General features: G+C 66.0%; 55 protein-coding genes and 2 pseudogenes (1 of these 57 running past the window's edge). 29 read left to right on the top strand and 28 right to left on the bottom strand.

The genetic code is table 11. The features are described 5' to 3' along the window. Positions 1-119: 119 nt before the first annotated feature. Complete coding sequence (locus AB0J29_RS14465; RefSeq protein ID WP_364493191.1) at positions 120-896, bottom strand: isoprenyl transferase; 777 nt, start codon at positions 894-896, stop codon at positions 120-122. A gap of 270 nt (positions 897-1,166) precedes the next feature. Between AB0J29_RS14465 and AB0J29_RS14460 the strand changes: the two genes are divergently transcribed. The 3 genes from AB0J29_RS14460 to AB0J29_RS14450 all read left to right on the top strand — a co-directional run bounded on the left by AB0J29_RS14460 (position 1,167) and on the right by AB0J29_RS14450 (position 3,851). Next, complete coding sequence (locus AB0J29_RS14460; RefSeq protein ID WP_364784802.1) at positions 1,167-1,790, top strand: hemolysin III family protein; 624 nt, start codon at positions 1,167-1,169, stop codon at positions 1,788-1,790. 198 nt (positions 1,791-1,988) lie between these two features. Next, positions 1,989-2,114 carry a hypothetical protein gene (locus AB0J29_RS14455; RefSeq protein WP_364784772.1) on the top strand — a complete coding sequence of 42 codons (126 nt, stop codon included), beginning with the start codon at positions 1,989-1,991 and terminating at the stop codon, positions 2,112-2,114. 156 nt (positions 2,115-2,270) lie between these two features. Then, complete coding sequence (locus AB0J29_RS14450; RefSeq protein WP_364784769.1) at positions 2,271-3,851, top strand: adenylate/guanylate cyclase domain-containing protein; 1,581 nt, start codon at positions 2,271-2,273, stop codon at positions 3,849-3,851. 112 nt (positions 3,852-3,963) lie between these two features. Here AB0J29_RS14450 and AB0J29_RS14445 read toward each other — a convergent pair whose 3' ends face one another. The 5 genes from AB0J29_RS14445 to AB0J29_RS14425 all read right to left on the bottom strand — a co-directional run bounded on the left by AB0J29_RS14445 (position 3,964) and on the right by AB0J29_RS14425 (position 7,764). After that, positions 3,964-4,488 carry an AAA family ATPase gene (locus tag AB0J29_RS14445; RefSeq protein ID WP_364784766.1) on the bottom strand — a complete coding sequence of 175 codons (525 nt, stop codon included), beginning with the start codon at positions 4,486-4,488 and terminating at the stop codon, positions 3,964-3,966. Positions 4,489-4,495: 7 nt separating this feature from the next. After that, entirely contained in the window at positions 4,496-6,571 is a 2,076-nt protein-coding gene (locus AB0J29_RS14440; protein WP_364784763.1) for a thioredoxin domain-containing protein, read from the bottom strand. Between the two features lie 200 nt (positions 6,572-6,771). Continuing rightward, positions 6,772-7,101, bottom strand: coding sequence for a DUF1048 domain-containing protein (locus AB0J29_RS14435; protein WP_364784760.1), 330 nt, complete (start codon positions 7,099-7,101; stop codon positions 6,772-6,774). 1 nt (position 7,102) lies between these two features. Further along, on the bottom strand, positions 7,103-7,459 hold the full coding sequence (locus AB0J29_RS14430; RefSeq protein WP_364784757.1) for a DUF1048 domain-containing protein: 357 nt from the start codon (positions 7,457-7,459) through the stop codon (positions 7,103-7,105). Then, a complete protein-coding gene (locus AB0J29_RS14425; RefSeq protein ID WP_364784754.1) occupies positions 7,456-7,764 on the bottom strand; it encodes a PadR family transcriptional regulator in 309 nt (102 codons plus the stop codon). The genes AB0J29_RS14430 and AB0J29_RS14425 overlap by 4 nt, the downstream gene beginning before the upstream one ends. A 209-nt stretch (positions 7,765-7,973) precedes the next feature. Here AB0J29_RS14425 and AB0J29_RS14420 point away from each other — a divergent pair, with 209 nt between their 5' ends. From AB0J29_RS14420 to AB0J29_RS14405, 4 genes are all read left to right on the top strand, one after another. Next, entirely contained in the window at positions 7,974-8,318 is a 345-nt protein-coding gene (locus AB0J29_RS14420) for a PadR family transcriptional regulator (protein WP_364784751.1), read from the top strand. Continuing rightward, on the top strand, positions 8,315-8,641 hold the full coding sequence (locus AB0J29_RS14415) for a MerR family transcriptional regulator (protein ID WP_364784748.1): 327 nt from the start codon (positions 8,315-8,317) through the stop codon (positions 8,639-8,641). The genes AB0J29_RS14420 and AB0J29_RS14415 overlap by 4 nt, the downstream gene beginning before the upstream one ends. A 105-nt stretch (positions 8,642-8,746) precedes the next feature. After that, positions 8,747-9,586, top strand: a complete 840-nt coding sequence (locus AB0J29_RS14410; protein ID WP_364784745.1) for an alpha/beta hydrolase — start codon at positions 8,747-8,749, stop codon at positions 9,584-9,586. A gap of 78 nt (positions 9,587-9,664) precedes the next feature. Next, the gene (locus AB0J29_RS14405; protein WP_364784742.1) at positions 9,665-10,453 is read left to right on the top strand and encodes a CPBP family intramembrane glutamic endopeptidase; all 789 of its coding nucleotides are present in this window, start codon (positions 9,665-9,667) and stop codon (positions 10,451-10,453) included. Positions 10,454-10,750: 297 nt separating this feature from the next. Here AB0J29_RS14405 and AB0J29_RS14400 read toward each other — a convergent pair whose 3' ends face one another. Beyond that, the gene (locus AB0J29_RS14400; RefSeq protein ID WP_364784739.1) at positions 10,751-11,338 is read right to left on the bottom strand and encodes a DUF308 domain-containing protein; all 588 of its coding nucleotides are present in this window, start codon (positions 11,336-11,338) and stop codon (positions 10,751-10,753) included. 298 nt (positions 11,339-11,636) lie between these two features. After that, complete coding sequence (locus tag AB0J29_RS14395) at positions 11,637-12,065, bottom strand: hypothetical protein (protein ID WP_364784736.1); 429 nt, start codon at positions 12,063-12,065, stop codon at positions 11,637-11,639. A 97-nt stretch (positions 12,066-12,162) separates the two neighbouring features. Between AB0J29_RS14395 and AB0J29_RS14390 the strand changes: the two genes are divergently transcribed. Then, positions 12,163-14,913 (top strand): AAA family ATPase, encoded by a 2,751-nt coding sequence (locus AB0J29_RS14390; protein WP_364784733.1) that lies wholly within the window; start codon positions 12,163-12,165, stop codon positions 14,911-14,913. Positions 14,914-15,173: 260 nt separating this feature from the next. Here the strand turns inward: AB0J29_RS14390 and AB0J29_RS14385 are convergent, their stop codons facing one another. From AB0J29_RS14385 to AB0J29_RS14350, 8 genes are all read right to left on the bottom strand, one after another. Next, positions 15,174-15,995 carry a LuxR family transcriptional regulator gene (locus AB0J29_RS14385; RefSeq protein WP_364784730.1) on the bottom strand — a complete coding sequence of 274 codons (822 nt, stop codon included), beginning with the start codon at positions 15,993-15,995 and terminating at the stop codon, positions 15,174-15,176. A 28-nt stretch (positions 15,996-16,023) separates the two neighbouring features. Then, positions 16,024-17,613, bottom strand: coding sequence for an ABC-F family ATP-binding cassette domain-containing protein (locus tag AB0J29_RS14380; RefSeq protein ID WP_364784727.1), 1,590 nt, complete (start codon positions 17,611-17,613; stop codon positions 16,024-16,026). Positions 17,614-17,913: 300 nt separating this feature from the next. Next, entirely contained in the window at positions 17,914-18,045 is a 132-nt protein-coding gene (locus AB0J29_RS14375) for a hypothetical protein (RefSeq protein WP_364784724.1), read from the bottom strand. Further along, entirely contained in the window at positions 18,042-19,517 is a 1,476-nt protein-coding gene (locus AB0J29_RS14370) for an NAD(P)/FAD-dependent oxidoreductase (protein ID WP_364784721.1), read from the bottom strand. Before AB0J29_RS14370 ends, AB0J29_RS14375 begins: the two co-directional genes overlap by 4 nt. Before the next feature lie 22 nt (positions 19,518-19,539). After that, positions 19,540-19,986 (bottom strand): VOC family protein, encoded by a 447-nt coding sequence (locus tag AB0J29_RS14365; RefSeq protein ID WP_364784718.1) that lies wholly within the window; start codon positions 19,984-19,986, stop codon positions 19,540-19,542. A 66-nt stretch (positions 19,987-20,052) separates the two neighbouring features. Beyond that, complete coding sequence (locus AB0J29_RS14360) at positions 20,053-20,460, bottom strand: hypothetical protein (protein ID WP_364784715.1); 408 nt, start codon at positions 20,458-20,460, stop codon at positions 20,053-20,055. A gap of 337 nt (positions 20,461-20,797) precedes the next feature. Then, on the bottom strand, positions 20,798-23,383 hold the full coding sequence (locus AB0J29_RS14355) for an AAA family ATPase (RefSeq protein ID WP_364784712.1): 2,586 nt from the start codon (positions 23,381-23,383) through the stop codon (positions 20,798-20,800). Positions 23,384-23,595: 212 nt separating this feature from the next. Continuing rightward, positions 23,596-24,153: a cupin domain-containing protein gene (locus tag AB0J29_RS14350; protein WP_364784709.1), complete on the bottom strand. Its 558-nt coding sequence runs from the start codon at positions 24,151-24,153 to the stop codon at positions 23,596-23,598. A 261-nt stretch (positions 24,154-24,414) separates the two neighbouring features. Here AB0J29_RS14350 and AB0J29_RS14345 point away from each other — a divergent pair, with 261 nt between their 5' ends. The 3 genes and pseudogenes from AB0J29_RS14345 to AB0J29_RS14335 all read left to right on the top strand — a co-directional run bounded on the left by AB0J29_RS14345 (position 24,415) and on the right by AB0J29_RS14335 (position 26,308). Next, a complete protein-coding gene (locus AB0J29_RS14345; protein ID WP_364784706.1) occupies positions 24,415-25,407 on the top strand; it encodes a helix-turn-helix domain-containing protein in 993 nt (330 codons plus the stop codon). Positions 25,408-25,430: 23 nt separating this feature from the next. Further along, positions 25,431-25,535 (top strand): annotated as a pseudogene (locus AB0J29_RS14340) (LysR family transcriptional regulator); the annotation flags it as partial. A 218-nt stretch (positions 25,536-25,753) separates the two neighbouring features. Then, positions 25,754-26,308 carry a GyrI-like domain-containing protein gene (locus AB0J29_RS14335; RefSeq protein ID WP_364784703.1) on the top strand — a complete coding sequence of 185 codons (555 nt, stop codon included), beginning with the start codon at positions 25,754-25,756 and terminating at the stop codon, positions 26,306-26,308. A gap of 101 nt (positions 26,309-26,409) precedes the next feature. Here the strand turns inward: AB0J29_RS14335 and AB0J29_RS14330 are convergent, their stop codons facing one another. The 3 genes from AB0J29_RS14330 to mca all read right to left on the bottom strand — a co-directional run bounded on the left by AB0J29_RS14330 (position 26,410) and on the right by mca (position 27,827). Next, positions 26,410-26,562, bottom strand: a complete 153-nt coding sequence (locus AB0J29_RS14330) for a hypothetical protein (RefSeq protein ID WP_364784699.1) — start codon at positions 26,560-26,562, stop codon at positions 26,410-26,412. 129 nt (positions 26,563-26,691) lie between these two features. After that, entirely contained in the window at positions 26,692-26,961 is a 270-nt protein-coding gene (locus AB0J29_RS14325) for a hypothetical protein (protein ID WP_364784799.1), read from the bottom strand. After that, positions 26,961-27,827 carry a mycothiol conjugate amidase Mca gene (gene mca, locus AB0J29_RS14320; protein WP_364784796.1) on the bottom strand — a complete coding sequence of 289 codons (867 nt, stop codon included), beginning with the start codon at positions 27,825-27,827 and terminating at the stop codon, positions 26,961-26,963. Before mca ends, AB0J29_RS14325 begins: the two co-directional genes overlap by 1 nt. Positions 27,828-27,969: 142 nt before the next feature. Between mca and AB0J29_RS14315 the strand changes: the two genes are divergently transcribed. Together AB0J29_RS14315 and greA are read left to right on the top strand one after the other, a co-directional pair. After that, on the top strand, positions 27,970-28,410 hold the full coding sequence (locus tag AB0J29_RS14315; protein WP_364784696.1) for a DUF4307 domain-containing protein: 441 nt from the start codon (positions 27,970-27,972) through the stop codon (positions 28,408-28,410). Between the two features lie 296 nt (positions 28,411-28,706). Then, complete coding sequence (gene greA, locus AB0J29_RS14310) at positions 28,707-29,201, top strand: transcription elongation factor GreA (RefSeq protein WP_364493227.1); 495 nt, start codon at positions 28,707-28,709, stop codon at positions 29,199-29,201. 83 nt (positions 29,202-29,284) lie between these two features. Here the strand turns inward: greA and AB0J29_RS14305 are convergent, their stop codons facing one another. Continuing rightward, positions 29,285-30,460, bottom strand: a complete 1,176-nt coding sequence (locus AB0J29_RS14305) for a cystathionine gamma-synthase (RefSeq protein ID WP_364784693.1) — start codon at positions 30,458-30,460, stop codon at positions 29,285-29,287. A 101-nt stretch (positions 30,461-30,561) separates the two neighbouring features. Here AB0J29_RS14305 and AB0J29_RS14300 point away from each other — a divergent pair, with 101 nt between their 5' ends. After that, positions 30,562-31,737: an acyl-CoA dehydrogenase family protein gene (locus AB0J29_RS14300; RefSeq protein WP_364784690.1), complete on the top strand. Its 1,176-nt coding sequence runs from the start codon at positions 30,562-30,564 to the stop codon at positions 31,735-31,737. Positions 31,738-31,831: 94 nt separating this feature from the next. On the opposite strand, the gene AB0J29_RS14295 is transcribed toward AB0J29_RS14300, so the two are convergent. Then, positions 31,832-33,214 carry a cystathionine beta-synthase gene (locus tag AB0J29_RS14295; RefSeq protein ID WP_364784687.1) on the bottom strand — a complete coding sequence of 461 codons (1,383 nt, stop codon included), beginning with the start codon at positions 33,212-33,214 and terminating at the stop codon, positions 31,832-31,834. Positions 33,215-33,308: 94 nt separating this feature from the next. On the opposite strand from AB0J29_RS14295, the gene AB0J29_RS14290 reads away from it, so the two are divergent. From AB0J29_RS14290 to AB0J29_RS14280, 3 genes are all read left to right on the top strand, one after another. Continuing rightward, a complete protein-coding gene (locus AB0J29_RS14290; protein WP_364784684.1) occupies positions 33,309-33,782 on the top strand; it encodes a hypothetical protein in 474 nt (157 codons plus the stop codon). Between the two features lie 368 nt (positions 33,783-34,150). Then, positions 34,151-35,005, top strand: coding sequence for an SGNH/GDSL hydrolase family protein (locus AB0J29_RS14285; RefSeq protein ID WP_364784681.1), 855 nt, complete (start codon positions 34,151-34,153; stop codon positions 35,003-35,005). Positions 35,006-35,074: 69 nt separating this feature from the next. Continuing rightward, entirely contained in the window at positions 35,075-36,295 is a 1,221-nt protein-coding gene (locus AB0J29_RS14280; protein WP_364784678.1) for an acetyl-CoA C-acetyltransferase, read from the top strand. A gap of 60 nt (positions 36,296-36,355) precedes the next feature. Here AB0J29_RS14280 and AB0J29_RS14275 read toward each other — a convergent pair whose 3' ends face one another. Both AB0J29_RS14275 and AB0J29_RS14270 read right to left on the bottom strand, forming a co-directional pair. After that, complete coding sequence (locus tag AB0J29_RS14275; RefSeq protein WP_364784675.1) at positions 36,356-37,204, bottom strand: Bax inhibitor-1/YccA family protein; 849 nt, start codon at positions 37,202-37,204, stop codon at positions 36,356-36,358. Between the two features lie 161 nt (positions 37,205-37,365). Continuing rightward, positions 37,366-37,518: pseudogene (locus tag AB0J29_RS14270) on the bottom strand (methyltransferase); the annotation flags it as partial. Between AB0J29_RS14270 and AB0J29_RS14265 the strand changes: the two are divergent. The 4 genes from AB0J29_RS14265 (at position 37,482) to cutA (ending at position 39,375) form a co-directional block, all read left to right on the top strand. Continuing rightward, entirely contained in the window at positions 37,482-37,769 is a 288-nt protein-coding gene (locus AB0J29_RS14265) for a hypothetical protein (protein WP_364784672.1), read from the top strand. The pseudogene AB0J29_RS14270 and the gene AB0J29_RS14265 overlap by 37 nt on opposite strands. A 209-nt stretch (positions 37,770-37,978) precedes the next feature. Continuing rightward, positions 37,979-38,545 (top strand): GNAT family N-acetyltransferase, encoded by a 567-nt coding sequence (locus AB0J29_RS14260; RefSeq protein WP_364784668.1) that lies wholly within the window; start codon positions 37,979-37,981, stop codon positions 38,543-38,545. Between the two features lie 21 nt (positions 38,546-38,566). Further along, complete coding sequence (locus AB0J29_RS14255) at positions 38,567-38,911, top strand: hypothetical protein (protein WP_364784665.1); 345 nt, start codon at positions 38,567-38,569, stop codon at positions 38,909-38,911. A 92-nt stretch (positions 38,912-39,003) separates the two neighbouring features. Continuing rightward, the gene (cutA, locus tag AB0J29_RS14250; RefSeq protein ID WP_364784662.1) at positions 39,004-39,375 is read left to right on the top strand and encodes a divalent-cation tolerance protein CutA; all 372 of its coding nucleotides are present in this window, start codon (positions 39,004-39,006) and stop codon (positions 39,373-39,375) included. Here the strand turns inward: cutA and AB0J29_RS14245 are convergent. After that, a complete protein-coding gene (locus AB0J29_RS14245) occupies positions 39,356-40,705 on the bottom strand; it encodes a helix-turn-helix transcriptional regulator (RefSeq protein WP_364784659.1) in 1,350 nt (449 codons plus the stop codon). The genes cutA and AB0J29_RS14245 overlap by 20 nt on opposite strands. Positions 40,706-40,815: 110 nt before the next feature. Between AB0J29_RS14245 and AB0J29_RS14240 the strand changes: the two genes are divergently transcribed. Genes AB0J29_RS14240 through AB0J29_RS14225 form a run of 4 tightly spaced genes read left to right on the top strand, consistent with a single transcriptional unit; the run spans position 40,816 to position 42,428 of the window. Further along, entirely contained in the window at positions 40,816-41,139 is a 324-nt protein-coding gene (locus AB0J29_RS14240; RefSeq protein ID WP_364784656.1) for a hypothetical protein, read from the top strand. Then, positions 41,136-41,405 (top strand): hypothetical protein, encoded by a 270-nt coding sequence (locus AB0J29_RS14235; protein WP_364784653.1) that lies wholly within the window; start codon positions 41,136-41,138, stop codon positions 41,403-41,405. The genes AB0J29_RS14240 and AB0J29_RS14235 overlap by 4 nt, the downstream gene beginning before the upstream one ends. Further along, on the top strand, positions 41,402-42,064 hold the full coding sequence (locus tag AB0J29_RS14230) for a hypothetical protein (protein WP_364784805.1): 663 nt from the start codon (positions 41,402-41,404) through the stop codon (positions 42,062-42,064). Before AB0J29_RS14235 ends, AB0J29_RS14230 begins: the two co-directional genes overlap by 4 nt. Further along, positions 41,976-42,428, top strand: a complete 453-nt coding sequence (locus AB0J29_RS14225) for a DegT/DnrJ/EryC1/StrS family aminotransferase (RefSeq protein WP_364784650.1) — start codon at positions 41,976-41,978, stop codon at positions 42,426-42,428. Before AB0J29_RS14230 ends, AB0J29_RS14225 begins: the two co-directional genes overlap by 89 nt. Here AB0J29_RS14225 and AB0J29_RS14220 read toward each other — a convergent pair. Beyond that, a complete protein-coding gene (locus tag AB0J29_RS14220; protein WP_364784647.1) occupies positions 42,425-43,492 on the bottom strand; it encodes a GDP-mannose 4,6-dehydratase in 1,068 nt (355 codons plus the stop codon). The two genes, AB0J29_RS14225 and AB0J29_RS14220, sit on opposite strands and share 4 nt — an antisense overlap. 188 nt (positions 43,493-43,680) lie before the next feature. Next, on the bottom strand, positions 43,681-44,829 hold the full coding sequence (locus AB0J29_RS14215) for a methyltransferase (RefSeq protein ID WP_364784644.1): 1,149 nt from the start codon (positions 44,827-44,829) through the stop codon (positions 43,681-43,683). Between the two features lie 128 nt (positions 44,830-44,957). Here AB0J29_RS14215 and AB0J29_RS14210 point away from each other — a divergent pair, with 128 nt between their 5' ends. From AB0J29_RS14210 to AB0J29_RS14195, 4 genes are all read left to right on the top strand, one after another. Next, complete coding sequence (locus tag AB0J29_RS14210) at positions 44,958-45,533, top strand: hypothetical protein (RefSeq protein ID WP_364784641.1); 576 nt, start codon at positions 44,958-44,960, stop codon at positions 45,531-45,533. A gap of 64 nt (positions 45,534-45,597) precedes the next feature. Beyond that, the gene (locus AB0J29_RS14205; protein WP_364784638.1) at positions 45,598-46,002 is read left to right on the top strand and encodes a DUF6153 family protein; all 405 of its coding nucleotides are present in this window, start codon (positions 45,598-45,600) and stop codon (positions 46,000-46,002) included. A gap of 81 nt (positions 46,003-46,083) precedes the next feature. Beyond that, positions 46,084-46,770 (top strand): DUF305 domain-containing protein, encoded by a 687-nt coding sequence (locus AB0J29_RS14200; RefSeq protein ID WP_364784635.1) that lies wholly within the window; start codon positions 46,084-46,086, stop codon positions 46,768-46,770. A 220-nt stretch (positions 46,771-46,990) separates the two neighbouring features. Further along, positions 46,991-47,533 carry a hypothetical protein gene (locus AB0J29_RS14195; RefSeq protein ID WP_364784632.1) on the top strand — a complete coding sequence of 181 codons (543 nt, stop codon included), beginning with the start codon at positions 46,991-46,993 and terminating at the stop codon, positions 47,531-47,533. A 32-nt stretch (positions 47,534-47,565) separates the two neighbouring features. Here AB0J29_RS14195 and AB0J29_RS14190 read toward each other — a convergent pair whose 3' ends face one another. Both AB0J29_RS14190 and AB0J29_RS14185 read right to left on the bottom strand, forming a co-directional pair. Beyond that, positions 47,566-47,871: a hypothetical protein gene (locus AB0J29_RS14190; protein WP_364784629.1), complete on the bottom strand. Its 306-nt coding sequence runs from the start codon at positions 47,869-47,871 to the stop codon at positions 47,566-47,568. 93 nt (positions 47,872-47,964) lie between these two features. Next, positions 47,965-47,986, bottom strand: the 3' end of a protein-coding gene (locus AB0J29_RS14185; protein ID WP_364784626.1) for an FAD-dependent monooxygenase. The gene runs 1,568 nt beyond the window's last position; only the last 22 of its 1,590 coding nucleotides appear in the window; the start codon falls outside the window, past its right edge; the stop codon is at positions 47,965-47,967.

The raw sequence follows: 47,986 nt of genomic DNA, 5'->3' as shown, positions 1-47,986 counted from the left end.
GCGACGCCCTGATTCAGCTCCGCCAGGGCGCATGCGACGTAGTCGCGAGTCTCGACGGCTCGGACGCGAGACAGAAGGGGGCCGCGAACACGCCGCGCCCGCGCGGCCAAAAACACAGCTCAAACACCGAACCGGCGATGTCGAGCGGCGTAGTCGCGCAAGGCGCGCAGGAAGTCCACCCGTCGGAATTCCGGCCAATACGCCTCGGTGAACCATATTTCCGAGTATGCGCTCTGCCACAGCAAAAACCCGGAGAGCCGCTGCTCACCGGAGGTCCGGATGACCAGATCGGGATCCGGCTGACCGGAGGTGTAGAGGTGTTGGCCGATGGAGTTCACGGTGATCGACTGGACCAGATCCTCGCCGGTCTCCCCCGCCGCGATCTCCTGGCGGACCAGCTTGCGGACCGCATCCGCGATCTCCTGCCGACCGCCGTAGCCGACCGCGACATTCACGTGTACACCGTCGCGTCCGCTGGTGCGTTCGGCCGCGGTGCGCAGCCGCTTGGCGACCAGCTCCGGAAAGCCGTCGAGCGTGCCGACGATGCGCACACTCCAGTTCTGCTCTGGTGCGGATAGTTCCTCGACGACATCGGTGATCACCTCGAAGAGGGTCTCCAGTTCGTCGGGATCGCGCTGCAGATTCTCGGTGGACAGCAGATAGACGGTCACCATCTCGATGCCCTCGTCCGCGCACCAGCCGACCAGCTCCGCGATCTTCAGCGCGCCGATCCGATGCCCATGACTCACATCGGTGAAGCCGTTTTCTCTGGCCCAGCGCCGATTACCATCGCACATCACCGCGACGTGCCGAGGATGTTGTTTGCCGGTCAGCTGCTTGGACAGCCGCGACTCGTAGATGCGGTATGGCAAACGCACCGGACTCGGAAGCTCCACGGCGACCCACCCTACGCCTCAGCGGCGCGATCCCGGCATCGACTGTGTTCGATGTGTGCGCGCAATCCCTCCGTGGTCACGCTGCACTACCGACTCCGAACCCGTCGCGCGCGCCGCGGGTTTCCCGGTACAGTGACGGAGCACCGCAACTTACGACACCGTAGGTTACTGCTGGGTACCATTAGGAGGTAACTCGTGTCCGAATTGGTCCGCACGGCCGATGCGACACCGGTCGCGATCCCGGGCACAGCGACACCGATCAAGCCGCGGATGCGGGGCTGGATTCACACCTGGGCGGTCGGCATCGCGGCAATCGCGGTGCTGGTGTTGGTCTCGAGCGCGGCGCGCGTCTCAGCGACGGCAGGCTGGTCCACCCTGGTCTACGGGCTGACCGTGTGCGGATTATTCGGGATCAGCGCCGTCTACCACCGGGTGACCTGGGCGACCGCGCGGACACGCGTCCAGATGAAGCGCGCCGATCATTCGATGATCTTCCTGTTCATCGCGGGCAGCTATACGCCGTTCGCATTACTCGGCCTGCCTGGGCGGACGGGCCGGATACTGCTGCTGGTGGTGTGGCTCGGCGCGCTGGCCGGTGTGGCATTGAAACTGTTGTGGCCGACCGCTCCCCGCTGGGTCGGCGTGCCGCTGTATCTGCTGCTCGGCTGGGCGATCGTGCCGGTGGCCGGGCAGCTCAATACGAATATCGGAATCGCACCGCTGATCCTGCTGCTCATCGGCGGCCTGGTCTACAGCGGCGGCGCGATCCTCTATGCGACCAAATGGCCGAATCCGTGGCCCACCGTCTTCGGCCACCACGAGTTCTTCCACGCCGCGACCGTCCTGGCCGCCCTCTGCCACTACGCCGCCATCTGGTTTGTCGTGCTGCGCTGAGCGCATACGGAACATCGTGGGCATGCCGAATTGCCCTTTGCGGCAATAGAGTTGGGAAGCGATGCCGATCCGGAAGCTGGCGGGGTAGACAACACGCCGAGCGGGCGGTCAGCGCGCCGTGGAGTCGGATGCGACGGCGCGGCCCGCGGCATTCGGTACCGCAGCCCGTGGCAGCAAAGACTGCATTCGATTCCACCCATGCCGATCGACCGGTCCGGGACACCCGCGACCGGAGCGCCCGCGCTATCAGGTGACGTTCTGGTCGGCGGTGTGACGGCGGAGTTCGCCGATATGTCCGACGAGATCACGGGAAACTGCTACTGATGGTCACGCTGGTTCTATGCTGTTCGTTCGTGCCGCTGCTGCGATCAAGGCAATAGTGTTGATATTTCGGGTTGGTGATCCAATGCGCGTCAGGGTTTCGGTGCGCACCCACGCGCCCGCGCAGGCGGGGTCGATATCTCCGGATGTCGGGGCGCCGTGATCACCAGGCTGGTCGTGTGGGCGCTGAAGGCGCGGTGGGGGTTGGCGGCGGTGGTGATCACCGCGAATCTGGGCGGCCTCGCGGTGATCGTGACCGAGCTGTGGCTCAGCGGATTCCTCAGCCGGATCGGGGCGGACTGGCGGCACATCGTCGCGATGGTTTCGATCTATCCGGTGCTGGGTTTCGTGGCCGGGGTCGGGCTGGCCGTGCGGGATCGGACCGCCTACTTCGGATGGCTCGATGACGAACGTGAGCCGACCGTCGACGAGGCGCGCCAGCTGCTGCGCCTGCCGGTCGCGATCACCGCCCGAGCACTGGCGATCTGGCTGCCCGGTGTCATTGTGGCGACCGCGATGTTGTCGCATCTGACCCCGCACAACAGCGCCGCGGTGGCCGCGGCACTGTTCACCCTCGGCGCGCTGGAATCGGCCGGATTCACCTTCCTGATCGTCGACCGGCTGATCCGCCCGACCATTCCGGTGGTGTCCGAAGTACTCGGCCCCACCGCGCACTGGAGTTCTTCAGTGCTCATGCGGGTCGTGATGACCTGGGCGGTGGCGGGTGCGATGCCGCTGCTCATGCTGATCACGGTGCTCGCCGATCCGGCCTCGGTTGCGCCGGACCGCGTTCGCGCCGCCATCTACCTCTCCGGTGTCGGCATCGGCGTCGGTGCGCTTGCGACCGCCCTCCTGGCGCGTTCGGTCGCGACGCCGATGCGCACGCTGCGCCGGGCGCTGGATCGGATCACCAAGGGCGAGTTGGATGTTCGGGTGCAGGTCGGCAGCACCAGCGAGATCGGGCGGCTGGAGAATTCGGTCAATGAACTCGCCGCCAATCTGCGTGAACGCGAGCGGATGCGGGACGTCTTCGGCCGTCACGTCGGCACGGAGGTCGCCGAGCGGGCGTTGGCGGGCGGGGTCGATCTGACCGGCGATGTGCGCGAGGTGTCGGCGCTGTTCGTCGATGTCACCGGGTCCGTCGAGCTGTCCAGCAGTCTGACGCCGGACGATTTCGTGGCCAAACTCAATCGGCTGCTCGCGATCGTGGTCGCGGCGACCGAGGAGAACAACGGGTTGGTCAACAAGTTCGAGGGCGATGCGGCACTGTGTATCTTCGGTGCGCCGATCGCGTTGCGGGACAATGCGACACCCGCGCTGCGCGCGGCGCGGCGTATTCGCGACGAGGTCATGGCCACCGGCGAACTCGATATCGGCATCGGCGTCGCGCGCGGGCGGGTATTCGCGGGCGACATCGGCTCCGATACGCGCCTGGAGTACACGGTGATCGGCGATGCGGTCAATGCGGCGGCCCGGCTGACCACCGCGGCGAAGGAGGTGCCGCGCCGAATTCTGGTCAGCGGCGCGGTCATCGAGGCGGCGGCCGCGCACGAGCGCGCCAAATGGACTCTCTACGACCACATTACGCTGCGCGGGATGCCCGAACCGACCGCCGGCTGGACGGATCTGGCGACCACTCCAACAGGCGACGGCGCGGAACCCGATACCGATGCGGCCGCCGTCAGCGCGATCGCCGAAGCAGGAACCGCGATAACCGAATCTCCATCCCGGAATCGCTGATCGCGATTACGCGCAGTGCCCTCGTCTGGGTTCACGTCGGTCGGGGCGACGACCTCCGCCCCGGAATCGGCGATCGCGGCACGACGGTCACACCCGGTGCCATCGGCCGAATTCAGGGCAACCAGCCGCTCAGGCCGACGATCTCCGCCGCGATGTCGGATACTGCGCGGCCATCGGTGCCGACCCTATGCACCCAGTCCGGAGCCTCGGCATCCAGTTTCGCCGCCATTTCCCGGCTCCGCTCGATGTGCGCATCCAGCGCGCTACCGATCTCCCGGCTCGCGAGCCGCTGGGCAGCTATCGGATCCGTACAGGTCAGCAGGACCGCGGTGACTTTCGGCTGCTCCCCCATCGCCGCGATGAGTTCACCGAGCACACCCTCGAACACACTCGCGGTATTCGTGTACACCATCCGCCGATACCCGAGCGCACGGTAATTCGCCCACATCGCGGCAAGATTCCGCTCAGCGAGACCATGCTCCCAAGGCGCGGGATAGGCCTGATCCAGGTTGTCCCCCTCGATCAAACAATGCCGCACCCGCGCCGCCGAAAGCCGCGCATGAACCTCGAACGCCACCGTCGTCTTCCCGACCCCGGACCGCCCACCGATGAACAAAGCCTGACTACGCAAGGTCACCCACCCACTAGCGCCGGTTCAGGGAGGCGCGCAGGTCGGGTGCGGTCGTCACCGGGAGGTCGCAGACCGAGCCGCGGCAGACGTAGGCGGAGGGGGCACCGTTGACCGGCGAGCGATCGGCCAGGAGGGGAACCGAGTCGGTGGGGGCGGCGACGATGACGGTGCCGCCGGGGGCTTCGGTACGGGCGGTGGCGATCAATTCCGTTGCCGCGGTTGTGCTATCGGGTAGGGCGATGGCTACCTGGAGGGGGCCGCGGAGGGCGGGTTCGGCTACGGTGAGCCACTGGCCGGCCGAGCGGGGCGCGCGGGCGAGGACGACGGCACCGCGTTGGAGGGTTTGGTCGGCCAGCTCGCGGTAGTGGAGCGCGGGTTCCGGCGCGCTGGTGGCCGCGGCCGTGAGAAGGGCCTCGGCGAGGGCGGATGCGCCTGCGGGGGTCGCGCCGTCGATGGGATCGCGCGGGCGGGTGACCAGAATTTCGGCGTCGTCGGCGGTATCGAACCAGCTGCCGGCCGCGGCCGGGTCGGCGAAGTGCTGAATCGCCTTGTCCAGCAGGCGTTGTGCATGTTCGAGCCAATCGAGTCGGCCGGTGGCCTGGTGTAGTGCCAGCAGGCCGGTGACCAGCCAGGCGTAGTCCTCCAAGATGCCCGGAGACGTGCCGACCACGCCACCGAGCGAGGCGCGACGCACCCGCCCGTCGACCACATGCTCGGCCAACAGGAAGTGGGCGCAGCGGGCGGCGGCTGCCACCCAATCATCTTGCCGCAGTGCGGAACCCGCCTCGGCCAGGGCAGTAATGGCCATGCCGTTCCAGGCGGTCACCACCTTGTCATCGCGGTCCGGCTGCGGGCGTCGCGCACGAGCATCGCGCAGGGTGGCGCGGACCCGTTCGAAACGCTCGCGGGCAGCCGTGGCAGTCCCGTTGTCGGACACCGCATCCGGATCGGCATACCGGGTCGGCACCGAGGTGCCCTGTTCGAAGTTCCCGGCGGTTGTGACCCCGAAAACCTCGGCGGCCCAGACACCTTCGATAGCGCCGAGTTCGCCGATCAACTCGGCGGGTGTCCAGACATAGGTCGCGCCTTCGACACCTGGCCCGCCCGGTTCCAAGTGGGTGTCGGCGTCCAGGGCGGACGCGAACCCGCCGTGGTCGGTGCCGAGGTCATCGAGAATGAACTGCACCGTCTCACGAGTAACCCTGTGCGCCAAAGACTCTCGCTCCCGCGGCGGAGTCCGTCGAGCAAGATGCGCATAGGCGCGGAGCAGTTGCGCATTGTCATAGAGCATCTTCTCGAAATGCGGCACCACCCATGCCGCATCGACGGAGTAGCGGGCGAACCCACCGCGCAACTGGTCGTAGATGCCGCCGCGGGCCATCGCTTCAGCCGTGCGGTTCACCACATCGAAGGTCGCGGCGTCGCCAGTACGCTCCCAACTCCGCAGCAACCCCTCCAGCAGTGCCGACGGCGGGAATTTCGGCGCGCCGCCGAATCCACCGTGCCTCGGATCCTCATCGCGCAACACCGCCGCGACCGCGTGATCGAGCAACTCGGCTGAAATCGTCACATCGGCGTCGGGCAGCCCAGCGGCCTGTGCCCGCAGCGCATCGGTCACCTGCGTGGCGGCCTTGTCCACCGCATCGCGCCGGGTGTCCCAGGTATCGGTGATGGCCGTGAGCAGTTGGGTGAACGACGGCATCCCACCACGCGGCACCTTCGGGTAATAGGTACCGCAGTAGAACGGCTCACCCTCCGGCGTGAGAAAGCACGTCATCGGCCAGCCACCCTGCCCGGTCATCGCCACCGTGGCATTCATATAGACGGCGTCCAGATCCGGCCGCTCCTCACGATCCACCTTGATGCATACGAAGTTCTCGTTCATCTGCGCCGCCGTCCGCGCATCCTCGAACGATTCGTGCGCCATCACATGGCACCAGTGGCAACTCGCGTATCCGATCGACAGCAGAATCGGCACGTCCCGCGCTGCCGCTTCGGCTAACGCCTGGGCGTCCCACTCCCGCCAATCCACCGGATTCCCGGCATGCTGACGCAGGTAAGGTGATGTCGCACCAGCCAATTGGTTCATACCCATCAACCTCCTATACCGAGCCGGCTCACCACACGCTCTGCCCACTTCGACTCGACCCGCGAGGTCAGGAGTTGCCAGAACGGCAAGTCTGTCCTGCCATCGCACCCGCATACTCGTGGGCCTTCACATGAAGAGTAGTGCGCCATCACATGACGGATGAGGGCGGTGAGGCCGTCATCGGGGTCCCACAAGGGAGGTCAATTCATTTCATTCCGTTGCCGATGCCCTTGCCGGCTCTCCTGATAGATGTCGGCGTAGGTCCGTGAGTCTTTTGTCAGGTCGTCGCAGAAAGCCGCGACATCATTGCCGATGAGTTCCAGGACTCCCTTGCCGGCCGCGACCCCCTCTTCGAAGAAATCAAGAATTCCCGAGAGCAAGTTTCCGTCGACCAGCTCGACTGGCCCGACCTTGAAAAAGTACTTTTGGATCTCCTTGTAGACGATCTGATAATCGGTTGGGAGTGCTTTGACCCGCGCCATGTGCGCTCGCCACTCCCTCTTACCTTCGATTATGTCGCGGATGCCCACGTTATCCTCCTAGCCGGCCCAGTTTCCTTGCAACATTCACGTTCAGCTGCTCGCGCCCCTTGTCGCGATAGCTCTTGGATCCCTCTTCGCCGGCGATCGCCGCGCAGAAGCCTTCGATGTCGTCGCCCAGCGCCTCGTGGACACTCCGACCATCCGCCGCCGTTTCCTCGAGCAGCCCTAGTGCACCGTCGAGGATCGGCATCAAGTTGCGACCCGTGAAGCCCGCATAGGGGGAGAGATGAATCTTTATCTCTTCCCACGCCGCTCCATACTCGGGCGGTAGCGCCTTGGCCCGGGCGTCGAAGGCCGTGTATTCCCTGGTGAGATCGCTGCCGGTGATTGTCTCCCAGAAGTTCATTTCTTGCTTCCCTTGAGCTCATTGATGCGTGATGAGACGTATTCCCATTTCGACCAGAATGTCGCGAGCTCTTTGCGTCCCGCGTCGTTGAGTGCGTAGAACTTGCGCGGCGGGCCGACTTCGGAAGGTCGTTTCGATACATCGACCAGCCCGTTTTTCTCCAATCGCAGCAGAATGGCGTAGACCGTCCCTTCGATGACGTCTGCGAAACCGAGTTCATTCAGCCGCCGCGTGATGACGTAACCGTATGTCTCCTCGGAGTCGATGATCTCGAGGACGCAGCCTTCGAGCGTGCCTTTCAGCATCTCCGTCAAGTTGTCCGTGGCAACCCCTCCTTCGATCGAGGCGCACTATTCAGCGCTACTAACTACCGGTAGACTGTATCACAGAGTAGATGGCGGGCAACGGACGATTTCAAGCCGGGTGACGTTCTGAATCAGAGCTTGCACAACCACTACTCAGTGTTACTATCTACCAGTAGTCTGCGTCACCGAGTAGCGCGAGGAGATGAAGCATGGGAAAGCAGATGACGGAGATGCTCGCGGGCACGCTGGAGGGCATCGTCCTGGCGATCTTGTCTGCGCGTCCCGCGTACGGCTTCGAGATCACAGCGTGGCTGCGTGATCAGGGATTCACCGACATCGCCGAAGGCACCATCTACGCCCTGCTGGTCAGGATCGAGAAATGGGACCTGGTCGACGTGGTGAAAGTCCCGTCGGAAAAGGGGCCGCCGCGCAAGGCGTATTCGCTCAATTCCACAGAGCGCGAACATCTCGACGAGTTCTGGAAGACCCGGAGCTTGCCGTCCGAACGGCTCGAACGGCTCGAACGGCTCCATGAAGCCGAGGCTGATCGATGACGACGCCGCAAGCGCCGGCAATTCATGCAGAGAGCGTCGAGAAGTCCCGCAGACCGCCTCATGCCGCGCAAGACGGGTTCGCGATCGATCAGGCGGCAGCATTCGCCGGCGTCACCGTAACGATGGTGCAGCTCTACCACCAGCACGGGCTGGTCGACGAACCCGAGTTCGACGGCTCCGGCTGTCGCCGATACCGATCCGCAGAGCTGCTGCGGCTGGTGCAGGTCCGGACGCTGGCCGGGGCGGGCGTACCGCTGGCCGAAATCGGAGATGTGCTCGACTACTTCGCTCACATCGAGCGCGTCCTCGACAGCCCTCGGTAGCCATGTCCGCGGAAATACCTAACCGCTATTCCATATTTCGCTCGCACATACGTGTATTGCATACGTCCACTCATGCTCGGTAATCGACAATCGAAAGGCAAGAACGTGCCCGCTCCACGCAAGACCAATACCGGCTCGAACACATCGACTTGGACCGGCATGGTGCCGGTCGGCGATACGGCCCTGGCCGTCACCGACACCGGCGGTCCCGGTATCCCCGTGATCTATCTCAACGGCCACATGGCCTCTCAGCGGTCTTGGCGGCGAACCATCGCCGAATTGGGGCCGGGGTGGCGGCACATCAGCTACGACATGCGGGGCCGCGGCAGGTCGCAGCGTTCGGCGGACTATTCGTTCGAGACGAACCTCGGGGATGTCGACATTGTCCTCGCGGCCAGAGGTGTGCAGCGGGCGCTGGTGGTGGGCTGGTCCTACGGGGCCTTCGTCGCGGCGCACTGGGCCAGCCGCAATCCCGACCGTACCGTGGGCGCGGTCCTGGTCGAGGGCGCGCAACCCTACGACTGGATCGACGAGATCGATATCGAACAGATGCGGAAGCTCTGGAAGCGGTTGAACTTCCTCATGGTGCTGCTGCGCCCGACAGGCCTGGCCCCGCGCATGACCGCCGAACAGATGGCGGACAGCAATATCGAGGCCGGCGAGATAGCCCGCGAACGCGAACTGGGCCCCGTGCTGGACAACATCACCGTCCCGACCCGGTACGTGAACGCCTCGGGATCATCGCTGGGCAGCAAGGGCGATGGGCAGGAACTTATCCGTGCCAGCCTCGATCGGGTGGTCGAACGCAACCCGAACATCGAAATTCACGCGAAGGTCCGCAGCTCGCACGGCAGCATCCTGCGCAAGGACTTCCGCACCATCGCCCAAGCCATCCGCGCGGTCGCCGCCGGGGACCGGAACCAGCCGGGCCCCTCGACCCGGTGAGGTGAACACGCCGCAGCACCTTGCCCGCCGGACCGACTCGGTGGGCAAGGTGCACGAACAGTTCGAGGAACTCTCGTCATGTACGCCTTCGAAGACACTCGACCGAACCGAATAGTCCAGCGGCTGCTGAGCGACCGCCACTCCCTGCCGCTGTCCATCGCGTTGCATCTGGTCCCCGGCGCCCTGATTGTCGTCGCATACCTGCTCATCGGCGAACCATTGATCGACGCCGTCGGTTACCCGATCCTTCTGGGCTGGGCGATCGCCCTGTGCCTGGTTCTCGTACCGACCCTGGTGGGGCTGTTGTGGCTGGGCCGCAATCTGAACGGCCGCTTCTCGCTGCGCGGCGTGCTGCACTACACCGGCAAGCCGATCCCGTGCGGGAAGCTGGTGTCGATGGTCATCCCGCTCATCGTGTGGATGATGGTGCTGAGCTTCGCGACGGCACCGATGAACCGCTTCTTCCTCGACAACTTCTTCACATGGGTCCCGTATACCGACGCCGCTGGCAGCGCCACTGCATTCCTCGACGGATACTCGTACTCGACCATGCTCACCACAATGGTGATCTGCCTGCCGCTGACCGGAATCTCTCTCCCGCTCATCGAGGAGCTGTACTTCCGCGGCTTCCTGCTCCCCCGCATCGCCCACCTCGGCGGATGGGCGCCGGTGGCCAGCACAGTCTTGTTCTCGCTGTACCACTTCTGGTCGCCGTGGGTGTTCGTGTCGCGGGTGATCTTCATGTTCCCGGGGTTCTGGCTCGCCTGGCGGAACAAGGACATCCGGCTATCGATCGGGATGCACGTCGGCGTGACCTCGATCATGGCGACCTTCGGCACCATCGCCGTTGCGCTGAACCTCATCTGAAACTCGGACCGCCGCAAGCAGGTCCCGCACACTGGCGCAATGCAGGCATTGCATACCAGAGTTCACGTGGTCAGCTCGCGGTACAGCAGTGGTGCGCGGAGTAACAGTTCCTCGATCTCATCGAGGCTGAACCCGAGGCCCTGGGCCCGTTTGAGAATCACGGCCACGTCTGGTTCGTCGTGATCGCGGGTCTGGTCGGTCTGCTCGTGCGGCTCCTGTTCACGGCCACATCCTCGGGTCTGGGGTACCCGCTCGATGGCCAGGCGTAGCTGTCCATGCGCAGACAGCCGGCGAGCATCATCGTGCGGCGCTGGTGCGCTGGACTCGGGACTTCCAGGCGAGGAGGGCGGCCTGTGCGATGAAGAAGATGCCGCCGCCGGTCGCATAGGTGGACAGGACATCGAGCGACGGGGACGGTCCGATGGCCTGGACGAGATAGAACACGCCGACCAGGAAGGACAGGCCGCCGGAGATCAGTGTCGGCCATTGCTTGCCGAGGACGGGACCACGACGGTGAATGCCGACGGCCAATTGGGCCGCGCCGGCAAGCACTGCCCAGACGCCGAAAATGGCCAGGACCCAGCCGACTCCGCCGAGGGCCGCGGCGATTCCGAGGGCGACCGCGGCCACACTACTCAGGGCTCCGTTGAAAGCCGTCACACGGCGGTCGGGACCGGGCGCGACGGCGAGGTAGTCGATGAGCGACGACACGGCATCGATCAGCGGATAGCTGACCAGCAGGGTGACCGCGAGCACGTCCAAGGCGTGGTGAGCAGCGGCGAAGGCGAAGGCCCACCCGATCGCGACGACACCGCGGACCGCGTACAGGCGAATCAGCGAGGAACGCTCGGACTTCGAATCCGGCAGCGCCACAGTGGTATTCATGATAAAGATCCATTCGATCGTGGTGAACGGGGATGCTGGGCGGCGAGATCCCATACGTCGGGACCGCGCCCGTGCAGCACCGCGAACTCGGCCCAGAGCCAGAGCGTCACCGGACCCGTGAAAACCGCTGCCGCACTGAAACGTTCCCATTGACGATCCCGGCGCTGGGATGGCATACCGATCACCCTGTGCTGGAGTCGACGAACTCGCGAACCGCGTCGGCGAACCGCCCTGGCTCCTTCAGATGGCCGAGGTGTCCGCTGTGTTCGAGGACGAGCGGTTGTGTGCGGAGTGGACATCACGCGGCCTGTAGCGGGCCGGCGAACGACTTGCGCAGCGATGACGGGCCGACCAGGGGCAGCAGAGCCGCCAGCAGTTTGCCCTTGAAAGCCTGCGGGGTGCGGGTCAGCTCGATATCGACGCGGGAGCCGTTCGGTTCCGGGGTGGTGCGGAAGACCCAGCCACCGCCCGGGCCGAAGAGTTTGGAATCCAGCGTGGTAACGGTGACGGTGTCGCCGGCCGGATCCCATTCATAGCGGGCGCGTTCCCACGCCGCGGTGGTGCCCTCGGTGACCTCGGCCCAGGTCTCGCCGCGATCGTGCACAACGAAGTGCTCGGCGTCGATGGACGGCCAGACCTCGGCTCGGGAGGGCTCGAAGTCGGTGAGCACACCTACGACCTCGGCGGGGGACAGCATGGACAGGAGATGAAAGCGGACCGTAGTCATGCGAACACTCTCGCGGTCGCGAGCAGAGCGGCGAATCAGTCAGATGACGCTGGAGTTTACGTATTCCACTTTCGGTATGGTCGCGAAAGTGCCCCATATGACCAGGTGGGGCCCGGAAAGAGGGGTACGTGCCATGCCGATGTTCGGGCGGGACGCCGAGTTGAAAGACCTTGGCGCGCTCGTGGACGGTCCCGGCGACCGGAGCGGAAACCTGATCGAAGGCGAGCCCGGGATCGGAAAGTCGGCGCTCGTCGACGAAGCGGCGGCAGCGGCGGCCATCGCGGGGCTGCGGGTGCTACGGACCGCCGGCGTCGAGGCCGAACAGCACCTCGCTTATGCGGGCCTGCAGCGGCTGCTGTATCCGCTTCGCCGCGGGTTCGACGCGCTGCCGCCGCGTCAGTTCGATGCTCTGGCAACGGCTTCGGGCCTGTCGGACAGTGTCGATGATCCGAGCCCCTACCTGGTGGGGCTCGCCGCGCTGACCCTGCTGGCCGACGCCGCGGCCGACCGCCCGCTGCTGATCGTTGCCGAGGACGTGCACTGGCTCGATACCGCCAGCGCCGACGCGCTCGCCTTCCTCGTCCGCCGTATCGACACCGAGCCCGTCGCCGTGATCGCCACCCGCCGAGACGGCAGCACGACATCGCTGTGCGACGCGGGACTGAATCCCATGCGATTGGAACCGCTGTCCGACGATTCCGCGGCGGCGTTGCTCGACAGCGTCGCACCGGACCTGCCCGCGCCGGTCCGCCGGCGAGTGCTCGCCGAGGCCAAGGGCAATCCGCTCGCATTGACCGAACTGCCAACGGCGGTCGTGGATCTCACGGACCTCACCTCGGTGCTGCCGCTCACCGGACGCCTCGAACGCGCCTTCTCCGCACGTGCCGCCGCCCTGCCCGCGCCCAGCCGGTCCGCGCTGCTCGTCGCGGCGCTCAACGACGGTGACTCGCTCGCGGAGACGCTTTCTGCCACGCGCATTCTGCTGGGCGCTGCGGTCGAGCCCGAGAGCCTCACCCCTGCGGTGCAGGCGCGTCTGATCGACATCGACTCCGGCGCCGTGGCCTTCCGGCACGCGCTGATGCGGTCGGCGCTCGTGGCCGCCGCGACCGATGAGGAACGCCGGCGCACCCACCTCGCGCTGGCCCAGGCGCTGGATGCGCTGCCGGATCGGCGGGCGTGGCATCGCGCGGCCGCCGTCGTGGGCGCTGACGAACAGGTGGCCGCGGAACTCGAGGACGTCGCCGAACGGGCCAGGCATCGGGGCGGTGCGGTGGCGGCGCTGGAACGGGCCGCCGCCCTCAGCGACAGCCCGGACCGGCGCGCGGACCGCTTGCTGCGGGCGGCCGAACTGGCCGTCGATTCCGGTCGCCGCACCACCGCCGAACGCCTGGTGAACGCCGCTCGCACGCTCCCGCTCACACCGCGTTACGAGGCCACCGCGAACTGGCTGATCAGCGGCTTCGACGACGGTATGCGCGAAAGCCCGGCACGCATCGGCGAACTGGCCGCCCAGGCGGCCTCCGTCGCCGCCGATGGATACCCTGATGCCGCGATGCGCATCCTGTGGGGTGCGGCCATGCGGTGCTTCTGGGTCGAGCCCGGTCCCGACACCCGCCGTGCGCTGCTCGCCGTCGCCGACGCGCTCCCCGTTCCCGACAGCGACCCGCGCTTGGTCGCGGTCGCCGCATATGTGGCTCCGTTCGAACGCGGCGAGCACGTTCTCGATCGCCTCCGGGAGCTGGCCTCGGCCGCCGGGCAAGACCCGGAGGTCGACCGTTTCCTCGGGAGCGCGGCACTCCAGGTGGGAGCCTTCGACCTCGCCGCGCATTTCTCGGCCGCCGCCGCTCGCGGATTCCGCGCATCCGGGAGGCTGGGCCTGCTGACCCGCGCACTCGCGGTGCAGGCGTGGTGCCTGACCCGGCTCGGCGATCTCGCCGCCGCGGCGCCCGTCGCGGCCGAGGCCGCGGTTTTCGGCCGCGAGACCGGCCAACCGTTCATGCGGGGGCTGGCCACCGCCGTCGAGGCCGAAATCGCCGCCCTGCGCGGGGATTACGAGCAGGCTGTCGCCCTCACGGCGGAGGCCGAGCGGACCGGACTCGCAGCCGGTGCGCGACCCGTGCTGGCCACCGTCCAGCTCACACGCGGTCTCATCGCATTGGGCGAGGGACGATTCGACGATGCCTTCACCGATCTGAGCCGCCTGCACGATCCGCATGATCCGGCCCATTCCCCGTTCCTGCGCGCGTATTTCCTGGCCGAGCTCGCCGAGGCTGCGGTCCGCGCGGGCCGGTCCGAGGCCATGAGCGAGCTGCTGGATGGGCTGGAATCGGCGGCAGCGGTGACACCATCGCCCGCACTCCACCACGGAATGCGTTATGCGCACGCCGTTTTCGCCACCGAGGCAGCCGAAGAGCGATTCTCCGCCGCGCTGGCCGCGGATCTCGCCGGCTGGCCCGCCGAACGCGGCCGCCTGCACCTCGCCTTTGGGGAGTGGCTGCGCCGACAGCGCCGGATTGTCGAATCCCGCGCCCACTTACGCACCGCCAGAGAGATTTTCGACGCTCTCGGCTTCACCGCCTGGAGCGAACGGGCACGCGTGGAACTGCGCAGCGCCGGCGAATCCAGCCCGGATCGCAGCACCGACGCCCGCGAACGGCTCACCCCGCACGAGCTGAGCATCGCCCAACTGGCGGCCCAGGGCCTGACCAACCGGGAGATCGGGCAACGGCTGTACCTGTCGCACCGGACCGTCAGCACCCATCTGCACCGCATCTTCCCCAAGCTCGGAATCAGTTCGCGCGGGGATCTGGCGGCGCTGCTGCCCACCATCGAGGACACGACCCGGTAGGCCAGCACACCGGCCGACCGTCATCGATTACGTCATCCGACGGTCGCGGCGGTACCCGCCGGTTGCCTAGCGTCACCGATGTGGGCGGTGAGGTGCGACCCCTCGCCTCGGACCTCACCGCGCCACGGTTCGCAGACGACAGCCTCGCAGGAGCGCAGATGCAGATCAGCAGAAGACCATTCGGTGGAGCGCTCGCAGCGGGCGCCGCGAGCTCGGCCGCAGCCCCCTGAGCGTGAACGCCGCCGCGCCGCCGGACTGTTTCATGCCCCGACCGCTTCCCGCTGTCCGTTCAGCGCGTCACGCAGCGCGGCGCGCGTCGTGATGCCCAGCTTCGGGAAAATCCGGTACAGGTGCGAACTGACCGTGCGCGGCGACAAATACAGTTGCCGACCGATCTCCTTGTTGGTGAGACCACGAGCGGCCAGATCGGCGATCCGGCGTTCCTGCCAGGTGAGCACGTCCTGCCCAGGTGGGCTGTTATCGGTGGCCCGCGGTTCCCCGCGGGCGCGTTCGGCCCACGGCGCCGGCACCGGCGTCTCCGGCAGAACGGCGGTGTCGAACCGCGATGGGGTGCCGGCGCGCAGGGCGATCAGCAGTTTCGCCGAACTGCCGCCCAGCCGGCGGCCGACGAATCCGCACACCTCGGCGCTGGGCTCGTCGACCCAGTGACCGTCGTCGAGGACCAGCAGCAGCGGTCGCTCGGCGGCCGCCACGGACAGCAGGTCCAACACGGCGATCCCCAGCGTCATCACCGACGGCGGGGTGGCGCCCGGAGACCGGAAGGCGGTGTCGAACACGGCGCGAGCGCGCTCGTCGAGGGTATCCGTATGCGGAAACAGCGGGTACAGGAGCTGATGCAGCCCCGCATACGGGAGTGCGGATTCGGCTTCCACGCCGACAGCCCGAACCACGGTGTGCCCTTCTCGTCTGGCGAGCTCGATCGCATAGTCGAGTAGGACGTTCTTGTCGACTCCGCTCGCACCGCGCAGGATCAGGGCCTGGCCTGCCGTGGCCGTGACGAATGCCGACAGTCGTTGCCGCTCAGCGTCGCGAACGACCATTCGCACGACACGTGAGTCCATTGTCGTCCGCTCTCTTCTCGATGCCGGTCTACAGGGAGCCGCTCGACTGCATGCGGCCGTCGGAATCGAGCGCCACGACAGTGTCGATGCCGATCCTGCGCAGGAACGGGTAGTCGTGACTGACGACAAGGAGCGCGCCACGGTAGGCCGCCAGGGCTTCGACGAGCTGGTCGACGCTGGCGATGTCGAGGTTGTTGGTCGGCTCGTCGAGGATCAGCAGCTGGGCCGGGGGATCGGCGAGCAGCAAGCGCGCCAAGGAGACACGGAAGCGTTCTCCGCCCGACAGTGTCGAGACCGGCCGGTCGACACTGCTGCCACGCAGCAGCAGCCGAGCCAGCTGATTGCGGATGGTGGCGGGCGGGGTGGTCGCGGCCACCGCGTGCACGTTCTCGAGCGCGCCGGCCTGCTCGTCGAGCCCATCCAGGCGTTGCGGGAGATAGCCGACCCGGTCGGTGAACAAGGTGGCGCGTTCGGGATCGCGACCCTGGATCAGGTTCTCGATCAGCGTCGACTTGCCGGCCCCGTTGGGGCCGACCAGGGCGACTCGCTCCGGGCCCTGGATGACTACGCGCCGGTCACCGTCGCGCAGTTCGGCGATGCGCCGGCTGCGCGGCACATCGGGATCGGGCAGCACGAGGTGGATGTGTTCCTCGCGGCGGACGCGGGCTGCCGCGGAATCCAGGACATCCTGGGCCGCACGGACTTTCGCGTCGGCAGTCGTGCGCATCGCGCCGGCGGAGGCTTGCGCCTTGCTGGCGCGGTTGCCCGCCAGGATCCGGGGGATGCCGCCGTGTTGCTGGGTGGCCTTGCCCGTGCGCTCGCGCCTGGCCAGCTTGGTCTCGGCCTCGATGCGCTGGCGTTTCTCGACCTTCAACGCCTGCTCAGCGGTGCGCGCCGCCTGCACAGCCGCCGCCTGTTCCTGTTCGACGTACTGCTTCCAGGCGCTGTAGGGACCGCCGAAGACCTCCAGTGTCGTGCCGTGCAGTTCCGCGGTGGCATCCATGTGCTCCAGGAGCTCTAAATCGTGGCTGACCACCACGAGGGTGCCCGGCCACGAGTCCATGAATTCGGTGAGTTTGGCGCGGGTTTCGCGGTCGAGATTGTTCGTGGGCTCGTCGAGCAGGGTGATCGGAGTGCGCCGGATCCGCAGGCCCGTGATCGCGACGAGAACGGCTTGGCCGCCAGATATTTCACCGACCTTGCGGTCGAGATCTACCGCGCTGAAACCGATTTCGTGCAACGACTCGTCGGCGCGGGCTTCGATGTCCCAGTCGTCGCCGATCGTCTCGAAGTGCTTCTCATCGGTTTCCCCGTTTTCGATCGCGCGCAGGGCCGCGAGTTTGTCTGCGATACCGAGCAATTGGGCGATGGTGGCGTGGCGGCCCAGGGTGAGTGTCTGCGGCAGATAGCCCACCTCGCCGGCGGTTTCGATTCGCCCGGATGTCGGTGTCAGAATTCCGGCGATCAGCCGCAGCAGCGTCGATTTGCCGGCGCCGTTTCGGCCGACCAAGCCGGTTCTCCCGCTGGTGAAGGCGCCGTTGATCCGGGAGAGCGCGACGGTTCCGTCGGGCCATTCGAAGGACAGGTTCTGTAGTGCGATCGTCGATTGCATGGACATGACTCGGTTGACTCCTCCTGCTCGCCGCGGGAGCGGCCGCGAAGCACGACGCCCGGATCGCGGTGAGCACGAGCGCGTGGGATTTCAGACTTTGCGGATGCAGGCGAAGGCGAGGTCGGCGTGAGCGCGGGCATGAACAGCTACCGACATCATGGGTCGGCGCGGTGGACAGTGCCCGCGACAACGCTCAATCGAGCACACGGAAGGCACATTCGAACGCAGCGGCGAATGCGCAATCAGGGGCGCCGCCTTCGACCTGGCGGCTAGAGTCTGTCAACCTCGATGAGCACGACGAGCACACTACCATCCGGCACATATGGGGTAAGGGGCCCACAGGGTGGATCGATCGTGTGCAGAGGCGATCTCCAGCAGCGTCGGGTTGCTGGGTTCGGTCCACGAACCACCGAGGTAGAGCCGGTCGTAGGTGATCATCCGATTTCTCCTGCGACCGATGAATTCTGTTGGTCGCGATAGGTTTCCAGCAACCGCAGCCAGACCTCGCTGATGGTGGGGAACGGCGGAACCGCATGCCAGAGCCGGTCGATGGGGATCTCGCCGGTGATGGCGATGGTGGCCGAGTGCAGCAGTTCGGCGACGCCCGGTCCGGCGAAAGTCGCGCCGACGATCACCTGGCGCTGCGGGTCGATCAGGACGCGGGCACGGCCTCGATAGCCGGGGTCGTGTTGGATCGCACCGGCGGCCCGGCCGATGTCGTAGTCGACCACGTCCACGTCCCGCGCTGCGCGGGCGGCGTCCTCGGTGGTGAGGCCGACCGCCGCGATCTCCGGATCGGTGAAGACGACCTGCGGCACCGCCTCGAGGTCGGCGGTCCCGACGTGGCGGCCCCACCGGCCGGTGTCCAATGCCAGACCCTGGGCGCGGGCGGCGATGACCGAGCCCGCGACCCGCGCCTGGTACTTGCCCTGATGGGTCAGCAGCGCACGGTGATTGACGTCGCCGACCGCGTACAACCAGTCGCCGTCGACAGCTGTCACGGTGAAGGTGTCGTCGGTAGTGAGCCACTGACCGGGTGACAAGCCGACGGTGTCGAGGCCGATGTCCTCGGTGCGGGGCGCGCGTCCGGTCGCGAGCAGCAGTTCGTCGGCCACCAGCCGGGTGCCGTCGGCGAGGGTGAGATGGATGCCGTCGTCCGGTCCGCCCGCGCGTTCGGCGGCGGTGATGGTGGTACCAAATCGGAGTTGGACACCCGCTTCCCGGAGCCCCTCGGCGACCAGGTCGGCGGCGAAGGCTTCCACACGGCCCAACAGCCGGGACTCCCGGGCGATGAGTGTGACCCGCGCGCCCAATGCTTGCCAGGCGGCCGCCATTTCGGTGGCGACCACGCCTGCTCCGAGAATCGCGAGCCGGTCGGGTACTTCCCGCGCGCTGGCCGCTTCGCGACTTGTCCACGGCCGCACCGCATCCAGGCCCGGAAGCGGCGGCAGGGCGGCGGCGGTGCCGGTGCACACGGCCACCGCGTGCCTAGCAATGAGACGCATGGTGTCGCCCTCGGGCGTGTGGACCGTCACCCGCCGGGGTCCGTCGAGTCGGCCGTGACCACGGAGGAGGTCGACCCCGACGGAGCCGAGCCAGTCGACCTGGTCCTGGTCGTTCCAGTCGGCGGCCATGCGATCGCGGTGCTTCAGCACCGCACCGGCATCGAGCGGTCCGGTAACCGCGGCAGCGACACCGGGGAAGCGCGCGGCTTCTCGGTAGAGCAGGACGGGACGCAGCAGGGCCTTGCTGGGTTCGCAAGCCCAGTATGAGCATTCGCCGCCTACCAGTTCGGATTCGACGATCACGGTGCTCAGCCCGGCGGCACGGGTGCGGTCGGCGACATTCTCACCGACCGGCCCGGCTCCGATGACCACGACGTCGTAGGTACGAATTTCCTTGTCGGACATGGGTTCACCTTCGATGAGCGGATCAGCGGCCGGGCGCACGCTGGGTGATTTCCTGTAAGAACCAGCCATTGCCGTCGGGATCGGTGAACGCGGCGAACGAACCGTAGCTGCGACGCTGCGGATCCGCCCCGGGGACACGGCCTTCGGATCCGGCATGGTGGAAAACGCCGGTGGCATCGCGGAACGGTCCGTCGACCGCGATCCCGCGTTCGGCCAATTCCGCGACGGCGGCCTCGATATCGGTGACGATCAGGTGCAGGCCGTACGAGGTTCCGGGCGCGGCCGTCGTGACTCCGGTGCCGAAGATGATCGAGCATGCCGAGCCGGGCGGGGTGACCTGCACGACGCGATAGCCGTCGTCCACGGGGAAATCGGCGTCGAGACGGAACCCGAGCCGCTCGGTGTAGAAGGTTTTGGCGCGGTCGACGTCGGCGACGGGCAGTACGACGACTTCCAGCTTCATGTCCATGAAAAGCGTTCTCCTCTAATATCTTTCGCGGTGGTCAGTAGACGGTGTCCCGGGCGGCCTGCTCGATCACACGGCGACGAGATCGGGATGCGAAACGGCGACCGAATGTGACGCGGCGACCTCGGTGACATGGAAATGAGCCCGCTCGGCCATCAATCGCTGCGCAGCGACCGGGCTGATCGACCCCCGCAGTGCGGCGGCGTCGGAAGCGGGGCCGCGCAACGGATTCGACGCCGCGACATCGGGGTACCGATCCTTACGGAGCTTGTCGATGACGTCGTTCCAGCTCGATCCATCCGCGAACGCGCCGTGGACCAGGACGACGGTCGGCTTCGGCGCGTCCTCGGTGGGCCCGGCATGGGTGGTGGTGCTCGCCGTGCACGCCACGGCGAGGCTCCCGGCGGCCACCGCGGCCGTGATCGCGGCAATCACCCTGGTAGCGCGCCGCAAACGGAGGCGTCGGATGTCGACCATGTCGTTGTCCTTTCGAGGAACGGTGAGGCGGCTTGTGCGGATTCCACTGTGGTACGCACGCCCCCACCGCCACATCAGTCAACTGACGCCCACCATGACGTAGTCACACCTTTGATCGAACGCCACGGCCAAGGAACCGGACACCGACGAGCGCTGCGCGATCGGCACAACTTCAGATGTCTCGTTCGGCGACGATGCCGCCCTCGAGGGCCGATAGTCGCCGGATCTGGTCGGCGGAGAGCCACAGCCGTTCCGCGGCGACCCACCACTTCTGCACGATTGTCAGATGACTGAATCGGTGACGGTCCCTCGAGCGTCAGTCGACAGATGCCCGCGCTTACACGCGGGTCTTTCGATCCGGCATGCGCGCGGCGACCTCGCGCCGTGATCGCAGGTCGAGCTTGGCGAGGATATTCGACACATGGGACTGAACTGTCCGGTGCGACACGAACATTTGCGCCGCGATGCTGGAGTTGGAGCAGCCGTCGGCGACGAGCGCGGCGACCTTGCGCTCGGTATCGGTCAGCGCAGCCCAGCCGGATTTGGGCCGGTTGCGCCGACCCCGAACACCTCGTCGAATGTCGTATGGCCGCACGCGTGCGACCGTGCGGGCGGTATCCCACGATGCGCCGAGTCGGCTGTAGATCGCTATCGCGGTATCCAGCGAACAGCGGGCGTCGATATCGCGCCCCGCCGCGGCGAGCAGCACGGCGGCGTTCTCCTGTGCCTGCGCCTGGTAGAGCAACCGCCCGGACCGCCGGAATGCCTCGGCCGCCGCCAGCAGGCTATGGGAATCGCGCTCGGCCAGACCTCGACACAGCAGCGCTGTCCCGCTCCTCGAGGCGGTCGGCTGGCGCGCCGCGAGTTCGTCGGCGCCGGCCGCTACCGACCGCGCCGCATCCGTATCGCCGAGGTCCGCGGCCAGTCGAGCGATATCCGGGAATATGTAGTAAAGCGTCGCCGCGGCCGAATGGTCGGCCATTCGCTCGTAGGTATCGAAGAGCAGCTTCAAGGCGAGGTCCGGATGGCCGTGTGCCTCGTGCGTCAATGCTTTGGCCCACTGGTGCAGGTGCGCGTGACCGGTGGCGCCAACGAGGTCGTCCGGTATGGGAATACTGTCCACGTCCGGCAGAAATGTGCCGCGGTGAATACCGATCAGCGCGGCCAGGCTACGCGCGATCGTCGAGTACCCGAGCACGTCGGGCGCCGCCGTGCTCGCGCCGCATTCGGCCACCGCGTCATCCCAGCGACCGTTCAGCAGGTAGAGCCGTGCCTTGGCAAGCAGGGTCGAGGACGAGTACACGTCAGGGACACCGCGGTTGTGCGCTATCGCCTGCTGCAACACGTCTTCGGCGTCGGTCAGGCGATCGAGCTCGATCAGACAGTGCGCCCGCAGCCCGTATGGATCGAACTGGTCCGGTCCGATACTGGGGATCCGAATGCTCAGCGCCAGCGCCTCGGCATCGGCCATTCGGCCCCGGGCATGGCGGGCTTGGGCGAGCAGCCAGCGCATTTCGATGTCGTTGCCGTGCTCCGACCGCGCAACCCACGCCTCCGCCTCGGCGATTCGGCCGCTCCAGAGCAACGCCTTGGTATACCGGCGGATCAGCTCTGCATCATCGGACTCCGTCGTCGCGCGCCGCAACAGCCGCACCGCCAGCTCGGGCGCTCGAAAGGCCAGTTTATCGGCCACGGCTACCAGCCAGTCGATGCTGGTGTGGTCCAGTTCCTGGTCGGCGACCGCCAGGTAATAGGCGATCCGCTCGATCGGCGCGTTGGTCGCCTGCAGGACCCGTCCAGCCGTGCGCAGCAGACCAACGCGCACCGCGGCCGGCAGCTGATCGGCCAGCACGAGCCGGATCAATTCATGCCGGAACATCACTTCGGAGTCGACAAGTGCGAGCAGTCCGGTCGTCATCGCGTCACTGACGACGCTCCACACATCCAGGAGGGGGCGGTCCAGAATCGCCGCCAATTCAGTGACGTCGACGACCGGGCCGAGTGCGGCGGCAGTCGGCAACACCTGCCATGCGCAACGCGGCAGAAAGTCCAACTTCCGCGAAATCGCCTGCGCGAGTGTGTTGGACGGGCGCTGCCCGTCGACCGCCTCGGTAATCTCGGCGGTATCGGCGACAACCGCGATCGCCTGCTCGCGCAACAAGGCGGCCACCAATTCGGCGAGGTAGCGCGGATTGCCGCTCGCACCAGCCACCTCCCGCATCAAGCCTGGGCCGGGGGTGGCACCGACGATCCGCGACACCAATTGCGCCGCTGCCTCGGCGGACAGCCCGCCGAGGCGGATCAGCGGGGCGCGGCGTTCGACGAGTTCGCCCGCCAATACGGTGAACGCCGAGTCCTGAGGCTGTGGGCGGGCACCGAGCACCAGCAGTAGCGGCAGCTCGTCGATGCGGGCGCACAGCCGCTGCAATACGGACGCGCTCGACGTGTCGGCCCAGTGGACGTCGTCCATGATCAGCGCGAGCGGACCGGTGGCGCACCAGGTTTCGATGTGCTCGAGGATCGCGTCGGCGATGACGATCGGGGCCCTTGCCGCGGCGTCACCCGCCCGATCGTCGCGGTCGAGCAGGGCCCGGATCGAATCTGTCCCCGACGTGTCGGTGTCGTCGAGCCAGGAGAGCAGCGCGGCGAACGGGACAGTCTGCTGTAGTTCGCTGGCGGCCCCGAGTCGAATATGCAGACCCGCCGCCGTGAACCGCGCCCTGGCCGCGTCCAAGAGAATCGTCTTTCCGATACCTGGTTCGCCCTGCACCAGCACCACGGCGCCCCGCCCCGCGGCGACCCGGCGCGCGAGCGCTGCCAGCATCTCGATCTCGCCGTCACGACCGATGACCACTGTCGTGCCGGATTCCTGCGCAGGCCGCGTCGTCAACGGACTGCGCACACTGAAGCCCGATGACCGCATCCGACCGAATCCGGCATCACGTCGGCATACCCGGAGGTATGACGACTCGCACCACCGCACAATCGACAAACGTCTGCGTCACCCCCACCGCAGCGGGGTCGACGCCTACGGCGCAGGGACCGGTCGCCACCAGCGTGTATTCGAAGCTGCGCCAACGACTTCCGACGCCCCTCAGCCAAGGGACCTCCCCTGCGGACGCCGTTCGAGGTCGGTCATGGCCGCACCGGCTCATTCTGGTCGGCGACGCCGCTGAGGGCGTAACAGAAAACGAACGGCACCGCACCGTCGTTGAACCATGCGTGTGGTGTGCCGTTCTGGATCACGCAATCGCCCGATCGCAGCGACACATCGACACCGTCGCCGAGACGCAGCCGGCCCTCGCCGCTGAGCACGACAATGAAATCGACGCTCGCAGTGCGGTGCATGCCGGGCGCGGCGGGATCGAAGGCCGCCATCATCCCCGGCAGTTTCGCCTCCGCCTCCGCGGCGAGGGCCGCCATCTCCTCCTCGGACAGCTCGGCGTCGGGCTCATAGGTCAGTCCCGGAGGTACCGAGATGAATCCGAAACGCACCCCACCCGGGCCGGGGAAATAGCTCGTTTCGGTCTGCGGAGGCATCCGGTCGACCGGCAGATCGGGCAGCTCGTCGAGTTCCCACATCCGGTACACCTCGGCGCCTGGCAACAGCGCCAATGTCAGCGGGTCGATACTGTCGTCTGCCAGGACCCGTCCCTGTCCGGTCCCGTCGTCGCCGACCACGATTCTGCGCATGTGAACTCCTGATTATCGTCCGCAATAGCTGAATGGGTCGGCACCGATAGCTGGGCCGACCCGGGCCTCAGCTATCCGGACGGTAGCCGCCGCCCGCGCGGCCCCGCTTGTCCCGAAGCGCAAAAGCATTGTCCGAGCGCGCAGAACTCGAAACCCGGAAATGCTTGGTTGAGCCGTGATCCACGCGGTACTGCACTACGCTTCGCTAGAGTTGGGGTCGGCGCCGGGGCCACCGATGATTGTCGAGTCGGAGGCGTATTCATGAATCAATCGGCCATCGCCGGCTCCGCCACGACAAATGTGGTGGATCCACATGAGCGAGCCGAGTACTGGGCCGATCTGATCAGCACATACCACTGTCGGCTCGGCTACCGATTCCCTAGCCGCACCGACTTCCGCGGGCACACCCAACTGCGGCGCACCGACACCTACCAGCTCGTCGGGTGGAAATCGGATGCCGTCACCTACGTGCGCAACCCGAGCCACATCCGCGCCGACCCCGATGACGACTACCGGCTGATCGTTCCTTTCTCCGGGCAAGTGTCCTTCCGCACCGTCGACGGGTACGGGCTCATCACCCCGGGAACCATGTGCCTGGCGGTCGTCGACCGCCCCTACGAAATGTCCATGTCCGACGGCACGCGCGGGATGATCATCACCATTCCGCGCAGGGAGATCAAACATCGCCTCAACCGCGTCGTTCCACCCAGCCAGCCGCTGGATCTCACGACCGGGCTCGGACGGGTGACCGACGGGATCCTCGGCGGCCTGCGTACCGAATCCGCCGCACTCACCGACCTCCAATTCGACAGCGTCTCCGAACGGCTGGTGGATCTGCTCTGCATGCAGATACTCGGTGAACCGGCGAACTCGCTCACCCAGCTCGCCCATATCGAAGCGACCGCTCGCCGGTTTATCCACGACCATGCCGGAGATCCGGGCCTCACCGGCACCCGCGTCGCCATTGCGCTCGGCTGGTCGCTGCGTCAAATTCAACTCGCGTTCAGCAATGCCGACACCACACCCAGCGAAGTCATCCGGGAGGAACGCCTGCGGTTGGCGCGCGACCGCCTGCGCAGCCCCGCCTACCAGCATCGAAGTATCACCGATATCGCATCGGACCTGGGCTTCGGTTCGATCAGCAGTTTCAGCAAGGCCTTCCGCCGACGCTTCGACACCACCCCCGGCCAACTCCGTGAGGACTGGCGGGCCGGCTCCGCCCCTGCCACACCGACTTCCGGAGCGACCAGCTAGTACGATCACGCTATCGTCGCAGCGTGGATTCCCTGCGCCAGCTGCGGTATTTCGTCGCCGTCGCCGAAGAACTGCATTTCGGGCGGGCGGCCGAACGCCTCGGCATTGCGCAGCCACCGCTGAGTCAACCGACGCCAGCACCACAGGTTCATCGGCGCCCAACCCCACCTCACCAGCGCAATCGAAACATCTGGCGTGCACCCAACCGCGCACACCGGCCTTACGGAAGATCTCCTTCACGACTGCCAAAACTTCCATACGGATGGCTCCGGGTCAGCTTGACTCTCCCGCCGACGGAGGGTTCACGCTCGTCAGCGTCCGAGATTTCGAAACCGAAGGGCTCACGATGAAAATCGATCTGGCCAAGAGCGACCCGCACTACTACGACGCCACCCAAGAACCCGAATTGCGCACCTTCGACACCTACGGGTATCTGACGGTCACCGGTTCCGGCGCGCCCGGCGGCGAGCAGTACACCGAGGCGGTGCAGACGCTGTATCGAACCGCATACGGCGCCAAGAAGATCGCCGAGGCGGACGGTCAGGATTTCGTGGTACCGAAGCTGGAGGGCCAGTGGTGGGTGGACTCCGATGAGCCGCCGCTGTCGGTGCCGCGCGAACAGTGGCAGTGGAAGCTGATGATCCGCATGCCCGAGGTGGTGACCCCCGAGATGGTGTCCGGTGCGACCTTCGAGCGGCTGACCGAGGGTACTGCGATCCAGGTCATGCATATCGGACCGTATGCCACCGAACCGGAGACGCTGGCCACGATGGAAGCGTTCATGGCCGCCGAGGGGTTGCTCATGAACGGCCGCCATCACGAGATCTACCTCTCGGATCCACGCAAATCGCCCGGCGCGAATACCCGCACCATCCTGCGCCATCCCGTGCGTCGCGCGTGAGATCGGCGGTGCGGCAAGCAGTTACCAAGCGCGGCCCAGATAACCAGGCGTCGACGGCGTGCGGGCGACGTCCGCGGGTACCCCGGCCCGGCGGGTATACGTCACCGCCGACGCGATCTCATCCGCAAAGCCCGCACCACCTCGGCGACCGGCTGAGTGACCGTGGTGGTCCACGGCCGCGTCGAAGCCGTCGTCACCCGGCACCAGCCCCGGCTGGGCAGTTCGGAGCGCAGATCCTCGAATGTCATCGGCATGTCCCGCACTAGCAGCCGTGCCCGAAAGCACCTGCCGCCCGTGGATCGTGCCGCGACTACCCCACTGACGAAGTCGGACGGGTGAACGTAACAGCGGCCGCCCGAGATTGTCGGACGGCCGCTGCGACATCAGGTTTTGTCAGGCCCGTCGTCGGATTCGATGTCCTTCTTGTCGAGCCGGGCGATACCGGGTTCGGTGCCCTCGTCCGCCGCCTGATCCGCTTCCGGATGTTCGGGCTCGAAGGTCGTTGGCAGGCCCTTGATATGCCGGTTCATCGAACGCACCAGCAGGACGGTCCCGGCGAGCAACACCAGAATGATCACCAGACCGAGCGGCGACGCCTTACCGAATTCGGGTCCGGTAGGCGTGCCGGGAGTTTGCGCGAGGAGAACCAACATCACCGGTGCTCGTCTTCGATACCGGCGAACAGATCGGTCTCCGGCAGCGTGGATTCGACCCTGGACTTGGCCAGCTCGAACTCCTCGGTGGGCCAGAGCCGCTGCTGCATTTCCATCGGAAGCGCGAAGAACGCGCCGTTGGGATCGATCTGCGTCGCGTGCGCGCGCAGCGCGTCATCACGCAGCGGGAAGTATTTGGCGCATTCGATCTGAGTGGTCACCCTGGTCATACCGTCCGGACGGCCCTGTCGGTAGGCGCGGGTGCGTTCCAGCCACTCCTGCAGCGGGAACGGCTCACCGATCCGCTCGTATTCGGCGGCGAAGATATCCAGGCGCGCCATGGTGAATCCGTGGTCGTAGTAGATCTTCAGCGGCTGCCACGGCTCGCCCGCGTCCGGGAAGCGCTCCGGATCGCCCGCCGCCTCGAACGCGGCCATCGATACTTCATGGCAGCGGATGTGATCCGGATGCGGATATCCGCCGTTCTCGTCATAGGTGGTCATCACATGCGGCTTGAACTCACGCACCACGCGGACCAGCGCCTCGACGGCCTCGTCCAGTGGGACCAGCGCGAAACTGCCCTCCGGTAGCGGCGGCGGCGGATCGCCCTCGGGCAGGCCGGAGTCGACGAAACCGAGCCAGGTCTGGCGCACACCGAGTGCGGCGGCCGCGGCCTCCATCTCCTCGCGCCGGATCTCATCGATCCGCTCCAGCACGCCGGGGGTATCCATCGCCGGGTTGAGGATGCTGCCGCGTTCACCGCCGGTCAGCGTGACGATGAGGACATCATGGCCCTCGTCGGCATACCGCGCGGTCGTCGCGGCGCCCTTGCTGGATTCATCGTCGGGGTGCGCATGAACCGCCATGAGCCGGAAACCACTCACGTCTCGTTCACCTCATCAACCACCGTCATACCTCGTACTCTCCGCCGCCGGGGTCCGATCTACCTGTCCCTATAGTTCCATTCGACAGACTTTTGTTCCGACATACCCCCCGGAGTGAGACGGCATGAGTGAAACGCCCAGTGACACGCCGATCAACCGACATGCCGATCGGTACGGAACCGCGCCACGCCCGAAGCGCCGATGGATTCCGTTCGCTCTGGGCGCGGTCGTGCTGGCCGCGGGTCTCGGGACCGCCTACCTCGGCTTCCAGAAGTACGGACCGGGAGATATCGACACCGAACAGCTCGGTTACACCGTCGTCGACGACTCCACCATCTCGGTCCATATCAAGGTCACCCGCAAGGATCCGCAGCAGCCGGTGGTGTGTTTCGTCCGCGCGATGGCCAGGGACGGGTCCGAATTGGGCCGTCGCGAGGTGCTGATCAAGCCGTCCGACAGCGGCACCATCGAACTGACGACCACCGTCCGTGCCTCCGCCCCGCCGGTCTCGAGCAGCATCTACGGCTGCAGCGACGACGTGCCGAAGTATCTGCGGGCGGGCTGACTCCGGGCGATATGCCACTGAGACCGTCCACAAAACGAACGCCGACCTGCATGTTTGTGATTCATGCTAAAATAGCGTGATACACGGTTCCGGGGCTCGGAGCCGTGTTTGCTGCATCGGCGGCCAGTGCTGTCAGTTCGAGATCCATGATTTACCGGATCTGAAGCCTGTCGAGGTTCGATGAACTTCCTCAGGATGGCACTAGCCGTCGACTGGTGCATGCCCGCCCCCTGTGGGCACTGCAGCGACCAGGGAACCCGGCCCCGGCCGGGAACAACTACTAGGGAGTGATCGAGATGACTGAGACGCAAGTGACTTGGCTGACCCCGGAGTCGCACGACAGGCTCAAGGGTGAACTCGACGCGCTCATCGCCAATCGTCCGGTCATCGCTGCCGAGATCAACGAACGCCGCGAAGAGGGCGACCTCAAGGAAAACGGCGGATATCACGCCGCGCGTGAGGAGCAGGGTCAGCAGGAGGCGCGCATCCGGCAGCTGCAGGAGCTGCTGAACAACGCCAATGTCGGCGTTGCGCCCACCAAGTCCGGCGTCGCACTGCCGGGTTCGGTCGTCAAGGTCTACTACGACGGTGACGAATCCGACACCGAGACCTTCCTCATCGCGACCCGCGAAGAGGGTCTCAACGATTCCAAGCTCGAGACCTACTCGCCGAATTCGCCACTCGGTGGCGCGCTCATCGATGCGAAGGTCGGCGACACCCGTGAGTACACCCTGCCGAACGGCAAGATCATGAAGGTGACGTTGGTCAGCGCCGAGCCGTACCACAGCTGATCTCGGGCCCTGCGCCCTTCCTGAAGCCATGAAGAACGGCCGCATCCGAAAAGTACGGATGCGGCCGCTCTTCGTTTCCATAGCTAGTTCGCCAGTGCCTGTTCGATATCGCCCAGCAGATCGCTGACGTCTTCGATGCCAACCGAGAGCCGCACCAGATCGTCCGGAACTTCCAGCTGCGAGCCCGCGGTGGAGGCGTGCGTCATGGCGGCCGGATGTTCGATCAGCGACTCCACACCGCCGAGCGATTCGGCGAGGGTGAAGATCTTGGTACGCGAGCAGAACTCCTGCGCCGCATCCCGGCCGCCGTTGAGCCGGACCGAGATCATGCCGCCGAAGCGCTTCATCTGCTTATGGGCGATGGCGTGGCCCGGATGTTCGGCCAGGCCGGGATAGATGACCTGCGCGATGGCCGGATGCCCGGTCAGGAATTCGGCGATGGTCTCCGCGTTGTCGCAATGCCGATCCATCCGCACCGCGAGGGTTTTGGTGCCACGCAGGGTGAGGAAGGCGTCGAACGGGCCGGGTACCGCACCCGCACCGTTCTGTAGGAAGGCGAATGCCGCATCGAGTTCCGGATCGTTGGTGATCAACGCGCCGCCGACGACATCGGAATGGCCGCCGAGGTACTTGGTGGTCGAATGCGTGACGATATCGGCGCCGAGCAGGAGCGGCTGCTGCAGGTACGGCGTGGCAAAGGTGTTGTCCACCACCAGTTTCGCGCCCGCCACATGCGCGACCTCGGCAAGCGCCGGAATATCGGCGATGCTCAGCAGCGGGTTGGTGGGGGTTTCGATCCAGATCAGTTTGGTGTTCGGGCGGATCGCGGCGCGCATCTCGTCGACATTGAATACATGCGCGGGCGAATGCTCGATGCCCCACTGGCTGAAGACCTTATCGATCAGCCGGAAAGTGCCGCCGTAGGCGTCGTCCGGAATGACGATGTGGTCACCCGGGCGCAGCGTGGCCCGCAGCGCACAGTCGGTGGCGGCCATGCCGGAGGCGAATGCGCGTCCGTAGCGGCCCGATTCGAGCGCGGCGAGGTTCGCCTCCAGGGCGGTCCTGGTCGGGTTGCCGGTGCGGCCGTATTCGTAGCCTTCGCGCAATCCGCCCACCCCGTCCTGGGCGAACGTCGAACTCGCGTAGATGGGCACGTTCACCGCACCGGTCCGCGCTTCGGGTTCGTATCCGGCGTGCACGGCTCTGGTGGAGAATCCCAGCCCAGCTGTATTCATTGTTCGTTCGCTGCGCTCGCTCATGGGGGTCAGCCTAGACCGGGGCGATCGGCGGGCTATCGGCCGGATCACCCGTTGCGCGCCGATCCCAGCTTTTGCCGCGGCGACGGCGGTAGGTTGAGCTCATGCTGAGCGTTGATGAACTGTTCGCGATCGATGCCCTGTTGACCGAGGACGAGCGCGAGATCCGCAATACCGTCCGCACGTTCGCCAACCAACGATTGCGGCCGCAGATCGCGGAATGGTTCGAGGCCGCGACGTTCCCGGCCCGTGAGCTCGCCCCGGAACTCGGCAATATCGGGTTGCTCGGTATGCACCTGGACGGCTACGGATGCGCGGGCCTGTCGGCGACCGCCTACGGTCTGGCTTGCCAGGAGCTCGAGGCGGTCGATTCGGGTGTGCGCAGCATGGTTTCGGTGCAGGGTTCGCTGGCCATGACCGCGATCCACAAATTCGGCTCGGAGGAGCAGAAGCAGCGGTGGCTGCCGGATATGGCGGCCGGGCGCGCCCTCGGTTGTTTCGGACTCACCGAACCGGATTTCGGGTCGAATCCGGCTGGCATGCGGACCAGGGCCAAGCACGACGGCACCGACTGGGTGCTCAGTGGCGCCAAGATGTGGATCACCAATGGGTCGGTGGCCGATATCGCGGTGGTGTGGGCACAGACCGAGGACGAGGGCAAGCAGGTGGTGCGCGGCTTCCTGGTCCCGGCAGGCACGCCCGGATTCACCGCTCGCGAGATGAAGCACAAGTTGTCGCTGCGCGCATCGGTGACGGCGGAGCTGGACTTCGACGATGTGCGGCTGCCCGCCGATGCGGTGCTGCCGCAGTCGCGCGGACTGAGTTCCCCGCTCGCCTGTCTGAGCGAGGCACGGTTCGGCATTATCTTCGGCGCGCTCGGTGCGGCGCGCGACTGTCTGGCCGCCACCATCGAGTACGCACGGACCAGGGAGGTATTCGACAAGCCGCTGGCCGCATACCAGCTGACCCAGGCGAAGCTCGCGGATATGGCGCTCGAATACGGCAAGGGGCAATTGCTCGCGCTACAGGTCGGCCGGTTGAAGGATCGCGGCGAGGTGCTGCCGGAGCAGATCAGCGCGGGCAAGTTGAACAGCACCCGGGAGGCCATCGCGATCGCCCGCGAATGCCGGACCATTCTCGGCGCGAACGGCATCACGCTGGACTATCCGGTGCTGCGGCATGCGAATAATCTCGAGTCGGTGCTCACGTATGAGGGCACGGCGGAGGTGCATCAGTTGGTGCTCGGAAAGGCGCTCACCGACTCGAATGCGTTTCGGTGACAGCCTCCTGCACGGTCGGACCAACGGGAATCAGGTGGCGACAGCTGCCGCTACAGCTTCCACCTGATCTCGATCCGGCGGCTACGCGGCGGAGTTAGATGGAGCCGGTGCTGAGGAAGCCGAGGAGGTCGTGGCGGGTGATCACGCCGACCGGCTTGCCGTCTTCGACGACCATCAGTGCGTCGGTGTCGGACAGTGCCTTGGTTGCGGCCGAGATGGGCTCGCCCGAACCGATCAGGGGGAACGACGGGCTCATATGCTTGGCAACCGAATCCGTCAGGTTCGCACGGCCTTCGAAGACCGCCGACAGCAGATCCCGCTCGGTCACGCTGCCCGCGACCTCGCCCGCCATCACCGGTGGTTCGGCGCCGACGACCGGCATTTGCGAAACCCCGTACTCGCGCAGGATCTCGATCGCATCGCGCAGGGTCTCCGACGGATGGGTGTGCACCAGATCCGGCAGCGCACCCGACTTACCGCGCAGCACATCGCCGACCAAGGGCTCCGCCGCGCCGTCCAGTCGATCACGCAGGAAGCCGTATGAGCTCATCCACTGGTCGTTGAAGATCTTCGACAGGTAGCCGCGGCCGCCATCGGGCAGCAGCACGACCACCAGCGCATCCGGGTCGCGACGGGCGACCTCGATGGCCGCGATCACCGCCATTCCGCAGGAGCCGCCGACCAGCAGGCCCTCCTCACGCGCGAGTCGGCGGGTCATATCGAAGGAGTCGGCATCGGAGACCGCGATGATCTCGTCCGGCACGGCCGGGTCATAGGCCGCGGGCCAGAAGTCCTCACCGACGCCCTCGACCAGGTACGGCCGACCGGTGCCGCCGGAGTACACCGAACCCTCGGGATCGGCGCCGATGACCTGCACCTTGCCGCCGGAGACCTCCTTCAGATACCGACCGGCGCCGGTGATGGTGCCGCCGGTGCCGACGCCCGCCACGAAATGAGTGACCTTGCCGTCGGTATCGCGCCAGATCTCCGGGCCGGTGGTCTCGTAGTGGCTGTCCGGGCCGCCCGGGTTGGAATACTGATCCGGCTTCCAGGCGCCGTTGATCTCGCGGACCAGTCGGTCGGAGACGCTGTAGTAGCTGTCCGGGTGCTCCGGGGGCACCGCGGTCGGGCACACCACGACTTCGGCGCCATAGGCGCGCAGCACATTGCGCTTGTCCTCGCTGACCTTGTCCGGACAGACAAAGACGCAGTCGTAGCCGCGCTGCTGCGCGACCAGCGCGAGCCCGACGCCGGTATTACCGGAGGTCGGCTCGACAATGGTGCCGCCGGGCCGCAGTGCGCCGGAGGCCTCGGCCGCCTCGATCATCTTCACGGCGATGCGGTCCTTGGAGCTGCCGCCCGGATTCAGATATTCGATCTTGGCCGCGACAATGCCTGCATTGGGCCCGACCACCGAGTTCAATCGAACCAGCGGCGTATTGCCGATGAGGTCAACGACGTGATCAGCGATGCGCATGCCCCTATCGTTGCAGAAGGGGTTGTTATCGGTGCGCGCGCGTCTCGCGCGACAACGCGCACATGACGGTGATCACTTGCCTAGGATCGCAAATATGAAGCAGCCGAACATCGCTCGCGCCGCGACAGTTCTGGCCGGAGCGGCCGTGGCCGCCGGAGTCGTCGGGGCCGCGCCCGCCCAGGCCGCGACCGTCCAATTCCCGCAGGTGCCGACGCTGGCGCACGGCGGCCTCTGCTGGACGACCATCCGCACCTGGGCCGATACCGGTCCGCAGTGGCCGGGCCGGGCCATCCTCAATGTGCGCGCGGATCCGGCCGTGGGTCTCGGGCCCGGTGACTATCCGCTGGCTCCGCTGTGCGAGGTTCGCACCACCGTCGCCTGGCGCAATCTGACCACCGGCGCGACGGGCAGCTACGACAACACCGTGGTCACCGGCCTCTACGGCAGCATTCAGTACGCCCTGTTCCAGGACACCGGTCCGGGGCGCGTCGAGGTCACCGTCAGCACCGACACCGCGAGCGTCCCCGCGCACGGGTGGTTCGACGTGCCCGGCGACCCGCCTGCCTGAGTCGCGCGCCATAAGTTCGCTGCCTGCGGTCACCGGGTGTACCGCAAGACGGGGCGAGCCATAGACCGAGCTGTCGACGCCGAACTCGGCCGAGCGGTCTCATCTCCTGTTGCCTCGATCGGCAACAACTGATTTCGTATGTCCATGGGTAACTCACCGGGTACGCCCGAGACCCAGCCACGCCCCCGACCGTCGGCCCGCAGCAGAACAGTTGGCGCATCCAACGACCGGCGAAAGGTCCGGGGAGACGGGGGAACTACGCCCGGAAGCTGTGACGCACCGAACCGCCGGCCCGGAACGCAACTGCCGTGACTCGCAACGACCGGCAAAGGGCCCGGGGAGGCGGGGGATTATGGAAGACCGCGGCAGTGACGGGTGCCGCAACCGTATTGGCCGGTTCCGGAGCCGGAACCGCATGGTGGGCAACCTATCGGCTGCTCATGGCCCAGGCCGGGGTCGCGCGCGGGGTCATCGGGCGCGATACCTCGAAACCGCCCGAGGCCGATGGCGTCTACACGGCGGGCTGCCTCGCGCCGCAACCGTGGCGCGCCGGACTGCATGCCGACCTGCATCTGATGATCTTCGGCGATTCGACCGCGGCCGGGGTCGGCTGCGTATCACCCGAGGAAGTTCCGGGCGTGCGCATCGCCCGCGGCCTCGCCGAAGCCACCGGACAGCGAATCCGGTTGAGTACCAAGGCCATTTCCGGTGCGACCTCGAAGGGTCTGGCCGGACAGGTCGAGGCCATGTTTATCGCCGGGCCGCCGCCGGACGCCGCGGTCATCCTCATCGGCGCCAACGACATCACCAAGAAACACTCCATCCGCGCCTCCGCGCGCCGCCTCGCCGCCGCGGTGGCCAGTCTGCGCCGCGCCGACAGCGTCGTGGTGGTCGGCACCTGTCCGAATCTCGGCACCGTCGAGGCGATTCCGCAGCCGCTGCGAACCGTGGTGCGCAACTGGAGCGTCCGCTTGGCCCAAGCCCAATCCGTCGCGACCACGGTGGCCGGTGGCATCCCGGTGGCCATGGGTGATCGGCTCGCCTCGGAGTTCCGCGCCGCACCCGAGCAACTGTTCTCCGAGGACGGATTCCACCCCTCGGCAACGGGTTATGAACTGGCGGCCGCACTGCTGCTCCCGGTTCTGATCGAGGCAGTCGAGGAGGCGACCCCGGGTGCCCGTCCATCAGGACGCGACGTAGATTCGATCCGGAAGCACAAGTAACAAACGGTTCGAAGACCGCGTTTCGGACACCGTCCGGGGCGCACCTGACCGTCGAACAAAGGAGTCCTCATGCCCGAGGCCGTCATTGTTTCCTACGCTCGCTCGCCGATCGGCCGCGCCGGAAAGGGCTCCCTGGTGAGCATGCGACCGGACGACCTCGCGGCCCAGATGGTCCGCGCGGCCCTGGACAAGGTTCCCGCACTCGACCCCACCCAGATCGACGATCTGATCCTGGGCTGCGGCCAGCCCGCCGGCGAAGGCGGTTTCAATATGGCCCGCAGCGTCGCCGTGCAACTGGGCTACGACACCCTGCCCGGTGTCACCCTGAACCGCTACTGCTCCTCGTCGCTGCAGACCACCCGGATGGCCTTCCACGCCATCAAGGCCGGTGAGGGCGATGTGTTCGTCTCCGCCGGTGTCGAGACCGTATCGCGGTTCCCGAAGGGCACCGCCGACGGCTGGCCGGACACCCACAACCAGCTGTTCGCCGAGGCCGAGGCCCGCACCGCCAAGCGCGCTGAAGGTGGCGCGGACGTGTGGACCGATCCGCGTGCGGCCGGCACCCTGCCCGACGTCTACATCGCCATGGGCCAGACCGCCGAGAACGTCGCCCAGTACACCGGCATCTCCCGGGAAGACCAGGACCATTGGGGCGTGCGCTCACAGAACCGCGCCGAGGATGCCATCAAGGCCGGCTTCTTCGAGCGGGAGATCACCCCGGTGACCCTGCCCGACGGCACCATCGTCACCACCGACGACGGCCCGCGCGCCGGCACAACGTACGAGAAGATCTCGCAGCTCAAGCCGGTATTCCGGCCGGACGGCACCATCACCGCCGGTAATGCCTGCCCGCTCAACGACGGTGCCGCCGCGCTGGTCGTCATGAGCGACACCAAGGCCAAGGAACTCGGCCTGACCCCGCTGGCGCGCATTGTCGCCACCGGCGTCTCGGGCCTGTCCCCCGAGATCATGGGTCTCGGCCCGATCGAGGCGGTCCGCAAGACCCTGAAGACCGCCAAGATGACCATTGACGACCTCGACCTGTACGAGATCAACGAGGCATTCGCCGTCCAGGTTCTCGGCTCCGCCCGCGAGCTGAATATGGACCTCGACAAGCTGAATGTGTCCGGTGGCGCCATCGCCCTCGGCCACCCGTTCGGCATGACCGGCGCCCGCATCACCGCCACCCTCATCAACAACCTCCAGACCCACGACAAGCAGTTCGGCCTGGAGACCATGTGTGTCGGTGGTGGGCAGGGCATGGCCATGGTCATCGAGCGTCTGAGCTGATCTCGCGATACGACAAAGGCGGCCACCGGGATTCCGGTGGCCGCCTTTGTGTTGAGCGGGCTAATCGTTATTGAAGTAGCTCAGCAGGCGCAGAATCTCGGTGTAGAGCCAGACCAGGGTGACGGTCAGGCCGAGGGCAACGCCCCAGGCGGCCTTCTCCGGGGCCTGGGCGCGGATGAGCTGGTCGGCGGCGTCGAAGTCGAGCAGGAAGCTGAAGGCCGCGACCGCGATCACCACCAGGCTGAAGACGATGGCGAGCGGGCCGCCGTCACGCAGGCCGAGGCCGCCGTCGATGAAGAAGCTGGCGATCATGTTGCCGACGATCAGGACCAGGATGCCGATCATCGCGCCGAAGATCATTCGGGTGAAGCGCGGGGTGACGCGGATCGCGCCGGTCTTGTAGACCACGAGCATGCCCGCGAAGACGCCGAAGGTGCCGAGCACCGCCTGCGCGATCATGGCACTGCCGCCGACGCCGCCGAATTCGATATTGGTGAACATGAACGACAACGCGCCGACGAAAAGACCCTCGAAGACCGCGTACGAGAGCACGACGACCGGGTTGTCCATCTTCCTGGCGAAGGTCGCGACCAGCACCAGCACGAAGCCGACCAGACCACCACCGATGACGAACAGCGGCGCCAGCGAAGTGTTCGCGTTGGTCAGACCGTAGGAGATGATCGCCGAGATGGCGAGCACACCGAGTGTGATGGCGGTTTTGATGACCACATCGTCGATGGTCATGGCCCGGGTGGCCGGGGGTGCCTGCTGGTACTGGGGGTACTGCGGGTGCTGGCCGTACTGCTGGGTCATCTGGCCCGCGCCCGTCACCCCTGACCCGAAGTTGGCATAGCCACTGCCCTCTTGCCGAGGGAGCTGTCTGAAAACCGGATTGCTAGTGGTGCGCACCGTGAATGCCTTTCTGGAGTCGTGGCTCACGTCACCGTGGCCGTCAGTCCCGAGCCGTCTCGATTGCGAGCCGGTCGCTCGATATCCAACTAGGTTGTCCAACGTGTATCGGCCCGGTGTAGTTCCCGAGCAACCCTTCGGTACGGACAAATCGGACTCTACTACCGCTGGACGTCACGCAGTCCACGTACGGATCGCGTCACCGTGAATTTCCGATTGCGGCCGATCACCTCGGTCTGGCCGACCATGCGCTGGACCACGCCGCGATAGTTCAGATGTGAGTTGTCAACCGTCCACAGCTCACCGCCGGGCCGTCGACGCGATCCTGCCCCGCGCAGATCTCACAACGGACCAGGTGTATCGCGCTGCGTGTGCGGAGGTGACCTGGCCGCTGTCGCACGAGCAGGTCGAGCAGGTGCTCGAGATGCTCCAGTCTCCCGGACTCCGTTATGCGCCAAGTGATGTCGGCTGGGCTGTAGTGCTGCGGCTCCGCGACCTGGAGTACCCAGCAGACCCGGCGCGGGCCAATGACCCGCCGCCGCCCGACTACGACGGACCGAGATGACCCGAACGCACGAACCTACCGAGTGGTCTTCACTCCCGCGGAGCGCCGTCCGGCCAGACGATCTCAACCAGTACACCACGCTCACGAGCAAGCTCGACCAACGTTCCGGTACCGCCCGGCTGACTTACGTACCTATCCCATACCGCGACTAGCCGAGCGCTATGGGAAACAACACATATTCGAACCCTCTGGCATCTATGTTCATTCAGATGGACACCGCCAGCGATGCCGTGTCGATTCGGGTAGGAACCGCCGACGACACGAGCAAGCACTTCGATGCCATCTGCACCCTCTACGACGAAGCGTTCTCCGCGCCTCCGTTCGTCTGGCCACCAACCGAATCCACCCGCCACCGCGACATGCTGAAACGCATGATCACCGATCCAGGCTTCGGAATCGCTCTCGCCCAATCCAATGACGCCCTGATCGGATTCGCCTACGGCACAGCACTATCCGCGAATACCGGATGGTGGCAGGGTTTCCAACAATCCGTGCCCGACGAGCTGACGCAGGAGTGGCCCGGCCGAACGTTCGCCGTGATCGACCTGGCCGTCCAAACATCCGCGCGGCGGCACGGTATCGGCCGCCGGCTGCTGGACACTCTCCTCGACAGCCGACCAGAACAGCGCGCGACGCTAGCTGTCCAGCCGCAGGCCGCCGACTCCCACGCCTTCTATGCGGCGATCGGCAGATGGCGTTTGATCGGGCGGCAGGACACACCCGGCATGTTGTCCCCCCAATTCGACATCTACGTCAAGGAATTGGACAGCCCGTAGTCGGTCATCAGCTCATCGAGGTTGCGGACACACAACGCGTCCTGCCACGGCCAGGTCAGCGGACACAAGTGCATCACCATGCTCGCTTCCGGCATCAACCGGAACGCATTGCGCGAGAAGATCTTCGCCGCCGGGGTCGAACTCGCGCGGAGAGTCTATGAGCAGCCGCTGCACACGCAACCGGTGCTCGGTGGGTTGAATGTCGCCGACTCGTTCGCGGTCGCCGACGATTTCGCGGCGCGGCACCTGTGCCGGATCGCGCTGCGTGTGCCGAGGCGACCCGGCCGCCGTCGCACGAGCAGGTGCTCGAGATGCTCCAGACTCCCGGACTCCGTTATGCGCCAGGTGATGTCGGCTGTGCTGTAGTGCTGCGGCTCCGCGACCTGGCGTACCCAGCAGACCAGGCGCGGGCCAATGATCCGCCGCCACCGGATGATGACGGACCGAGATGATCCGACATGCCCCTGCTTTTTCGGCCACCGCCTAGTCTGAACCGCATGACTACCGCGCGAGTATGGTCTGTGACCTCGACGGCGCCAACCGAAGCCGACGCGCGCTCGATCGCGCGAACCATGGTTGCCGAGAAGCTTGCAGCCGGTGCCGAAATCACAGGTCCGGCGACTTCGGTGTTCTGGCATCTCGGAGAGCTTAGCGAGGGGCCAGAGTGGCGGGTGACGCTCCGCACTTCCATACATGCCCGCGATCGACTGGCGGCCCGCCTCTCAGCGATTCACCCTTGGGATAGCCCGGAGGTTTCCGCGACGCCAATCGAATGGTGTACCGACAGCTACGCGGAGTGGGTCGAGCGGGCTACAGCTGTGTCGGAATAGGCACAGTTGTCGTTTCGGCCCGTCTAGCCAGATCGAAGGCGGCTTTCGAGCCGGACACGACGAAACGCTGGGCAATTTCTCGCACACGTGCAAGAGGCCGAACGGAAGCAACCTTCCCCGCCAGTCCCAGCGCTTGGTCACCGCACGAGATGGCTCGGGCATCGTCTCCTGCTTCGAAGTAGGCGTCGGCCAACCAAGTCAGGTAAAGCGCCTTATCTCGAGCCCAGTGATCGGGATACTGCGAGAGAATATTCGCAAGCGGCGCTATGGCTTTATCAGGCTTGTGGAGGACTGACCAAACGCGGCCTGTCATGATGTCGAGCTCGGCGTCGTCGACCCACAAACACCAGTGGGGTCCCGAGTCGGAATCGCTGCGGTCGAGGGCGGCGCGGGCATTATCGAGCGCACGGGCAGCGTCGTCGGTCATGCCCGCGCTGGCGTACGACCACGCGCGGCGCGATTCCAGCAATGCTAGCGCGCGAGGTGCAGCGACAGGTCTGACCGCCATACACGCGGCATCGGCGGCATCGACCGAATCCCTTGTGCCGGTGGTGTATGCGATGTGGACAAGGGCATTGGCGGCGAGTTCAGGACTCGATGCCTCTGTCGCCGCCTGATAACTGTATTTGAAGAATTGCTGTGCAGGGCTTGTGAATCCGGCATCGAATGCGGCCCACCCCACCTGTTGTGCTTGCTGTGCGGCAAGCTCGGTAAGACCTGCTTCGACGTGCGAGCTGAACGTTGCCCGCGCCAGAACGCGTTCGGTGTGAGAAAGCTCGGTGTAGTACAGCCGAAATGTATCGGCACCGCCGAGGTGATTGTCTAGATTCACCAATCGCGAGAAACGCGTGCCCATCCGGTCGAGATCAGCTTGACCAACACGCCCGAACTCATTGCCGGCGATGGCTGCCAAGGCAGTGAGTGCGATGAAGCCTCTGCGTTTCGTGGCGTCGTCCTTCTCTGCGTCTCTGCGAGTTCTCTTTGGAAACAGGCCCAAGTCGGAGTCTGAACCACAGCCCAAGAGTGCCACAAGAGCCGCACGCGTCGCACGCCTAGGCCATGTGGTTTCGCCACATTCGATTCGGCTGATCGCTTGAGCGTCGATCCCCGGCCGATGGCCAGTCGTTCGCTCGACCTCCGCACAAACCAATTCGGCCAGCTCTACCTGCGTCAGACCGCTAGCCAACCGATACGACCGAAAGCGAACGTTCGTCACTACCCCCGAAGCCGACACCGTTATTTGCCTACAGTTTTGCGCTGTTTCAAGGATGGAACAACCGGAACGCTGGAAATCAGCACCCGGCGCCGGGTCGATGTGGCCCAGCTTCACCTCCCGCGATGGAGCGCTCACCAATCCAGCGTCCCGCAAACGGGATCGGTGGGCCGAGCATCCTCGGCGCCGAGTGCACCCAACCGGAACAGCGCTGAGGGGTGTCAACCGTGCCAGCAGAACTCAAATACGTCGTCATCGTAGCCGCAGTCCTCGTAGTAGTGGGGATCGCGACCTATGCCGTGGTGCAGTTATTCGGCAACAGGGCCGGGCCTGAGGGGGCCGTATCCGCGGGCAAGATCCTGCAACGAGTGGCTGGTGAGGACACATGCCACCGCGCGCCCGAATATCCGTACGCGATCGACGAGGCGCACTGGATCATGCAAGAACGCATCGATTGCACCATCGAACGCTGTGCCGCGAAACGCATGGCGCACTCGACGTTGGTAGAGGCCGGGCGGATCGTCCCGGCTAGCGAGCGGCACGTCCGATGAGCCGCCTGATCCAGTTCAGCGACGGGCAGTTCGGGTTGGTCGACGACAATGGGTTCGTCGACGAGTTCGACGCCATCGAGCTGCCTGAACTCGAGACCACCACTCCAGCGCTCTGGGCGATGTTCATCGACATCGACGCCACCTCCGTGGTCGACACCCAGTTGCCGGAACGGACTGCGTTCGTCGGGCCGCCACGTCCGCTGGACCTGCCCGTCGAACTCGTTGAGCGCGTTGCAGCGGCGGTCCGTGAGTGGGGCGAACGTTGAGACTGCCCGCCAGCCGAATGCCCACCGCCGCCGCCTACCGGCCGGACTCCCGCGACGCCGGAATCCGCCGCTACTTCGGCCTCACCCAATTCGCGCTCATGACCGGAGTACCAGTAACGAAGCTGTCCGCCTGGCGGCACGGCACCTCCGTGTGGGTACCCACACCCGATATCGACATCGGCGACCACGGCGGCTGGTCGCTGACGTGCATCCGAGCATGGGCCCCGGACCGAAAGCCGTTCGGGCGACCGCAGACCACGCTACTTCGCCGACACCGCCACCATCCGCGCCCGCTACCACGGCATGCCCACCTCCACCCTGTGGGCGTGCGTCGGCGGGGGCACCATCCCCCGGCCGGTCGTGTGGGTCGACAACCGACCGGGCTGGCTGTCATGACCGGCTTCGACGACTGCCACGTCGACCCCGGTGTACTCACCAGTGACGATGCTGTCCACGCCATGAGCATCCACCACTCCTGCCCCGAACAATGTTGGCCGCGAAGACGAGTCGATGCCGCCCTCGATGCGGAGTACACCGCACAAGCCTTCCCGCCGCGTTCCTCCAGCCACGGTGACACGCACTTCGCCGCCCTGGTCCGCGAGGCTATCCGCCTCGCAGAGAAAGCTTCCCGCGTCAGACAGCCAGTGGAGCGCAGGTAAGGGGCCCGGCTGGGCCGTGTGCTGGGCTGGCATTCGCCCCGACACAAAAGGCGGCCCAACCCTCCCTGCCCTGCACGGCCAGGTCAGCGGACACAAGTGCATCACCATGCTCGCTTCCGGCATCAACCGGAACGCATTGCGCGAGAAGATCTTCGCCGTCGGGGTCGAACTCGCGCGGGGAGTCTATGAGCAGCCGCTGCACAGGCAACCGGTGTTCGGTGGGTTCAATATCGCCGACTCGTTCCCGGTTGCCGACGATTTCGCGGCGCGGCACCTGTGCCTGCCGCTGTGGCGGGGCATGACCGACAACATGGTCGCGTGTGTCATTGATACGGTTCGCCGCAGAGTAGCGGCCGACACCTAGCGTGGAGTCGCGGCAGGCCCGACCTGGCTCCAGTCGAAGCCCAGCTCGCCCTTGTCGGCGATGATCTGCTCCCACCACGAGCGGTGCTCGACGTACCACGCGACGGTTTCGGCGATCCCGGCGGCGAAGTTGTGGACTGGTGCCCAACCCAGCTGAGATTCGATCTTGGCTGGGTTGATCAGGTAGCGCCTGTCATGATTCGGCCGGTCCGGGATGTGCTCGATCCACTCACTGGGGGTCAGGCCGAGTTCGGTCACCACCAAGCACGCGATGTCGAGGTTGGTTACCTCGCAGCGTGCGGAGATGTCGAAGATCGGTAACAGGCCAGGGTCGGTCGCCGCCGCGGCCGGGGTAGTCCCGAGCTCGGCGTGCAACACTCGATGCACTGCCGCGCAGTGGTCTGCTACATGCAACCAGTCGCGACTCTGCAAGCCATCGCCGTATACCGGCACCTTCCGGCCTCTCAGCACATTCGTCACGGCCAGGGGAATCAGTTTCTCCGGCAGTTGGAACGGGCCATAGTTGTTGGCGCAGTGCGTCATCCGGATATTCATCTCAGGGTAGGTCTGCATGTAGGCACGCACCATCTGATCCCCAGCAGCCTTGGCCGCCGAATACGGGGTCTTGGCGTTAAGCGCAGATCGCTCGGTAAACCACTGATCCCCGGCCGCCAGCTCCCCGTATACCTCGATCGTCGAGACGTGCACGTGTGAGCGCACCGGCACCAATCGGCTGCACTCCGCCATCACCTGCGCCCCGAGCGCATTGCTGCGCATGAACGCCGACGGACCCAGGATCGCGCGGTCGTTGTGCGACTCGGCCGCGAAATTCACGACGTAGTCCGGCCGGTGCCGGCGGTAGAGGGCCTCCATCACTCCGAGGTCGGCGATATCGGCCTTCTCGAACGTGATCCGGTCGATCACCTGGTCCAGGTTGGCGATGTTCCCAGCGAACCCGATGTAGTCCACCGCCACCACCTGTGCGTCTTGTTCCTGCTCGAGCAGGAAATGCACATAGTTCGCGCCGATGAAGCCCGCAGCTCCAGTGACGAGGTAGATGGCCATGGACACCGAGCGTAGCTCAACCTGTTCAGCCCGGATCCAACCTGCGGGAGTACACGATTGGACGCCAACTCGAGCCAGGGTACGAGGCCCCGCCTGACCTTTCTTGCCATGACGCACGGAGGCCGAGGCGTGTCCTTCGCTCGCTGAAATCCCGAGCAAACCCTTCGGCGCGGACACGTCGGACTCTGCTAACCCTGGACGTCGCGCAGTCCACGCACGGATCGCGTCACTGTGAACTTCCGATTGCGGCCGATCACCTCGGTCTGGCCGACCATGCGCTGGACCACACTGCGATAGTTCAGATGTGAGTTGTAAACCGTCCAGAGCTCACCGCCGGGCCGTAGTACCCGACCGGTCTCGGCGAACATCTTGATCGCGGACCCGGTATGCACGGCCGCACCGACATGGAACGGCGGATTACACAGCACCAGATCGGCGCTGTTGTCGGCGGCCGTGGACATGGCGTCGTCGCGCACCACGGTCACCCGATCGGCGACCGCGTTGACCTCGGCGGTCGCCCGTGCCGATGCCACTGCGGCGGCCGACTGATCGGTACCGACCACCCGGATGCCGGGCCGGGCCTTGGCCAGTGCGACCGCCAGAATGCCGGTGCCGCAACCGAGATCGATGGCATCGCGGGCATCGGGCTTCATCCACTTGAAGTGCTGCAACAGGAATCGCGTTCCGATATCCAATTTGGCGCCGGAAAACGCGCCACCGTGCGCGACCACGTCGATATCGAAATCGTCGATTCGCTCGCGCACCGGAAATAGCGGCGCGGCAACAGGTTTCGGCCCGCTCACCAAAAGCGTGCGGGACTTCTGCCGCCCGCGGCTGGCACGCACCTGCGAGAACGATTCGGCCAGTACATCGTTCATGGACTTGGTCAGATATTTATCGCGTCCGCCCGCGAATACGACCACCTCCGGATCGGCGAAGCGGGCGATGGCATCGGCGACCTCGGTCAGTCCAGCGAGCATGCGCGGCATTCGCAGCAGCACGACCTCGGCGTCGGCGAGCAACTCCTCGGAAAGCGCGTGTGCGGCATACCGATCCGCGAGACCGAGCGCGCGCGCATTGTTGGCCAACGCGAGTTCACCGGTGAGCAGGTCTTGATGGACCCGGACATCGCGCAGATCATGCCCGGCGATCGCGCCGAGGGTGAGCGCGCCATAGGCATCGCCGATCACCGCGATCCGCCCGCTGCCAGCGGCATCGATGGCATCGGCGGCGACGTCGAGAATCAGCCGGTCGGCGGCATCGACGGCGTAGAGGTTCAGCGCCTCCACATCCGGGTACCGCCGCAGTCGGCCGAGTACATCCTCGATATCTTCCACAGCTCAAGTGTGCTAGATCGTTGCCGATGGATCGCGTCCGCCCCGGTATGTCCGCGACACTCCGGCGCCAAACACCGGGTCATCGCAAATCCCCGACGGTGCACGACGCGGCTAATACCATCAGCCACATGCGTAACAGGATGGTGCTACTGGTCGCCGCCGCGACGGTGCTCGTCGGCTGCGGCGACGGCGGATCCGGTTCGAACACCACGACCACCGCGCCGACCACGACCGGCACACTCACCGATGCGCAAGGCAATGCGCCGCACGATGCGCTGCCCAAGCGTGGAACCCCGTCCAGTGACGCGGGATTGACCGTGACCGGTATCCGGATCGGGCACTACGCGGGCTTCGATCGCGTGGTCTACGAACTCGGCGGCTCGGGCACGCCGGGCTGGATCGTGCAGTACACCGAACAGGCCATCCAGGACGGCAGCGGCAAGGTCGTCGATGTCGCGGGCCGCTCGATTCTGGAAGTCCAGATCACCGGGTCGGCGTATCCGTTCGACAATGGCGTGACGCCGTACTCAGGTCCCGATCCGGCCACCGATCCCAGCGCGCCGATGATCGCCGGGGTGTACCGGAGCGGGGTCTTCGAGGGCACGACCCAATCATTCATCGGGGTGACCACCGATCACCCGGCCTTCGAGATAAGCCCCATGACCGATCCCGCTCGGCTGGTCATCGATATCGCCAACACCTAGCCGGTGCCCGATACGGCCAGGGGGTATCAGCGGGCGGCGCCGGGGCACGCTCTAGAATGACGCTGTGGTCGAACCGCAGCGGCCTTCGCGCACCATCGGAGTTGTTCGGATGCTCGGCGTGTTGGTGCTGCTCGCTGGCATTGCCGCCATGCACGCCGGGGTTTTCGCGGTCGCGCCAACCGACGACCACCACACGATGGCGACCATGGCATTACCTGCCGACCGCAGCGCGACCGCCGGACCGGACTGTGCCGATGACGGTTGCGCCCACGCACACGGCGGCATGCACGCCTGTGTCTTCATCCTGACCGCCGTCGCGGTTGCCCTGACGCTCGTCCTGCTCTACTGGATCACCATCGATCGACCGGGTGGCGGTTTGTCGAAACCGCGCCAGTGGCGGCCGGTGCGCGAACGCGCACCACCGTGGACCGTGCTGTCCCTGGCCGAATTGTCGATTCTGCGGATCTGACAGACCCACCGCGCCCGTAACCACGGTCGCGGCTGCCGCCTGCCCGAAACCGTTCATTCGCAATTCCTCAGGAGCACAGACATGTTCATCACCCGTAGCCGTATCGCCATCGTCATCGCCACAACCACCACCGCCGCAGCGCTTTTCGCCGCGGGCTGTGGCAATGACACGTCCACGCCGGGCCTGGTTCACGGCTCCTCGTCCGGCCTGGCGACCTCCGGGAAGCCCGCTGCCCGAAGCGATTTCAATGACGCCGATGTGTCCTTCCTGCAGATGATGTACCCGCACCACGCGCAGGCGGTCGAGATGGCGCGGCTGGTCCCGAGCCGCACCCAGAACGAGCAGGTGCGCGCGCTCGCCGCGGATATCGAGAAGGCACAGTCCCCGGAGCTGGAACAGATCACCGCATTGCTCACGAGCTTCGGTAAGCCCGCTCCCACCGCCTCCGGCCATGGCGGGCACGGCATGGCGATGCCGAGTATGACCAGCACCATGCATATGCCCGGCATGACCACGATGCCCGGCACCTCGACTATGCCGGGCATTATGTCGACCGAGCAGATGAACGCACTGGCAGCGGCATCCGGTGCCGATTTCGACCGGCAGTGGTTGGAGATGATGATCGAGCACCACAATGGCGCGATCGCCATGTCCGATACCGAACTCGCCAGCGGCGTCAATCCGGACGCGAAGGCACTCGCCACCGCCATCGTCGCCGCCCAGCAGGCCGAAATCGATACCATGCGCGGACTGCTCGGCCAACGCTGACACCACTTCGCGGATCACACCGGGACGATTGCGTTCCTGGTGTGATCCGCGCCGACCAAGCCGTCCCTAACCAGTACTTTTTCTGCCGTTCGATATCGGTTGGTCATCGATATCGGTCCGGTCGACCGATATCGACGGTCGCGAAGAAGTACGGTCTTTATGTCCGGCTTCCTTCGCGTCTCCAGCGGCCGGATCATCGGAGAGGAGAGGGGAAGCCGACATGCGACGATTAGAGCGGACCGGCCTCGTCGCCGCCGCGACGGCCACCGCGGTGGGTGTCCTGACCATCGGCGCGTGCTCGAAGCAGATCAATGGCAGCGCGCAGGTCAACAAGACCGAACTGGCCGCATATGCCTCCGAGGTCACGGCATCGTCGGTGGTCGCATCCTCCGCACGCGCGGCGGCGGCCGAACGCGCGGCCGGCACCGCCTGCGACACCTTCGCGAGCGCGAACAGCAGCTCGATCCGCGTCTTCAACGACTACATCGACGCGAGCAATAACAAGGGTGTCAACAATCCGGAAGCCAACTCCAAGGCCAATGACGCCGTGACCGCATTGCGCAATAATGCGCGCACCATCGACGCGAAGGTGACCTCCGAGGTGCCACTGGCTGTCGCGGGCCCGCTGCGCAGCTACCGCGACGACACCAACGCGCTGGCAGACACCCTCGATCGGCATGCGCCGACCGATACCCTCAATGCCGCGGTCGATAAGTTCAACGCCACCAAGAACATCGCCGAGGATGCCTGTAAAGGCCACTGACACAGACTATTTCGCGTCTTGTCTGTCGGCTGTCAGGGGGCGGGTCGCTCCGGGGCGCGCGGATGCCGAGGGTGGCCACGTCGCTCGACGAGCACGAGGGCGATACCCGTCAGCGAGGCGGCGAGAGCGATGAGCGCGAAGATGAACGCGGTGCCCGGAAAATCGACCGCCGCGATTATCGCGGCGACGATCGCGACGAGTCCGCCGATGATCAGCAGAACGAATCCGGGCCAATTTCTGGCGTCCGCCAACGCGATTGCCGGCGGCGGCTCGGTTGCACGGGCGATATCCGGAGCGTCGTCGAGCGGGGGAATTTCCCACGGCCCTTCCGCCGTCATGGTGGTACCTCACATTTCGCTGTCAGGCTGGGCGCTTTATGCCTGATGCCGATAAAGTGCCCCCACCGTGCCGATCCGAAACAGCCAGGTGGGTTAGCCGACGGTGCGGCCGAGC

This window comes from Nocardia sp. NPDC049707 (assembly GCF_040674855.1).
Taxonomy (GTDB): domain Bacteria; phylum Actinomycetota; class Actinomycetes; order Mycobacteriales; family Mycobacteriaceae; genus Nocardia.
The sequence above is the reverse complement of the archived record's forward strand: the minus strand, read 5'-3'. Positions and strand labels throughout refer to the sequence as shown.

Bases quoted from the DNA above. Each gene is read 5' to 3' on its own strand.
- AB0J29_RS14460 (WP_364784802.1), top strand. From the start codon at position 1,167: ATGCGGGGCTGGATTCACACCTGGGCGGTCGGCATCGCGGCAATCGCG.
- AB0J29_RS14455 (WP_364784772.1), top strand. From the start codon at position 1,989: ATGCCGATCGACCGGTCCGGGACACCCGCGACCGGAGCGCCCGCGCTA.
- AB0J29_RS14440 (WP_364784763.1), bottom strand. From the start codon at position 6,571: ATGAACCAATTGGCTGGTGCGACATCACCTTACCTGCGTCAGCATGCC.
- AB0J29_RS14430 (WP_364784757.1), bottom strand. From the start codon at position 7,459: ATGAACTTCTGGGAGACAATCACCGGCAGCGATCTCACCAGGGAATAC.
- AB0J29_RS14425 (WP_364784754.1), bottom strand. From the start codon at position 7,764: ATGCTGAAAGGCACGCTCGAAGGCTGCGTCCTCGAGATCATCGACTCC.
- AB0J29_RS14420 (WP_364784751.1), top strand. From the start codon at position 7,974: ATGGGAAAGCAGATGACGGAGATGCTCGCGGGCACGCTGGAGGGCATC.
- AB0J29_RS14415 (WP_364784748.1), top strand. From the start codon at position 8,315: ATGACGACGCCGCAAGCGCCGGCAATTCATGCAGAGAGCGTCGAGAAG.
- AB0J29_RS14405 (WP_364784742.1), top strand. From the start codon at position 9,665: ATGTACGCCTTCGAAGACACTCGACCGAACCGAATAGTCCAGCGGCTG.
- AB0J29_RS14400 (WP_364784739.1), bottom strand. From the start codon at position 11,338: ATGAATACCACTGTGGCGCTGCCGGATTCGAAGTCCGAGCGTTCCTCG.
- AB0J29_RS14395 (WP_364784736.1), bottom strand. From the start codon at position 12,065: ATGACTACGGTCCGCTTTCATCTCCTGTCCATGCTGTCCCCCGCCGAG.
- AB0J29_RS14390 (WP_364784733.1), top strand. From the start codon at position 12,163: ATGACCAGGTGGGGCCCGGAAAGAGGGGTACGTGCCATGCCGATGTTC.
- AB0J29_RS14385 (WP_364784730.1), bottom strand. From the start codon at position 15,995: ATGGACTCACGTGTCGTGCGAATGGTCGTTCGCGACGCTGAGCGGCAA.
- AB0J29_RS14380 (WP_364784727.1), bottom strand. From the start codon at position 17,613: ATGTCCATGCAATCGACGATCGCACTACAGAACCTGTCCTTCGAATGG.
- AB0J29_RS14375 (WP_364784724.1), bottom strand. From the start codon at position 18,045: ATGATCACCTACGACCGGCTCTACCTCGGTGGTTCGTGGACCGAACCC.
- AB0J29_RS14370 (WP_364784721.1), bottom strand. From the start codon at position 19,517: ATGTCCGACAAGGAAATTCGTACCTACGACGTCGTGGTCATCGGAGCC.
- AB0J29_RS14365 (WP_364784718.1), bottom strand. From the start codon at position 19,986: ATGGACATGAAGCTGGAAGTCGTCGTACTGCCCGTCGCCGACGTCGAC.
- AB0J29_RS14360 (WP_364784715.1), bottom strand. From the start codon at position 20,460: ATGGTCGACATCCGACGCCTCCGTTTGCGGCGCGCTACCAGGGTGATT.
- AB0J29_RS14355 (WP_364784712.1), bottom strand. From the start codon at position 23,383: ATGCGGTCATCGGGCTTCAGTGTGCGCAGTCCGTTGACGACGCGGCCT.
- AB0J29_RS14350 (WP_364784709.1), bottom strand. From the start codon at position 24,153: ATGCGCAGAATCGTGGTCGGCGACGACGGGACCGGACAGGGACGGGTC.
- AB0J29_RS14345 (WP_364784706.1), top strand. From the start codon at position 24,415: ATGAATCAATCGGCCATCGCCGGCTCCGCCACGACAAATGTGGTGGAT.
- AB0J29_RS14335 (WP_364784703.1), top strand. From the start codon at position 25,754: ATGAAAATCGATCTGGCCAAGAGCGACCCGCACTACTACGACGCCACC.
- AB0J29_RS14330 (WP_364784699.1), bottom strand. From the start codon at position 26,562: ATGCCGATGACATTCGAGGATCTGCGCTCCGAACTGCCCAGCCGGGGC.
- AB0J29_RS14325 (WP_364784799.1), bottom strand. From the start codon at position 26,961: ATGTTGGTTCTCCTCGCGCAAACTCCCGGCACGCCTACCGGACCCGAA.
- mca (WP_364784796.1), bottom strand. From the start codon at position 27,827: ATGGCGGTTCATGCGCACCCCGACGATGAATCCAGCAAGGGCGCCGCG.
- AB0J29_RS14315 (WP_364784696.1), top strand. From the start codon at position 27,970: ATGAGTGAAACGCCCAGTGACACGCCGATCAACCGACATGCCGATCGG.
- greA (WP_364493227.1), top strand. From the start codon at position 28,707: ATGACTGAGACGCAAGTGACTTGGCTGACCCCGGAGTCGCACGACAGG.
- AB0J29_RS14305 (WP_364784693.1), bottom strand. From the start codon at position 30,460: ATGAGCGAGCGCAGCGAACGAACAATGAATACAGCTGGGCTGGGATTC.
- AB0J29_RS14300 (WP_364784690.1), top strand. From the start codon at position 30,562: ATGCTGAGCGTTGATGAACTGTTCGCGATCGATGCCCTGTTGACCGAG.
- AB0J29_RS14295 (WP_364784687.1), bottom strand. From the start codon at position 33,214: ATGCGCATCGCTGATCACGTCGTTGACCTCATCGGCAATACGCCGCTG.
- AB0J29_RS14290 (WP_364784684.1), top strand. From the start codon at position 33,309: ATGAAGCAGCCGAACATCGCTCGCGCCGCGACAGTTCTGGCCGGAGCG.
- AB0J29_RS14280 (WP_364784678.1), top strand. From the start codon at position 35,075: ATGCCCGAGGCCGTCATTGTTTCCTACGCTCGCTCGCCGATCGGCCGC.
- AB0J29_RS14260 (WP_364784668.1), top strand. From the start codon at position 37,979: ATGGACACCGCCAGCGATGCCGTGTCGATTCGGGTAGGAACCGCCGAC.
- cutA (WP_364784662.1), top strand. From the start codon at position 39,004: ATGCCCCTGCTTTTTCGGCCACCGCCTAGTCTGAACCGCATGACTACC.
- AB0J29_RS14235 (WP_364784653.1), top strand. From the start codon at position 41,136: ATGAGCCGCCTGATCCAGTTCAGCGACGGGCAGTTCGGGTTGGTCGAC.
- AB0J29_RS14220 (WP_364784647.1), bottom strand. From the start codon at position 43,492: ATGGCCATCTACCTCGTCACTGGAGCTGCGGGCTTCATCGGCGCGAAC.
- AB0J29_RS14210 (WP_364784641.1), top strand. From the start codon at position 44,958: ATGCGTAACAGGATGGTGCTACTGGTCGCCGCCGCGACGGTGCTCGTC.
- AB0J29_RS14200 (WP_364784635.1), top strand. From the start codon at position 46,084: ATGTTCATCACCCGTAGCCGTATCGCCATCGTCATCGCCACAACCACC.
- AB0J29_RS14195 (WP_364784632.1), top strand. From the start codon at position 46,991: ATGCGACGATTAGAGCGGACCGGCCTCGTCGCCGCCGCGACGGCCACC.
- AB0J29_RS14190 (WP_364784629.1), bottom strand. From the start codon at position 47,871: ATGACGGCGGAAGGGCCGTGGGAAATTCCCCCGCTCGACGACGCTCCG.